A 57,671-nucleotide genomic window follows, 5' to 3' on the forward strand; every position below is an offset into this window, starting at 1 on the left:
CGGCGGCGTTCATGCAAGTTGATCTGTGAATAGCAATTTGACATCCAATTTCCTCCATGGCTAACCACATGAATTCATTGGCATGTTGCAGTTTAAAATAGAATGTACCCCCGTTATAAGATTGAATTGCATAAGATAGGTTATGGAACTAATAGCAGTGTCATAAAGTGAGATTTAATTTGCCACAAGAGCACGAAACATCCGTGCCGACTGCGCCCGATATATGAAGCGCTGTTTGCCAGCGCCCCAAATCTCGCCCGGACATCGCATCACAGGTTAGTTTTCCACAGCGTGATGGCAATGATCAAAACTTAGGCGAATTATTTTCCTCTTGAGTAAGCCGTGGTGGTCGCGCGTTGCCCAAAAACACCAAATATGTGGGGTTTTCTTTTTATCATCAGATATGAAATGCTACGTTTCGCTTGCTAAATTAAACACCAGCGTACTGGTTTTTTGCGATCTAAATTAGCATTTAAGCTGGGAATAAAGTTGATTATTCAGCAAGTTGATAACTTCTCTTGCAAGAGAAAATCTTATCCATAAGATGCATGGCATTTCGAATATTACTCAGGAGGAGTTCTTCGTGTTCCGCAAAACCTTACTGACAGGCGTATGCCTCGCCGTGCTTATGGGTGCAGCTTCCGCTGAAGTTGTTCTGAACCGTGGCAATGACACCGATCCGGCAACGCTTGATCATCATCGCACGTCCTCGGTTTCTGAAAGTAATGTCCTGCGTGACCTTTATGACGGATTGACGATCCAGAATGCCAATGGGGAGGCTGTTCCGGGAGTTGCGAAATCATGGGATATTTCCGATGATGGTCTGGTTTACACCTTCCATCTGCGCGACGATGCAAAATGGTCAAATGGCGATCCAGTGACGGCTGAAGACTTCAGCTTTGCTTTTCACCGGCTGATGGACCCTAAGACTGCTGCCGGCTATGCCAGCATGTTGTTCGTGATTAAAAATGCTGAAGATGTTGCCAGCGGCAAAAAGCCCGGCGATGAACTTGGTGTTGAAGCGGTTGATGATCACACGCTGAAGGTGACACTGAACTCCCCTGCTCCATATTTCCTTGAGCTTCTGACGCATCAAACGAGCTTTCCACTCCATAAGAAGAGCGTTGAAGAGAATGGCGACAAGTTTACGACACCGGGCAAGATGGTGACAAATGGCGCTTATCAGCTGATCAGCTTCACGCCGAATGACAAGATCGTCATGAAGAAGAACCCGAATTACTACGAAGCGGATCAGGTCAAGATCGACACCATCAACTGGATTCCGTTCGAAGATCGCGCCAGCTGCATGCGCCGTTTTGAGGCCAAGGAAGTTCAGGTCTGCTCGGACGTTCCAGCCGAACAAATGGATTATGTGAAGAAGAACCTCGCCAGCGAATTCCGTATGGCACCTTATCTCGGCGTTTATTATCTGCCTGTCAAAGGCAAGACCGCCGACAGCAAGCTGAAAGACCCACGCGTTCGTCAGGCTATTTCCATGGCAATTGATCGTGACTTCATTGCTGATCAGGTTTGGCAGGGCACTATGCTTCCGGGCTATTCGCTGGTTCCTCCGGGTATCAACCATTACGTCAAGGATGCGCCGAAGCTCGACTATTCCGACGACATGCTGGATCGTGAAGACAAGGCAAAAGAGCTTTTGAAAGAAGCAGGCGTTGAGCCGAATACGCTTTCGATTGAATTGCTCTACAACACGTCGGAAAACAATAAAAATACGATGGCAGCAATTGCTGACCAGCTCAGCAATATCGGCATCAAGGCATCGTTGAACGAAACAGAAGGCGCAACCTACTTCAACTTCCTGCGTGAAGATGGCCCGTTCGATATTGCCCGTGCCGGCTGGATCGGTGACTATAACGACCCGCAGAATTTCCTCTATATTGCTCAGAGCGATGTCAGCTTCAATTATTCCAAGGTGAAAAACCCGGAATATGATGCGAAGATGGCTGAAGCGGCCAAGATTCTTGACCTTGATGCACGCGCAAAGGTGCTGGCTGAGGCCGAGCAGCTCAAGCTCGACGATATGAGCAATATTCCAATCCTTTATTATTCTTCCCGCGCGCTCGTTTCTGACAAGCTCGACGGCTGGAACGATAATCTTATGGACAGCCACAAGACCCGCTGGCTCTCGTTCAAACAATAAATTTTCAGTTTGGGCTGCGCCTTCGGGCGCGGCCTTCTTTTTCTTTCGACCTGGGAGGGTCGGAGGGCCCCTCTTTTCATGGGGCAGATATTTTTAAAGCTTTATGGGAGTTTTCGATGGTTCGCGGAATTTTATTGGCAGGCGTTTGCCTGATTTCGCTCGGCAGCGCCGCGTCTGCTGCAATTGTGCTTAACCGTGGCAATGATATGGATCCTTCGACTTTGGATCAGCAACTCATAACAACAGTTCAGGAAAATCGTGTTTTAATAGATCTTTATGAGGGTTTGGTCGCGCAGGACAGCAATGGCAGAGCAATACCCGGTGCCGCAACATCATGGGAAATTTCGCCCGATGGCCTCACCTACACGTTTCATATGCGTGAAAATGCCAAATGGTCAAACGGCGATCCCGTAACGGCAGGTGATTTCGAGTTTTCTTTTCGCCGTCTGATGGACCCCAAAACGGCTGCAGGCTATGCCAGCATCTTTTATTCAATCAAGAACGCCGAGCAAGTTGCTACCGGTCATGCCGATGTCGATCAGCTCGGCGTGAAAGCGCTAGATGACAAAACGCTCCAGATCACGCTGAACGCCCCTACTCCGTATTTTATTCAATTGCTGACGCATAACACCGCGTTGCCGGTCAATCCAAAAGCCGTAAAGGAATTTGGAGCAAAGTTTAGCCAGCCGGGCCATATGATCAGCAATGGCGCTTATCAGCTTGTCAGCTTCAATCCAAACGACAAGATCGTTATGAAGAAAAATCCCTATTATTGGGACGCCGACCATGTTCAGATCGATCAGGTAAACTGGATGCCGTTTCAGGATCGCTCCAGTTGCATGCGTCGTTTCGAGGCAAAAGAAGTCGATATCTGCTCTGATGTTGCCGCCGAGCAAATGGATTATGTGAAAGCCAATTTTGGTACCGCTTTCCGTCACGCCCCCTTGCTTGGCATCTATTATATCGACATCAAAGGTGAGCCTTCCAGCAAGTTGCGCGATCCGCGCGTCAGGCAAGCTATTGGCATGACGATTGATCGCGATTTTCTGGCACAGGAAGTGTGGCGCGGAACAATGCTGCCAGCTCAATCAATGGTGCCTCCTGGCATCAACAATTACGTCAAAAATGGGCCGCAACTCAGTTACGCGAAAACGGACATCCTTGATCGGGAAGACGAGGCAAAAAAACTGCTTGAAGAAGCGGGTGTCACGCCGGGAAGCCTATCGGTAGTGCTAAAATATAGCACATCGGAAAACCATAAGAACACCATGGCGGCCATTGCCGACATGCTCAAGGATATCGGCATCAGCGCTACGCTCGATGAGGCCGATAGTACGACTTATTTTAATTATCTTGAGCAGAAAGGCATGTTCGATATCGCGCGTGATGGCTGGATTGGTGACTACAACGATCCAAACTCGTTCCTCTCACTCTTCACGACCGACAGTTTCTTCAATTATGCGCAATGGTCGAACAAGGACTATGACGCGCTCATGAAGAAATCGGCGATCACAACAGATTTAGGCGAGCGAGCCAAAATCCTTGCCGATGCGGAGAATATTTTGCTTCAGCAAGGGGCTTCTATTCCTCTGCTTTATTATTCATCTACGGCGTTGGTTGCCGACAAAGTCAAAGGCTACGACAACAACCTGATCAATTCGCATGCCACACGCTGGCTATCGATAAAAGGCTAAATAAAAACAACGCCCTTAATGGGATTTGCCGGGCTGCACGCGTGGCTCGGCAAAGAAGGGAAAATAAAAATGCTGGGCTACACGCTCCGACGATTGGGTAGTGCAATACCAACTATCTTTATCATCGTCACACTGACTTTCTTTCTTATCCGGCTTGCGCCGGGCGGCCCGTTCGATCTTGAACGCCCGATTGATCCCTTGATCCTCGAAAACCTCAAAAAAGCCTATAATATGGATGCGCCGCTCTGGCAGCAGTACCTTATTTATCTTGGCAATCTTGTGCAGGGGGATTTGGGCCCGAGCTTCACGCGACGTGACTTTACCGTGAATGACCTGTTTGCGTCTGGTCTTCCAGTATCGGTCATGCTTGGTTCGCTCGGTCTCATTCTGGCTGCCATTCTTGGCACCTTTCTGGGCACGATGGCAGCACTGAGACAGAACTCAAGCATTGACTATTTCGTTGTGGCATTAGCCACTTTCGGTATTACAACGCCTAATTTCGTCGTTGCCCCTCTTCTAAGCCTGCTTTTTGGCGTTATTCTTGGATGGGTTCCGGCTGGTGGCTGGTCGTCGGCCAATGTCCTCTATTGGATATTGCCGGTTCTGACATTGGCGCTGCCGCAGGTTGGCGTTATTGCTCGTCTTGTACGCGGTGCAACCATTGAGGCGTTGCGCGCCAATCACGTCCGTACAGCACGTGCTTATGGCCTTCCGGCACGTGTGGTGGTTGGTGTCCATGCTTTGCGTGCGGCCATGTTGCCCGCCGTATCTTATCTTGGGCCGACGGCTGCCGGTTTGCTCACCGGCTCTGTTGTGGTCGAAACCATTTTCGGCATTCCCGGCATTGGACGTTATTTTGTACAGGGCGCTCTGAGCCGCGATTATACCCTCGTCATGGGCACGGTTGTCGTCATCTCGATTTTTGTTGTGGTGTTCAACCTGATCGTCGATCTTCTTTATGCATGGCTTGATCCGAGGGTACGCTATGACTGATTTTACAGCAGCAGTAGAAACCGAAAAACTCGGCTCTATCCAAGGCCGTTCACTCTGGCAGGATGCATGGCTTCGTCTTCGCAAGAACAAAGCGGCGGTTACGAGCGCCGTCGTGCTGATCGTTCTTGCACTTGTTGGCATCTTCGGACCGATGGTCAGCCCACATCCCTATGATAAAATTTACCCGCAATTTGTGCGTGTGGCTCCAAGTCTTGAAGCCTATCCGCGCGCGGATACAATTATGCCCGGACTGGAGCGTGAACTTGCGCGTGCAAGGCTTCAGCCTACCGGTGAACCGGAACTGACTGGCAACAGTGTCGTTGTCGATTTCACAGCGCAGCGCCCAACTGATGAGCGTGTACTGCGTTATTTCCAACGCTCTGATCTGTTCAGCAATCCGAAGATTGAACTTGCAAGCGATGGTCTTTCGGGCAAGCTGACGCTCAATGTGGCGCGCAATTATTTTGTGCTCGGGACGGATAATCTTGGCCGCGATTTGATGACGCGCATTTTTATTGGTGTGCGTATTTCGCTTGCCATTGGCCTGCTCGCTTCGGCAATGGCGCTGGTGCTTGGCGTCGGTTATGGTGCGATTTCGGGGTATCTCGGTGGTCGTATCGATAATGTCATGATGCGGCTTGTCGACATTCTCTATTCGCTTCCATTCATTTTCTTCGTGATATTGCTGCTTGTCTTCTTTGGGCGATCGATCTTCATCATCTTTATCGCTATTGGCGCGACAGAGTGGCTGGATATGGCGCGTATCGTGCGTGGGCAAACGCTTAGTCTCAAGCGGCAGGAGTTTGTGCAGGCAGCCGAAGCTTTGGGCGCAACACGGCGCGGCATCATTACGCGTCACATCATTCCCAATGCGCTCGGTCCGGTGATCGTCTTTGTTACATTGCTTGTTCCAAAGGCTATTCTGCTTGAAAGCCTACTCTCATTCCTTGGATTGGGTGTGCAAGATCCCCTCACCTCGCTCGGGCTTCTTATCTCGGAAGGTGCTCAGAACATGCGCGGCGCAAGCTGGCTTCTTATCTGGCCTGCCCTAACCCTCACCATCATACTGTTTGCGCTGAACTTCCTTGGCGACGGCCTGCGCGACAGCCTTGACCCGAAGGATCGCTGAGATGACAAAAGAAACTATTCTGAGCGTTCGCGATCTGCGTGTAACCTTCGATACACATGATGGCCCGGTCGATGCCGTGCGCGGCATCAATCTTGATGTTAAAGCTGGCGAAACAATCGCAATCGTCGGTGAATCCGGTTCCGGCAAGAGCCAGACCACCATGGCGATGATGGGGCTTCTGGCTCAGAACGGCAGAGCGAGCGGACAGGCGCTTTATCGCGGTCAGGACCTGATCGGAATGTCCCATCGCGCGCTTAACAAAATTCGTGGTGCGAAGATTACCATGATCTTTCAGGAGCCGATGACCTCGCTCGATCCACTGTATCGGATCGGCGATCAGCTGGCAGAGCCACTGCGTTATCACGGCGGTATGAGCAAAAAGCAGGCACGCCCACGCATCCTTGAACTGTTGAAACTGGTCGGTATTCCCGAACCGGAACGCCGTATCGACAGCTATCCCTATGAGCTTTCTGGTGGCCAGCGCCAGCGTGTTATGATCGCCATGGCGCTTGCCAATGAGCCGGATATCCTCATTGCAGATGAGCCGACAACGGCATTGGATGTTACCATTCAAGCGCAGATTCTTGATCTGCTGGCCGACTTGCAGAAGCGTCTCGGTATGGCCGTGGTGTTTATCACGCATGATCTGGGCATCGTTCGCCGCTTTGCCGACCGTGTTTATGTGATGCGGTCTGGCGAAGTGGTGGAAACCAACCCGACCGAGCAGCTTTTCGCAGCGCCGGAGCATCCTTACACCAAGATGCTTCTTGATGCAGAGCCGGAAGGCGAAAAACAGCCGCCCCCTGCTGAAGCACCCGTCTTGATCCGTGCCGACAATGTGAAGGTAAACTTCCTTATCAATAAGCCATGGATTGGGGCACCCACCTATATGACCGCAGTGAACGATGTTTCGCTGACATTGAAGGAAGGGCAAACCATCGGCATCGTGGGTGAATCCGGTTCTGGTAAATCCACGCTTGGACGCGCGATCCTGCGCCTTCTCGGCTCCGAGGGGCGGATTGCCTATCTTGGCAAGGAGCTGCCGACCGACCCGCAAGCCATGCGGCCAAAGCGGCGCGAGTTGCAACTGGTGTTTCAGGATCCGTTCGGTTCGTTAAGTCCTCGCATGACTGTGGGTCGGATCATCACCGAAGGACTTCTGATCCACGAGCCAAACCTTTCCGCCAAAGAACGCGACCGCCTCGCACAGGAAGCGCTTCGTGAAGTTGGCATGGACCCTATCATGCGCAATCGCTACCCGCACGAGTTCTCTGGCGGCCAGCGCCAGCGTATCGCCATTGCACGCACAATGATCCTGAAGCCAAAGGTGATCGTGCTTGATGAGCCGACAAGTGCACTGGATCGTTCTGTCCAAAAGCAGATTGTGACGCTCTTGCGTGATCTGCAGAAGGAACACGGCCTTTCCTATCTCTTCATCAGCCATGACATGGCAGTGGTCCGCGCAGTGTCGGATTATGTAATCGTGATGAAGAACGGAAAGATTGTCGAACAGGGCGATACAGAACAGGTTTTCGATAATCCGCATGAGGATTATACGAAGGCTCTCATGGCCGCAGCGCTGAGCGAAGAGCGGTTTGGTACAAACAACTAAATTAAATAAAAACGGGGCTTTAGCCCCGTTTTCTTATAAAGTGATATAAATCTAAAATACCAAAGACCGATGGGCGGAAACGCCAGCCGAAACACCATCCGCAACGGACCATGCAACACTATGTGCGCCCCTTGATATGTCGCCAGCGGCATAGATACCCTGAATGCTTGTCGCTTTCATCTCATCAGTTTTGATGGCTTTTCCAAGCGGCATATCTTCCAATGTGCAGCCGAATTGCTCAGCGAGCGGGCTGTTTAGGCGATTGGATGGTCCAATGAATAATGCGTCAGCTTGCAACAGGCGACCGTCAGCAAGTTCGATCTCGGAGATGGATGTTCCCTCACCTCTTATGCCTGCGACTGGTTTTGCTTCAATAGTGACGCCGCGCTTTTCTAGTTCTGCCAAAGTTGCAGCATCAGGCTCTTCACCGCCATTCAGATAGAATGTGGTCGGTCCCCATTCGGAGATAAGCATGGCTTGATGAGACGACATTGACGATAGGTTCAACACGCCGAGTTTTTTGCCGCTGAACTCGTAGCCATGGCAATAGGGGCAATGAATAACCGATTTGCCCCAACGTTCAGCCAACCCCGTTAAATCTGGCAAAACGTCAGAAATGCCGAAGGCGAAGATCAGTCTGCGCCCACTGACGACTTCGCCTGTATCCAATTCAATCGAGAAGTCATCAATCTGCCCGGTTCCGTTTACAGCTTTACCCTCCGTTACTCTTACAGCCGGATAGGCTTTAACCTGCTCTTTTACCGTTTCGAGCATCGCTGCCGGGCTGCTTCCATCCTGAGCGAAGAAACCATGTGAATGTTCGGCAAAGCGGTTGCGTGGTTTGCCTGCATCGATCACGTGAACCGAGCGTCTGCCGCGCGCCACATAGGTTGCCGCCGAAAGTCCGGCAAAGCTGCCACCGATAATAATCACATCATGATGCGTCATGGGCTGTCTCCAAGTCGAAAGTTGCGCCGCGTTCAATCGCGCGCTGATGAAAATCTGCGCTCAACATGGCGAGTGTCACTTCGCCAAAACGTTTCAATAAAAGCTCTTCTGCATCGTTGAACGCCTTGTTGAGCGAAGCGTTGACGGCCTGCTCGACGAGGCAACCCGGCATTTCCGTGCGATTGCTTATCGCAAGCAGCGATGGTTTGCCGATGGCGTTGTAAACGTCATGCAGCGTGACTTTGCTAAGATCGCAAGCGATCTCCCATCCACCACCATGACCTTTTTCGGAGCGCACGTAACCCTGCTCTCGCAGACCGCTCATGACCCGACGAACGACAACGGGATTGGTGCCCATCGCTTTTGCGAGGACTTCGGAGGTCACGGGCTTATTATACTCAGCCATGTGAAGGAGAACGTGGAGGACGCCCGAAAGTTTGCTATCTTTTTTCATGTAACTTTATATGTTGCGAGTCTTCAGCTCTGTCAAGAGAGGCTATAATATGAAAGCAGTTTTCGGGACATTCTTGTGCGGCTTTGTGTTAGAATGGCCTTATGATTGATCTGTTTTCCCAGCTCGAAGCTCGAGAAAAGCTTGCCGACGGTGCCGTTCTTTTGCGGGGATTTGCGCGCGCAAACGAAGCCAAGATTCTCAACGCCATGCAAGATGTTGAGAATGATGCGTCTTTTCGGAATATGACAACGCCCGGCGGTTTTCGCATGTCGGTCGCTATGACAAATTGTGGTGCTTTTGGCTGGGTGACAGACCGCAAGGGATATCGTTACAGCGCCACTGATCCTGAAACAGAAAAGCCGTGGCCTTCTATGCCGGAGGCATTTCGTGATCTAGCAGAACGCGCGTCAGCAGAAGCCGGTTATTTTGATTTTTCACCCGATGCCTGTCTCATCAATCGTTATGAACCCGGTGCAAAAATGTCTTTGCATCAGGATAAGGACGAGAAGGATTTCACCAATCCGATTGTTTCTGTATCACTCGGATTGCCCGCGACGTTTCAATTCGGCGGATTGCAGCGCAGTGATCCGGTGCGCAAACTCGTGCTGCACCATGGCGATGTGGTCGTTTGGGGCGGACCATCAAGGCTCTTCTATCATGGTATCCTGCCATTGAAGGATGGCGAGCATCCGCAACTGGGTCGAAACCGCTTCAATCTTACATTCAGAAAAGCTAAATAGCTCCAATTAGATGCTGGGAGTTTTCAACTCCCTAGGGCCAAGCAAAGACTTAATGCACAAAATAAACTCTACAAAACTTATAAAAAACAACGGCAAGTCGAAATTATTTAATAAAGTAATTTATAAAAAAGATGCCCGGATTTCATGGCTGAAATCCGGGTGCCTTTCTTATCAGTTAAGCGCCTTGTCTCGTGTTTCCACATTGATAAAGAAAGCAATGATACCGGCTAGAGCCAGCAGGCCTGCGAACATTGCGACAGCAATGTTAAAGCTTTGGCTGATGACCAGAGCAAGAGCCGAAGGTGCGAGCAAGCCACCAAGACGCGCCATGGCACCCGCCGCTCCCATACCGCTTGCGCGCAAGGCCGTGGGATAAAGCTCTGGAGTAAACGCGTAGAGCGCGCCCCAAGTGCCGAGAAGTGCAAAGCTCATGATCAGAAGTGACGCGCCGATCAGAACCGAATTGCCTGCAACTGTGAAGAGCACACAGGCCGCAGCGCTGATGAACAGGAAGGTGATGAGTGTCTTGCGCCGCCCCCAAGCTTCCACGCCATAAGCTGCGAGCGCATAACCCGGCAACTGCGCGAGAGCGATGATAACCAGAAAGCCGTAACCGCGCACGAAACCAAAACCGTCGCCAGCCAGTTTGGCCGGTATCCATGCGAAGACGCCATAATAGGATACAGAAACCAGAAACCATATCGCCAAGGTTGAGAGAGTGCGCTGGCGCAGATTTGGAGAAAGAAGCTTTTCATCCGTGACCAAAAGTGGCGCATCAAGCACCACTTTCGGGGACAGTTCCGGTTTGCCGTTCTTGCGCAGTACGCGATTCATCACGGTTTTCGCTTCTTTGGCTTGGCCCATCTTGAGCAGATGCATTGGCGATTCTGGCACCCAAAAACGCAGCCAGATACCAATGAGAGCAGGAGCAGCCGTAACCACAAAAATGTAACGCCACGCATCGGCGACACCAGCAAGGCTCGCAGCCCATGCAGCCAGAGCAATGATGACCGTGCCAACAGCCCAAAAGCCTTCAAGCATAACCAGCCAGCGTCCACGATTTTTAGAGGGCAGAAATTCTGCCATCATCGCGTAATCGACGGGCAATGTGCCACCAACCGCAACGCCTGTGAGAAAGCGAAGGCCAAGCAGAATGGCAAAATTCGGAGAGAAAGCCGACAACAGACCAAAGACGGCATCGCAGCCAACCGTTATGAGCAACACACGACGGCGACCGTATTTGTCGGCCAGTCTGCCAAAAACTGCGGCACCAATCAGCATACCTAAGAAGAAGAGTGTGCCCGTCTGTAATGCTTGCGGAACGGTGAGCCCGAACGTCATGGCAATTGATGCCGCCGTAAAGCCAACGGCAAGCACCTGCATGGCATCGGCTGCCCAGACCAAACCAAAAACGCCCAAGAGATTACGCTGAAAAGGGCCGGTTCCAGCCTGATCGAGCGTTTGTTCGATAGTAATTTTCATGCCGCTTAGATCCCCTTGTCCGGCCGAAATTTCATAACGCTGCTTTTGCTGCGCCTCAGAACAACGCAAGTCAATGATGAATTCACGAATAGCACAGTACTTTTGCTTAAATTGAGCATAAGTATGTTTTAGTGTGGTTTTGATGCCACTGCTGGAAAGTGCTCAATAGGTGTTTCGCAAGTCTTTCAAAGTGTCTATGACCGATTCAAAACAAGGTGGGATATCAAAATGAAGCAGACAGCACGTGACTTTGGTATCATTTGCGGAAACATGCCAACCGGTGCAAAAAATGCGATTACTGATGTGCCGGGCGTGCTGGTGGGGCATCACACTTTATGTGAAGGTGATATTCATACGGGCGTCACCGCTATTGTGCCGCATGATGGTAACCTTTATCGGCGCAAGGTGCTGGCCGCGTGCGATGTCATCAATGGCTTTGGCAAAAGCATCGGATTGATGCAGGTCGGCGAGCTAGGCAATCTCGAAACGCCAATTCTTCTGACCAATACGTTCGGTGTCGGCACTTGTGCCAATATGTTGATCCGACACGCTATCGCGAACAATCCAGATATTGGCCGGACCACGGCAACGGTGAATCCTGTTGTGCTTGAGTGTAATGATGGGCCTTTAAGCGATATTCAAGCGATGGCAATTACCGAGCATCACGCTTTATTGGCGCTTGAGAGCGCGGGGGCAGATGCTGAACAAGGCAATGTTGGCGCGGGTACCGGTATGACCTGCTTTGGCTTTAAAGGCGGTATCGGCAGCGCCTCGCGACGGATTAGACTTGATGACACTGAATTCCATCTTGGCATTCTGGCATTAACCAATTTTGGCCGTGCCGGCGACCTGATACTGCCTGACGGTCGGATGCCCTCGCCCAAAACCAAACCGCAACCCGAAAAAGGGTCGGTTATCCTGATATTGGCAACCAATGTTCCATTAGAGCATCGTCAGCTCCAACGCGTTGTGAAACGTTGTGGTGCAGGCCTCGCGCGGCTTGGTGCATTCTGGGGCAACGGCAGTGGCGATATTGCACTTGGCTTCTCAACGGCTGTTACATTCGACCACGATGAGCCAAATGACCTCATTGCGTTCAGCGCCCTTAACGAAAACCGGATTGATGTGCTGTTTCGCGCAGCAGCAGAAGCCGCACAGGAATCAGTTCTGAACTCCATGTGTGCTGCGGAAGCATTTATTGGCCGAGGCGGTAAAAGCCGCCCATCGCTGGCCGACTGGCTAAGGTTCACTGAGTCTTGATGAAAAATGCCCGGCATGGCCCGGGCGCGTATGTTAGCAACTGGTAAATATGACAGGAATAGCTGCAATTTATAACATTTAAGTTTAAACTTAATCCATATATCACTGATAAATAAGGGTTTTATACGGATAAAACCATAACTTTAAAACACTGGCACCTTCAATTCAGCCTGAGAAAATTGTCGATTTTGAGCAAATTATGAAGGGGGTTGTTAACCTTCATTTTTTATTACTAAGGCTCATTCGGGCGACATATCTATGGTTCAGGTATCATGCGTAATTTAAGAGAAAATTTTCCCCAGACTGAAGGCAATCGTGCAGAGTCCGCTCCTGAGCAGAAGCCGCAGCGCGACCCGTTGGGAGCGCATTCGCCAAACTCCGACAGCACTTGGAAATCGTATTTTTCACTTGGTGAAAATGTACGCTTTACACGCACACCTGAGATTGATCTGGTTCGACGTCGCGGCGAAGATCTCCCAGACATTCATGGTCGCGCTAAAGCTGCGGTCGTCGAAGCTGCTCCAGCACCTGTAGAGATTGCGAAAGTTGCTGAAGCTCAGCCCATGGCTGTTGCAGCCCTTCAGCAGTCTGTTTCGCAAAATATGGTTCGCACGCCCGTAGCACCCGTACCACCTATGCTGGCGACTGCCCCCGCAGAAATTATTGCACAGCCTGTGGCATCCGCACCTGTTGATAACGCCCCCGAAATCGCAACCGAACCTGCTGGCGATGTGACGGCAGCGATCTTGGCATTTGCAAATCTGTCAGATTTTGCCTTTTGGGAAAGCTTTGACTTTGACTCTGCACCTGTTCAGCCTGTTTCAGTCATTACAGAAGTCGCAGCGCCAAAACGTGTAGCACCGACTGTAGAATCGATCATCGCACAGTTTCGCACTGTTGAATGGAACAAGGCAAAACCACAGGAAGCGCCTGCTGCTGTCGTAGAACAGCCTGCTCCTGTTGCCGAAGCTGTTCAGCCGGTTCAGGTCGCTCCAGCGTCACAGCCCGTTGCCGCCCCCGTTTCAGAAGTGAAAGTTGAGGCGCCCGTGGTTGTAGAAGAAGCTGCACCTCAGGCAACTGTTGAAGCCGCCGTTGATATCGCTGGCGAAGCAGTTGAAGTCGAAACCGTTCCTATCGTTGCTGAAGCAACGGAGCATGTCGTTGAAGACGTTGCAGCACCTGCGCCTGTTGCAGAAGCGCCCAAGCTCGAAACCCCTGTGAAGGCGCCCCCTCCGGTCGCTCTTTATCAGCCGCAGCCCCTCCCCCGCACGGAAACTGTTATCATGCATGGCGACTATGAATTTCCGCCGCGTGATCTGTTACAGGAGCCACCTTCGCTGGATGGCAATGTCATCACGCAGGAAATGCTTGAGCGCAGCGCTGGCCTTCTCGAAAGCGTGCTGGAAGACTTCGGCGTACGCGGTGAAATCATCCATGTTCGCCCCGGCCCTGTCGTCACCCTTTATGAATTTGAACCGGCTCCCGGCGTTAAGTCGTCACGTGTGATTGGCCTTGCTGATGATATTGCCCGCTCCATGTCGGCACTCTCTGCGCGCGTTGCCGTGGTTCCGGGTCGCAATGTCATTGGCATCGAATTGCCAAATGCCAACCGCGAAACCGTCTATCTGCGTGAAATGATCGACTCGCGCACGTTCGAATCCTCGAACTATCGCTTGCCGCTTTGCCTTGGCAAAGGCATTGGTGGTGAGCCGATCATCGCGGAACTTGCAAAGATGCCTCATCTGCTCGTTGCCGGCACCACCGGTTCGGGTAAGTCTGTTGCTATCAATACGATGATCCTGTCGCTGCTCTACCGCTTCAAGCCGGAAGAATGCCGCCTGATCATGGTTGATCCGAAGATGCTGGAACTCTCCATCTATGATGGCATTCCGCACTTGCTGACGCCGGTTGTAACCGATCCGAAGAAGGCGGTTGTCGCCTTGAAGTGGGCCGTGCGCGAAATGGAAGACCGCTATCGCAAGATGGCACGTCTGGGGGTTCGCAACATCGAAGGCTTCAATCAGCGTGCAGCGTCTGCTAAGGGCAAGGGCGAAACCGTGATGTGCACGGTGCAGTCCGGCTTTGACAAGGAAACCGGCGAGCCTACTTACGTTCAGGAAGAACTCGACCTGACGCCAATGCCATATATCGTCGTGATTATCGATGAAATGGCCGACCTGATGATGGTTGCCGGCAAAGACATCGAAGGCGCTGTGCAGCGTCTTGCACAGATGGCGCGTGCCGCTGGTATCCACCTTATCATGGCAACGCAGCGTCCATCGGTCGACGTTATCACGGGTACGATCAAGGCCAACTTCCCGACCCGTATCTCGTTCCAGGTTACCTCGAAGATCGACAGCCGCACCATTCTCGGCGAAATGGGGGCCGAACAGCTTCTTGGTCAGGGCGACATGCTGCATATGGCTGGTGGTGGCCGTATCGTCCGCGTCCATGGCCCATTCGTGTCGGATGAAGAAGTCGAAAAGGTCGTTAATCATCTCAAAGAACAGGGACGCCCGGATTATCTGGCGACTGTGACGGAAGATGAAGAAGACGAAGATGCCGTACAGGACACAGCAGTCTTCGACGCTTCGGCCATGGGCTCGGAAGACGGCGATGATGTTTATGAGCAGGCTGTGAAAGTCGTCATGCGCGACAAGAAGTGCTCGACTTCGTATATTCAGCGTCGCCTCGGCATTGGTTACAACCGCGCGGCCTCACTTGTCGAGCGCATGGAACAGGAAGGCCTTGTCGGCGCGGCTAACCATGTCGGCAAGCGTGAAATCCTGACCGGCAAGCGTGAAATCCTGACCGGCAACCGCGACTGATAGCAAAAGTTCAAATCTTAAAAGCCAGGTCGCGCGAGCGATCCGGCTTTTTATATGATAGTCAACGGCTTACGCATGGTTGTATTTGGTGCTTGTCAAGCTCGCCAATAAGGTTAATACTTCGTTCATTCGCACATTCTTGATCAACGGTTGGGGTAGCTCCGAAAGTGGTTGGCCCGCCCAAAAACAGGGAGAATGATCGATGAGAAGCATTATTATTGGCCCCGCTGCAAAAGACAGGCCAGTGACACAGCAGATGTTACAAAATGCGCAAACACAGATGTCAAAGCCTTCCGAAGACAAGACACAAGTATGCAATATTTTGAGGTTATCGAAGGGCGGTTACTCGCATCGCAGACGCAAAGCCCATAAAAGCGCTTAAATTATTACTATATCCAGAAGATAAGAGCGCCGTGTCCGGTCAGAGGGACACCGGCGCTATTTATTTATAGTTCAATCACATTCTTTTGCCCTTCTTACCCTTTATTGCGGCACGCATCTGGAGTATTTCAAACGCTGCTCCCCACCATCAGGATGTAACATGACAACGCCCACCGAAGCTAACTCTACACCGCAAAAGAAGAAATCTCGTTTATTACTTGGCTTCATGGCTGTGATGGGGGGGCTGTTTTTTGCGCTGTTTCTCAGCCTCGGCATCTGGCAAGTGGAGCGCTTGCAATGGAAGCTCGACCTGATTGCCCGCGTTGATGCGCGCGTTCATGCGGAACCGGTTGCTGCTCCAGGTAAGGACGACTGGGCCAATGTTAATCAGGCCGATGACGAATATCGGCATGTCACACTCACCGGCTCTTATCTCAATGACAAGGAAGTGCTGGTTCGTGCGCTGACCGAACGCGGTTCAGGATTTTGGGTGCTGACACCTTTGCGCTCAGATGATGGTACTCTGACCTTCATCAATCGTGGTTTCATTCCGGATGCCAAGCGTGATCCGTCTTCACGCGTTGAGACGCAAATCGCTGGCGAAACAACCGTGACCGGGCTTCTGCGTATGCCGGAGCCGGATGGCTTCTTCCTGCGTCCCAACGACCCTGCCCGCAACGAGTGGAATTCGCGCGATGTCAAAGCTTTTGCCGAAAAGGAGGGCTTGGGGACAGTCGCGCCATATTTCATTGATGCTGACGCTAAATCCAATCCCGGCAATGTGCCGATTGGTGGGCTGACGGTTGTTACCTTCCGTAACAACCATCTGTCTTATGCAATCACGTGGTTTGCGCTGGCCGCCATGATTGCCGGTGCCGCCATTTTCGTCTGGCGGCACGAGCGCAAACCAAAGAACTAAGCATGGAGGGCGTGGCCGAGTGCTTTCATGCTGGCCTCGGCAAAGCCTTCTCCAAGGGTCGGATGCGCATGGATCGTCCCTGCTATATCTTCAAGGCGTGCGCCTGTTTCAACGGCAAGCGCGAAGGCCGATGACAGCTCGGAAATCCCTACGCCAACAGCCTGAATGCCAAGTATCAGGTGGTTATCAGCGCGGGCGACAACCCGGATAAAGCCATCCTCGCGCTCGATAGTCATTGCGCGTCCATTGGCCTGAAACGGGAAAATTCCGGTCTGGATATTATGCCCTGCCTTGCGCGCTTCATCAGGAGATAGGCCGACTGTTACGATCTCAGGATCAGTAAAGCAGACTGCCGGGATGCAGCGCTTATCCCACGCCTGTTTGCCGCCCGCGATAATTTCAGCAACCATTTCACCCTGCGCAATCGCCCGATGTGCAAGCATGGGCTCGCCCGTTACATCGCCTATGGCATAAATACCGCGCATAGATGTTCGGCATTTATCATCAATGCGGATAAAGCGGCCGTCCATATCAAGCCGGATTTCGCTTAATCCCCAGCCATCGGTTTGCGGTTTACGACCAACCGTAACCAAAATCTTGTCAGCCGGAATGGTTTGTTTTCTGCCATCAGTCAGCAACACATCAAGTGCTTTACCATCGGCGGATAGACCTTTGGCGGAGGTGTTCGTCAACACGTCTACACCGAGTGTTTTCAGTCGTGCCATGATCGGACGCGTCAACTCTGCATCATATTGCGGCAGGACACGATCAGCGGCTTCAACGATGGTGACATTCGCACCAAGCTTTGCAAAGGCTGTGCCGATTTCAAGCCCGATATAACCACCGCCAACAATGGCAAGCTTTTCCGGTATTGGATCAAGTGAAAGCGCTTCCGTTGAAGAAATAACATTGCCGCCAAAAGGCAGAGACTGAATTTCAACCGGCACCGATCCGATTGCGATCACGATGTTTTCGGCATGAATAGTCTGGCGACCCGTATCGGTATCGACCAGCACCGTTTTGCCATCCATAAAACGCGCCTGCCCCTGAAACATCCGGACATGGGAGCGTTTCAGAAGCCCTGCAACACCGCTGTTCAGGCGATCGACGATGCCATCTTTCCATTCAAGCGTCTTGGCAAAATCGATCTTCGGGCTTTCAGCTGTGATGCCAAGCGCGCCTTTAGACGCAAATGTCGTGAGACGATGAAACTCATCGGCCGCATGGATAACTGCTTTTGATGGTATGCAGCCGACATTGAGACAAGTACCACCCAGCCGCTTTTTCTCGACAAGTACAGTATCGATGCCGAGTTGCCCGGCACGGATACCGCAGACATAACCGCCGGGACCGCCACCGATGATCAAAAGTTTGCAGGAAATCTCACTCATCCGATCAGCCCTCTACAAAAATCATCGCAGGCGTTTCAAGCAGGCTTTTTAGCTTCTGCACGAAGACTGCCGCATCCCAGCCATCGATGACGCGATGGTCGAAGCTGCAGGAAAGGTTCATCATTTTGCGCGGCACAAATTGTGTGCCGTCCCACATCGGACGCACGGCAATCTTGTTGATGCCGACAATCGCCACTTCCGGCCGATTAATAATTGGCGTGGTTGCGATGGCGCCAAGTGGCCCCAATGATGTGATGGTTATGGTCGAGCCTGTCAGTTCTTCGCGCTTGGCTGTACCGTTGCGCGCTGCTTCCGTCACTCGGACAAGTTCCGAGGCGGCTGCAAATACAGACAGGCTTTCCGCATGACGCACCACCGGCACGATAAGACCGTTTGGCGTCTGTGTGGCAATACCCACATGCACACCGCCAAACTGGCGAATAATGTCGGATTCATCATCGAAATGTGCATTGAGTCCCGGCTGTTCTTTAACTGCCTTGACGATTGAACGGATAACGAATGGCAGCAGGGTCAGGCGCGGACGCCCTTCCTTTTTCTCGTTGTTAAGCCCCGTGCGAAGGTCTTCAAGCTGTGTCACATCCACTTCTTCAACGATAGTAATGTGCGGAATGTGGCGTTTTGCTTCGGCCATGCGCTCGGCAATTTTGCGCCGCAGACCGATGACTTTGATCTCGTTGATCGAGGTGTCTGCGACATAACCCGAGACAGCAGGTGCAGCACCGCTTTCAGTCTGAAAAAAGGCATCCAGATCTTCATGGTTGATACGGCCAGCGGGGCCACTGCCTTTGACACGTCTTAAATCAACGCCTGCGTCGCGTGCGCGCAACCTGACCGATGGTGTTGCCAGCGGCTTTTCACCTTCTGCGCGCACTGGCCCTGCTCCGGCAAAGGCCCGGCTTAAGTTTTCTTTTTTCTGTGCAGCAGGTTTAGGCGGAACGGGCGTCTGCAACAGGACAGGCGTTTCCACGCTGACGGGTTGCGGATCAGGTTCAGGTGCGTCCAATTGCTCCTCGCCGCTCCCACCTTCTATTTCGAGACGAACCAGTTCGGAGCCAACAGCAATTTTCTCGCCGATTTCACCATTTACCGCGATGACTTTACCGCTGCGCGAAGAAGGGATTTCAACTGTTGCCTTATCGGTCATCACAGCAGCGAGCAGATCATCCTCCCGGACAATGTCACCAACCTTTACATGCCATTCGACAAGTTCAGCCTCGGCAACGCCTTCGCCAACATCAGGAAGCTTGATTGCAAAATGAGCCATTTAAGCCTCCATGATTGAAACAAGTGCACGACCGACACGATCTGGCCCCGGAAAATAGGCCCATTCCTGCGCGTGTGGATATGGCGTATCCCACCCGGTCACGCGGATGATCGGTGCTTCGAGATGATAGAAGCATTCGCGCTGCACGAGTGCCGCAAGTTCAGCGCCGTAACCGCAGGTTAATGTTGCTTCATGAACAATCACGCAACGTCCGGTCTTCCTGACGGAAGCCATAATTGTTTCCGTATCAAGCGGGAGCAGCGTGCGCAGATCAATCACTTCGGCATCGACGCCAGTTTCCTCTGCCGCAGCTAGTGCCACATGAACCATCGTGCCGTAGGCCAAAACTGTCACACCGCTGCCTTCACGACGGATCGCGGCCTTGCCAAGCGGCACCGTATAATATCCCTCAGGCACTTCACCCAATGCATGCTTTTTCCATGAAGTAACGGGCTTGTCGTGGTGGCCGTCAAAAGGTCCGTTATAAAGGCGCTTTGGCTCAAACATGATGACCGGATCGGGGTCTTCAATCGCGGCCAGCAACAGGCCCTTGGCATCCGCTGGCGTAGACGGCATAACGGTTTTGAGACCCGACACATGGGTGAAAAGCGCTTCGGGACTTTGGCTGTGCGTCTGCCCACCATAAATGCCACCACCTGATGGCATGCGGATAACGATGGGACAGGTAAATTCTCCGGCAGAACGATAACGAAGGCGTGCGGCTTCCGAAACGATCTGGTCATAGGCAGGATAGACATAGTCTGCGAATTGCACTTCAATGCAGGGGCGCAAGCCGTAAGCCGCCATGCCAATCGCAGTGCCGACAATACCAAGCTCGCTGATCGGCGCATCGAAGCAGCGTTCTTTGCCGTATTTCTTCTGCAACCCGGCAGTGCAGCGGAAAACACCGCCGAAATAGCCAACGTCTTCGCCAAACACGACCACTTTCTGGTCGCGCTCCATGGCAATATCGTGGGCGTTCTGGATCGCCTCAATCATCGTTAGCTTTGTCATGCGTTATTTCCTCCGCATTTCCAAACGGATCGAAGCTGGATCAGAAACCAGTCCAGTGAACTGGTTTCCCTGCGTAGGCGTTTCACACTTTTCCTGGAAATGCTCAAAACCCTGCCTCCTGACGCTGGCGAATAAGATGCGGCGGTGTTTCAGCATAAACATCTTCAAACATATCGCGCATAGACGGCTTGCGACCATCATGAAGGGTGCCGATCGCCTCTGCTTCGCGCTGTGCGCTGACGACGAGATCGAGAATTTCCGCTTCTGCCTGCTTGTGCCGTTCGTCAGACCACACGCCGCGCTGGATAAGGTGGTTTTTGAGCCGCAGGACAGGATCACCCAGCGGCCATGCATCGCTTTCGGCTTTTGGACGATAAGCGGATGGATCGTCAGAGGTCGAATGTCCGCCAGCACGGTAGGTGACATATTCAATGATGGTCGGACCAAGATTTCGGCGTGCGCGCTCGGTGGCCCATTTCGCAACCGCATGAACGGCAAGATAGTCGTTGCCATCGACGCGAAGCGACGGGATTCCAAAGCCATGTCCGCGTGCAGCAAAAGTGCCCGAACCACCGCGTGCAATGCCCTGAAATGTTGAGATTGCCCATTGGTTGTTGACGATATTCATCACCACCGGGGCTTTATAAGTCGACGCAAATACAAGGGCCGCATGGAAATCGCTTTCAGCCGTCGAGCCATCGCCAATCCATGCAGCGGCGATTTTTGTGTCATGGCTTATGGCGGACGCCATCGCCCAACCCACAGCTTGCGTATATTGCGTGGCAAGATTGCCGGAAATAGTAAAAAAGCCATGCTCTTTTGAAGAATACATGACAGGCAACTGGCGGCCCTTAAGCGGGTCCTGCTCATTGGAGAAAATCTGGTTCATCATGGTGACGAGCGGATAGTCGTCAGCGATGAGAAGCCCAGCCTGCCGATAAGTAGGGAAGTTCATGTCGCCCTTGCGCAACGCCTTGCGAAACGCGCAACTGACTGCCTCTTCACCCAGATGCTGCATATAGAACGAGGTTTTTCCCTGCCGCTGCGCCATCATCATGCGGGCATCATAAGCACGCAGGATCATCATGTGCCGAAGGCCATCTTTCAGCTCATCATCGCTCAGCGTGCCAGCCCAGGGGCCGACCGCCTCGCCTTCCCGGTTGAGCACGCGGATAATGCTGAAAGCCAAATCACGCATGGCTTCCGGCTTTTCGTCTATCTCCGGGCGCCTGACGCTTCCTGCACGCGGAATTTTGACGTGCGAGAAATCCGGCGCATCGCCGGGCCTCCATTCAGGTTCAGGGACATGCAGAGAAAGTACGACATCATCACTCATGCAGGTGTTCCTCGCAAACGTGCACAAAATGTCGAACGGGAGACTTTCGGTTTTGTTCCAGCTGCTGGACTTAGTAACAGCCTGAAGCCAGTCCTGATCGGATCGGCTTCATTTCCTCCCATACGACGTGAAGCCGGTTTCCTCCTCCGATTTCACGTGTGTAAGGGTGGATCGGGTTTAAGAATAAAGCAAGATTATTCTTTCAGGAAAGCGCCACGAAAAAATCCAATGCGTCAATTCTGACAGCTATGGCGACATAAGCGATCATTCGAAATAAGCTTATAGGATTGTTTTTGAATACAAATTATATGAAAAGAATGAACCGGCAGTACGTAATATTATTACTTCGAATTGACCGAAGAGTCAGTACCTGTTGGTACGATTTCGGGTTTAATGGATCCGTTTGAAATTATCAAACCGCTCCATGAGGCATTTTGTCCACAGGAGCAAGCTATCTTGAATTATGCAAAGCGCGCGGTCCAGTACAAAAAAGCGGCCCGTTTTGGGGCCGCTTTCAATTTTAATGATGCTTGGTGCCTTCACGCGCCAGTGCGGCGGTTGGGTCTCCAGCGAGGCGTTTGCGCGCCCTGTCGTCCATTAACTCATACCACATGGCATTGAGAACGGCGAAAGCGGCTGCGAGTGGAAGGCCCAAAAGCCATGAAAAATACCACATCTTGCTCTCCTTTCCTGATTGAATTCGTGCGGGCGGCACGCGCCCGCCAATGATTTAATAAGCGTGGTTGCTTTCGTCTTCGATATCGCGTTTTTCGACCTTGCCCCACAGCACTTTGTAAACCCATGACGTGTAGGCAAGGATCATCGGAAGGAAGATCAGCGTGACCACGAGCATGATGAACAGTGTCATATGGCTCGATGATGCATCCCATACTGTCAGACTCGACGTTGGATTGATCGAAGATGGCAGAATGAACGGGAACATTGAAACGCCGACAGATGAAATGATCCCAAAGATCGAGACTGCGCCAAACAGAATTGGAGCAAGTTCTCTTCCCATCCGCAGAGTCAGAAGCACAAGCAGCGGTCCGAGAATACCCAGTGCGGGAGCGATCAAAAGCACCGGATAGTTCATGTAATTATCGAACCACGCAGAATGGTCGAGTTCGACCACCTTACGCATCGGATTTGAAGGACCATCAGTGACAATTACACTGGTGATCTTATAGCCGGAAACCCACATCCAGCTGATAACACCCGCAAGCACATAAAGCACTGTGGTTATAATTGCTGCGATACTGCCATAAGAGCGAGCCCTTGCCTGAACAACTCCCGTCGTTTTGAGCACCAGCCATAAGGCACCATGCATGGTGAGCATCGAAACCGACAGCAGCCCGCAAAGAAGTGCGAATGGATTGAGCAGTCCGAAGAATGTTCCATCATAGAAAATCTGGAGATCACTGTTGAAGCGGAACGGAACCCCTTGCAGCACATTGCCCACAGCAACGCCGAAAATAAGCGATGGCACGAATCCACCGATGAACAATGCCCAGTCCCAGCCGGTACGCCATGCCACGCTGTCGCGCTTGGAGCGGTATTTGAAGCCAACCGGACGCAGGATGAGAGCGAACAATATGGCAAACATCGCCAGATAAAAACCGGAGAATGACACCGCATAAAGTGGTGGCCATGCTGCAAAGATGGCACCGCCGCCAAGGATCAACCAAACCTGATTGCCTTCCCAGACCGGCCCAATCGTGTTGATGACGATACGACGCTCGATATCGGTTTTTCCGACAAATGGCAGCAAAGTGCCAACGCCAAGATCAAAACCATCCATCGCGGCAAATCCGATCAGCAGAACGCCGAGCAGCACCCACCAGATGACGCGTAATGTTTGATAGTCCAACAAATCGCTGAGTACCATGATCCTTACTCCACTGGTGCAATGCTTGCAGGAGCGAGCAATGCTTCTGGTTTGCTGTCAGGCTCCGGTCCGGCTTTGATTGCCCGCAGCATCAGGCCCATTTCGATGATGAACAGGACCGTGTAGATTGCAACAAAGCCAACAATCGTCATCAGAACCGTCGAAGCACCAAGATTGGAGACTGCAACTGCGGTCGGCAGAATACCTTCAATAATCCAAGGCTGACGACCGAACTCAGCAACAACCCAGCCCATCTCAGCTGCAAGCCAAGGCAGAGGGATCGCAAAGACCGCAACTTTAAGCAGGAACGGATAATGATCCAGCTTACGGCGCGCGGACAGCACAAAGAATGTTCCGGTCAGCAGGATCAGGAAGAAGCCGATACCGACCATGATGCGGAACGCCCAGAACAGCGGCAGCACGCCTGGTACTGTATCGTTTGCAGCCTGTGTGATCTGTGCATCAGTTGCCTGACGCGGATCATCCACATAGCGCTTCAGAAGGAGCGCATAGCCCATCCATTGACTGTTGTCAGCGAATGTATCCTTGACATCTTGTGGCACAGCACTGGTGTCCTGTGCAGCACGGATCTTTTGCAAAGCATCGTAAGCAAGAAGGCCTTTACGAATATTGCCTTCCGCATTTTCAACAAGCTGATCAATGCCCTCGATAGGCGTCGTGAGCGAGCGCGTACCAATCAGGCCCATAACCCATGGAATATGCACAGCATAGTGTGTTTCGCGCGTTTCCTGATCCGGGAAACCGAAGGCAGTAAACGATGCAGGTGCAGGCTCTGTTTCCCACATCGCTTCGATTGCTGCGATCTTCATTTTCTGGTGTTCATTTGTCAGGTAGCCGCTTTCGTCACCCAGAACCACCACAGAGAGAGCGGCTGCTAAACCAAAAGAAGCAGCGACCGTCATTGAACGCTTTGCGAGTTCAGTAGACCGACCTTTGAGCAGATACCAGGCCGAAACACCAAGCACAAAGATTGATGCGGTCACATAACCAGCCGAAACCGTATGCACGAATTTCGCCTGCGCGACCGGGTTCATCAGGACCGCAAAGAAATCAGTGATTTCCATGCGCATGGTTTCGGGGTTGAAGGCTGAACCGACCGGATTTTGCATCCAGCCATTCGCAATCAAAATCCACAGTGCCGAAAAATTGGAACCGGCCGCAACAGCATAAGTTGCCATAAGATGGCCAACCTTTGACAGTCGATCCCAGCCGAAGAAGAACAGGCCTACAAAAGTCGCCTCAAGGAAGAAGGCCATCAGACCTTCAATCGCCAGCGGCGCTCCGAAAATATCGCCGACATAATGGCTGTAATAGCTCCAGTTCATGCCGAACTGAAACTCCATCACAATGCCGGTCGCAACGCCCATAACAAAATTGATACCAAACAGCGTACCCCAGAACTTGGTCATCTGCCGCCAGATGAGTCTTCCGGTCATGACATAGACGGTTTCCATGATGGCAAGCAGCACGGAAAGCCCTAATGTCAGTGGTACGAAGAGGAAGTGATAAAGTGCCGTGATTGCAAATTGCAATCGCGACAGGGAGACAATATCGAATTCCATCTCTTTAAGCCGGAACCCCCGGCCCTCCTGATGTTAATAGCTGCGCCCGGCTCTCAAATGCGAACACAGCCCCCTACGCAAACTTCACCTCAATGACTTGAGTATTTCTTTAAAAGACGCCTCTCCTTTGGACACCGTTTGAACAAGAGCGCCTTGATCCAAAACAATCGCCTGATCACAAATTCGTGCTTCACGCTGAATATGTGTTGCAATCAACAATGTGCGTCCTTTGGCCTGTTCATTGAGACGAGAAAGCACGTCTTTGGCGGTCGCCTCATCTAGCCCCTCGGTCGGCTCATCAAGGAGCCATAAAGGTGCATCGGTCAGGAACAAGCGAGCAAGCGCCAAGCGTCTCGCCTGACCGCCTGAAACGCCAAGCCCCCCTTCGCCCAAAATCGTATCGAGCCCATCGGCCTGGGCTTTCATAAAATCGGCAAGTCCGGCAGCTTCCAATGCGGCAAGCAGTTGCGCGTCGGTTGCATCGGGTTTTGCAAGCTTGAGATTATTGCGCAGACTGTCTTTGAAAAGTTCCGTTCTCTGCGTCAGAAGGCGTACAGGCATAACTGCAACCGCACCGCTTTTTGCAGCGATTTCACCGGCCAGAACATTGAAGAGAGTTGATTTACCCGCACCGCTTGTGCCGATGATTGCGACATGTGCACCGGCTTTGATAATGAGATCGATATCTTCGAGCGCATTTACGGTTGAATCTTCATGGCAGACTGTAACGTGATTGAGAACAACCGCATTTCCCGGCTCAGGCAATGGAAGCGTTGTCAGCGCCTCTGATGCTTCAAGTGCAGGCCCGACGCGACGCGCAGCAAGTATTGTGCGGCCCAGTTCCATCGCGCCGCGACGCAGGGCAACGAACGGTTCCATCGCGCCAAGGATAATGAGAACGCCAAGGGCTGCAACCGGCGCGTTGATCAGGTCCGCCTGCATAAGCAACCCAACCCCGATCAACCCACCCGCCAGAAGGCCAGCATGCAAAATGCCAAGACCTGCTCCTGTCAAAATCTCAATTCGATTGAGAGTACGGTCACTTGATGCAATGTAGCCATCGGCCCGCATGACGCTCGAATTCTGGGCATCCATACGGCCAGCCATGATAAGTTCAGTTTGACCGGCGACCAGATCAATCGTTCGCGCCCGCAACGCTTCGGTGCCTTTTGCACGCTGCCGCATTGGCTTTTCAGAGCGGCGGGATGCAATAAGCGGTAAGCCAAGCCCCACAAAAAGCAGCGTCAAAGCCACGGTCAACCCGAAAAGCGGATGCATCAATCCAAGCGCGAGACCCGCAACAAGTGCGGTTGCAAGAGCTGCTCCTGCAGGCACCAGAACTCGCAAATACAGTGAATCCAGCGCATCGATGTCGGCGGTCAGCCGGAATAGTAGCCGCGCTGGACGTTTAAGCAGAGCGCTGGCAGCTGCCGGACGCGCCCAGCTTCTAAACAGCTTTTCGCGTAACGCTGCAAGGATGGCCAATGTGGCTTCATGCGTGACAAGCCGCTCCAGATAACGCGTTCCGGTACGAAGGATCGCAAAAAACCGGATGCCGGCGGCAGGCATGAACACATCAAATATGATTGCGGTTGACGCGCTCAATCCAGCAATCGCAGTCGCCGTGATAAACCATCCAGAAAGTCCAAGCAGTGCAATCCCTGCCAGAACAGTCATGGTTGCACTAAGGATACCCGCGTAAAGAAGTTTGCCTTTGGTCTTGAAAAACAGATTGAAAATGGGGCGGAGTGCTTGAAATCCGTTCATTCCGCAGCCCTCCTCTGGAAGAGTTGCGTATTGGCATTCTCTTCATCAAGCCGAACAATCCGATCCATACGGTTCGCAAGCTTCTCGTCATGGGTGGCTATGATAAGTGTTTTTCCCTTGGCGAGGCTGATAAGGCTCTCCGCTATGCGATCGGCCGTTTCATGGTCGAGATGCGCAGTCGGCTCATCGGCAAGGATAATGTCGGCCTGTTGATCAACGGCGATGCGCGCAAGCGCCAGTCGCAGCGCTTCGCCACCGGAAAGACCTGCCCCATTTTCGCCGATCGCCCCGGAACCGGTAACACCCGTGACGTGGCTCAACGCCATTTGTTCGATGATCGTTGCTGTCTTTTTTACATCAAGGGCGCGGCCCAGCGTAATGTTTTGCCGTGCACTGCCAGCGAAAATATGCGGCCTCTGCCCCACCCATCGCATTCTTGCGCGAAGGGCCTGAGCCGTCTCATTGTTAAGGACAGCACCGCCAATTCGAATTTCACCTTGTTGGGGAGATGCAAGTCCCGCGATCAACGCCAGCAATGTTGATTTTCCATAACCGCTTGGTGCAAGAAGCGCTATATGTTCGCCTGGCTCTATATCCAGATTGAAGTGCTCAAACACGCCTGCACCGGTAGCGTAGTGAAATCCGATATCGCGCAACACCAACGAAGGCTCGGTTTCAATCAAGTTCTCGGGACTGTCTGTGGACTTGATGCCGCCCACAACCGGCATTTCATACTTTGCTATATCTTCCAAAGCATCAATTGCCGCTTCGCCTGAAGCGCGATCATGCCAAACGGCAGAGAGATCACGCAGCGGCTCAAAAAATGCCGGTGAAAGCAGGAGAACGAACAAGCCTTCAGCAAGCGTGAGCTTGTAGCCCCAGGCGCCGAAATTCAGCTGGCCGAGCAGATGAAAGCCAATATAAACGGCCACCATGGCAACGCCTATCGCCGCAAAAAGTTCAAGAACAGCTGATGACAGAAAAGCAATACGCAAAACGATCATCGTTTTTCTGCGCAGCGTCTCGGCGTTGTCACGCAGCCGGGTGGCCGTCATATCGACCGCATGAAAACTACGGATCGTTGCAAGTCCGCGCAGACGATCAAGCAAAAAGCCATTCATGTCACCCAGTGCAACAAGCTGCTTCTCGCTTGCAGCTTTTGCGCGCCAGCCGATCAACGCCATGAAGATCGGGATCAAAGGTGCTGCAATCAGCAGAACAAGGGCAGCAGCCCATGAAAACCAAAAAACTGCAAAAAATATTGCCAGCGGCACCAACATCACGCGAATGCGCACAGGTACAAAGCGCGACATATAGGGCACGACCATTTCGGCCTGCTCTGCCAAGATGCTTGCCGCCTCACCGGACGATGATCGAGAGGTGTCGAGAGGGGAGCGTTGCGATAACGCGAAAACTGCCTTTTCGCGCAGGTTGCTCAGCTCTGAACGTGCTGCATCATAAGCCTGCGCTGCACCGCGCGCGTCAAGCATGCTGCGAAGAGAGCCAAGAACAAACAAACCTGCGGCCAGATAATAAATTGTCGTGTCAAAACCAACACTGGCGAGTTGGCCGATGCCAAAGGCGAGAAGTGCAGCCTGTGGCAGCCACAAAAGCGCTGCCACAGCCTGAAGCCTTGCCCCCTTTTTCAGAGCAGACGGAACTGCACGACGGCGTGAACGGCGTTTATCGCCTGTTGCTTGACCGTCTTCCTGTGTTGCGTCTTCCGTTCTGGGGGCAACGGTTGTCACTCTCGTTTAGGCTCCTTTTTGGCCGCTGTTCTACCGCGTCCAAGAGCGACAATTCTGTCTGTCGTTTCAAGGAAACGGGTCACCTTGGCACCAAGCGCCAGAAGGCTGGTTAATCGGTCCGTGTCGAGCTTCTTAACGTCGTCATACCAATTGGTGAGGCGCTCGATCAGCGCATACATGTCCTTCATGCGCTCTTGCGCAAAACGGTCATTTGCATCTTGCGGTTGCTCCATCAGCACTTCCCGCAACACCGAAAGCGTTGGATCGATTTCGCGTTTCTTACGTTCTTCCGCCAAAGTGCGTAAGATCACCCAAACATCACCGGGCGTTGTGAAAAAGTCGCGACGATCACCTGGTATATGCTTGAGCAGCACAAGGTTCCAACCCTGTAACTCGCGAATACCCATTGAGACATTGGATCGTGAGACGCCAAGCGCATCTACAATATCGTCAGCACAAAGAGGCTCGGATGAAAGATAGAGCAACGCATAAATCTGACCAACCGTGCGGTTGATACCCCAGCGGCTACCCATCTCTCCAAAGTGGAGCACAAACGACTGAACAATTGGCGATAATTCCAAGTTCTCTCTCCCGTAAATTCTGAATTTTCAGAAATTACTGAAATTCAGATAATTCAAATTGCCTGAACCTTCAATCCGCATGCCTTGATGCGAGGGCATATAGACAATTAGCCGCAGCCCTCAGCACTCCTCCAAATGCTTCAAGCCAACGCTTCCGACAGCTATTTTTTGTCGGAAGATGAAGGAAGCTCTTTACTGTCCCGCGTTTGATCACGATGAATCACTGCGCGGCTCAGCAACATGAGCGTTACCGGCGTTGTGATGACCACAAAGACGGCAATCAACACTTCATGCAGAATCGGCTTGGATTGCAAGATGGAGAAAAACAGGACCGAAGCAATCAGGATTCCACCGGCACCGAAGGACGAACCAATCGTTGGCGTATGAATGCGTTCATAAAAACTCTTCAAACGAACCAATCCGATGCAGCCGACAAGCGTCAGAAAGGCACCGCCAACAAGAAAGAACGAAACAATGATAGCGGCCCAGACGGGCAGATCAGCAGCTCCGATCATTCGATCACCTCCCCGCGCATCAGGAATTTGGCAAGTGCAACTGTTGCAACAAAACCGAGCAGCGAAATGATAAGGGCTGCTTCATAATAAATGACGCTGCCGGTGCGCATGCCAAATGTAAGCAAAAGTAGCAGTGCATTGAGATATAGAGCATCTGTTGCCAGCACACGGTCTTGCGCGCGTGGCCCTATAAGCAAACGATAAACAACACAACCCATCGCAGCAACCAGCATGACCTGAGCTGCCAGCAGTGACCAGAAAAGAATAACTGCACTCATGCTGACTGCTCCTCTTTCACCACATCGGTCGCGCCAAATATACGAATAAGCGGCTGTTCGTAGCGCTGCTTGATCTTGGCACGCCAGCTTTTTGCATCGTCAAGATCAAGCACATGAATCGTCAGCACTTTTCGCGCAACGTTATAGTCTACCCATGCTGTTCCGGGTGCTGCGGTAATAATACAAGCAAGCACGGCCAATGCAGACCGGTTTTCCAGTTCCAACGGTATGACCACAAAGCCAGGATGGTGCGCTTTTCTGGGCGACAGGATCAATTTTACAACCGATAAATTCGACATCATAATATCGATGCTGACAACGCAGAACAACCATATCATCGTTGGGAGCGAGCGCAGATGGTTTTTTTGCGGCTGCAAAGCAGTCATCGCATAACAGGCCAACAATGATATCACGATGCCCAATAAGAATTGCGCCCGCGTGAAACCATTCAATAAAAGCCAGAACAGGATGAGAGAGACGAAAAGAAGCGGGTAAGGCAGTATTTTTCTCATTTTACCTCCACCGTTTCTCCACCCACACGCGGCGCATTCAAAACACTATTGATGTAGTCCTTCGGACTATGCAGCGAGCGCGCCGTTGCATCCATATATTGCATCGCCGGACCGGCTGCGATTGTAAGCGCCAGACAGACGCCTAGAAGACCGGCTATCGGCACCACTTCACGTACCAGCACACGCGGCACATTTCCTTCTAGTGAGGCCCAGAATGTCCGTATTCCTGTGCGCGTCATGGCAATAAGTGCCGAAAGGCCCGAAAGCAGAATAAGCGCAATCAGCGCCCAGCTTGCAGGGCTCACAGGCATGGCGAGCGTCGGGGCCGCGCCGTCTCCATTGAATATGGCAGCAAGAATAAGGAATTTTGCGATAAAGCCGGAGAATGGCGGCAAACCAATCAACAAAATCGCAACAATGGCAAAACATGTGCCCAGAATAGCAAGGGTGGCTGGTAGAACAACGCCGACTTCCTCTTCCTCTTCTTCCTCCTCATCGTCACCATAGGCTTCAATCGTGACGGCAAGAACATTTGCTGCCGCATCCTGCCCCCGTTCTACGAGCTCTATCAGCAAAAAGAAGGCTGCAATCGTCAGTGTAGAACTGACCATGTAGAAGAGTGCGGCCCCCGTCATCGCCGTATTACCGCTGCCGATTGCGGCAAGAAGAGTGCCTGATGATACCAGAATACTATAGCTCGCCAGACGCCCCATGGCCTGTGAAGCCACCACGCCAATCAGCCCAAAAGCCAGCGTGACCATACCACCATAATAAAGCCAGTCATTGCCAAAACCATAGGATTCACCGGCACCGATACCGAACATCAATGGCGATAAGCGCAGCAGCACGTAAATGCCGACTTTACTCATGATGGCAAAGATCGCAGCAATCGGAGCCGCCGCTGCCGTATAGGTTGGCACCAGCCAGAAATTAAGCGGCCACATGCCAGCTTTCACCAGAAAGGCGACAGCGAGAACAGCGGCACCCGCTTCGAGCAACATGCGATCTTCGGCTGCAACCTGTGAAATTTTTTGCGCCAGATCCGCCATATTAAGCGTCCCTGTTACACCGTAAATCAGGCTGACACCGATCAGGAACAGTGACGATGCGACAAGATTGACGGCGATATAATGCATGCCTGCCTTGACACGTGCAGGGCCAGAGCCATGCAGCGCCAAACCATAAGATGCAGCCAGCATGACTTCAAAAAAGACGAAAAGATTGAACAGATCTCCCGTCAAAAACGCGCCATTCAGCCCCATCAACAAAAGCTGGAAGATTGTATGAAAATTCGGGCTCGCCTTGTGCCAATGCGCCAATGCAAAGCTCAATGCAGCCAGTGCCAGCACGCTGGTCAGCATCAGCATAAGCGCCGAAAGTCTGTCCAAAACCAGCACAATCCCAAAGGGCGCAGGCCAATTGCCAATCAGATAAACCTCTGCCGCGGGCGCTTTTTCGCTTGCAACTCCCAAAAGCGTAAAAGCAATATAGATCAGGCCGATGATGGAGACTGTATTGATCACCATCTTCAATTTGCGCTTGCGTTCATCAAACAACAGCAGCAATGCGGCCGTGACAAGCGGCAGGAGAATGGGCGCTACGATGAGATGCGATTTCCAATCCATCATCTCTTCTCCTTGCCGTCGACATGATCGGTGCGTGTCAGTCCGCGTGAAGCGAGCAACACGACAAGGAAAAGCGCAGTCATTGCAAAGCCGATAACGATAGCAGTCAATACGAGTGCCTGTGGCACGGGGTCAGTATATTGCGCGGCCTGAACATTGATACCGGTATCAAGCACCGGCGGCGCATTGGTGCGCAGGCGCCCCATCGAAAAGATAAACAGATTGACCGCATAAGAGACAAGCGCCAGACCAATGGCAACCTGAAACGTGCGCGGACGCAGGATCAGCCACACGCCAGATGACATCAATACGCCAATTGCTATAGCGAGAACGAGTTCCATCAGTTCTCCTCCTTCGCAGCGGCAAGTTTTTCGACGCGGTGTTTACGGATCGACTGATGCGCCAGCGCAATCAACATAAGAACGGTGGCACCCACGACCAGTGCGAAAACGCCAATATCAAACAGAAGCGCACTTGCGACAGGCATTTTTCCGATATGCGGTATATCTGCATACTGGAAGAATGTTGTCAGGAACGGATAGCCAAACAGCCACGCGCCTGCTCCGGTGGCCGCTGCAATCAGCAAACCAAAACCGATCCATCGAACGGGAAGGATACGCAAATGATCTTCGACCCAGCGCGTACCAGCCGCCAGATATTGCAGAATGAACGCAATTGCTAACGTAATACCGGCTGCAAACCCACCACCCGGCAGGTCGTGCCCCCGCAGGATCAGATGCACCGCAAGAACGATAATGACTGGGAACAGCCATTTCATGACAACAGACGGCACAGCCAGATAATCGGTCAGGGTTTCCCCTTTTTCACGATCATCCATTGCCTCATCATAAGCATCTTGAATCTTCTGCTGGGCTGTTGAACCGGTGCTGTCCGGTGCCGGACGGAAACGTCGCAGCAGCGCAAAGACCGTCAACCCAACAATGCCGAGAACCGCAATTTCACCAAACGTATCAAATGCACGGAAATCGACCAGAGTGACGTTTACGACATTCTTACCGCCGCCGCCCGAATAGGCATTTTCCAGGAAGTAATCTCCAATACCTTTCGGTGATGGACGCGTCATCATCGCATAAGAGACAATGAACACACCAATGCCTGCTCCAATCGCCAGCGCGAAGTCGCGATAGCGACGAATTCTCGGCCCGAATTTAACAGGAACCGGGTCTGGATCTTCCCAGCGCTTGGGCAGCCAGCGCAAGCCAAGCAGAAGCAGCACAGTCGTAACAATTTCGACCAGCAACTGCGTCACGGCAAGATCAGGAGCAGACAGCCACACGAATGTAATACAAGTGATAAGGCCTGCACCGCCGAGCAATATAAGCGCCGCAAGGCGATGATATTTAGCCTGATAGGCTGCGCCAATGGCACAGGCACCGCCCAAAATCCAAAGACCAGCAAAAATCGGGTCAACAGGCTGTACGCCCATCACCCCCACGTGAATTCCGTCTTCGAAGAGCGGCCACGCTGCGGCAACGATCGCAAAGACAACAACAAGGCGAAGCTGTGGCTGAAGTCTGCGTGTACTGAATAGATTTTCGGCCTTACGCGCCCAGTTCCACGACACAGTCACCAGCACGCGTTCAAAAATACGCTGCCCCTGCAAGTGGCGGAAGAACGGCGGTCCGTCCTCGCTTGTCGCAAGATAATTTTTGAGCGCCCAAAACAGAATGATCCCGCCAATCATTGCAACAATACTCATCATCAGCGGCAAATTGAAACCATGCCAGACCGAAAGACTATATTGTGGTGTCGCATCACCCAGCACGGATACCACAGCCGCATGCAGAAAGGAGCCGATTGCGATATTTGGAATGATGCCAATGACCAGGCAGAGCAGAACCAGAAGTTCAATCGGACGGCGCATCCAGTGCGGCGGCTCATGCGGCGTTTTTGGCAGATCATGTGGCGGTGGGCCAAAGAAGGTCGAGTAAATAAACCGAACCGAATAGGCGACCGTGAATATGCCTGCAAGCGTGGCAATATAAGGCGTCACCGTATCAAGCGCCGATGCCATATGCGTTTCAACCGCTTCGGCAAAGAACATCTCTTTGGACAGAAACCCATTAAGCAGCGGAACGCCCGCCATGGATGCACTTGCGACCATCGCAAGTGTGGCGGTATATGGCATAGCGCGCGCCAGTCCGCTTAGCTTGCGCATGTCCCGCGTGCCGGTTTCATGATCGATAATGCCAGCAGCCATAAAAAGCGATGCTTTGAAGATCGCGTGATTGACCATGTGGAAAATGGCCGCAACGGCCGCAAGCGGACTGCCAAGGCTCAGCAGTGCTGTGACAAGCCCAAGATTGCTGATGGTTGAATAGGCCAGCAAGCCTTTAAGGTCCTGCTGAAACACAGCAAAGAAGCTACCGATGAGCAGCGTTGTGAGGCCCGCGAGGCCCAAAATCCAGAACCATTCTTCGGTGCCGGCAAAGACCGGCCAAAGACGCGCAAGCAGGAACACGCCCGCTTTGACCATGGTTGCGGAATGCAGATAGGCTGACACGGGTGTGGGGGCAGCCATTGCATTGGGCAGCCAGAAATGAAACGGAAACTGGGCTGATTTGGTGAATGCTGCCATCAGAATGAGAAGAAGCGTCACCGTATAAAGCGGATGGGAACGAACCACATTCCCCGCCTCAAGAACTTTATCAAGATCGTAGCTACCAACGATATGACCAAGCAGCAAAACGCCTGCAAGCAGACAAAAACCGCCGATACCCGTCACTGTCAAGGCCATACGTGCGCCATCACGCGCACTGGCATTGTGATACCAGTAGCCAATGAGCAGGAAGGAGAAAATGCTGGTCAGTTCCCAGAATACGGCGAGCAGCACAATATTGCCCGACAGAACAACACCGAGCATCGCCCCCATGAACGACAGCAGAAAAGAGAAAAAGCGCGGAACCGGATCCTCCGGCGACATATAATAACGCGCATAGATCACCACGAGCAAACCAATGCCGGTGATCAGCATCGCGAAAAGCCACGCAAAGCCATCCATACGGAAGGTTATGTTGAGGCCGTAATTCGGCAGCCAATCGATCGAGCCGCGAACGACGCCACCATTCGATACGATGGGATAAAGACTCGCTGTGATGACGAAGGCGACAAGCGCAATTGCAGCCGTAAACCATGCTGAGCCGCTGCGATCAACCCCCCGAAACAGACCTGTTATAGCGCTGCCAAGAAATGGAAGAAGGACCAGCAAAAAGAGCATCCTGCCGTCCATCGTCATGCGCCACTGGCCTCCATTCCGCAATCAAGGTTGATCCAAAGCAGGCACTGCTTATGCAAAAAGCAACAGGAACGCTCTGGTGAGTTTAAGATAGGAATCATATATTCCGATGTCATTATTATGACCGGCTAGCACTTATTATGGCAATAGCTTTCAATGGCTTATCGCGATATTTTGAATCATTTTATTCTGCGAAAGACCGATAAATGGGGCTTATTCGGCGCGGTTATCCATACAAGAACTCTTTATTGGGCATATTGACGCGTATTTTCTGCAACCGATAATGGGGCTAATAATTCTGTCGCCCAGGTAAAAAAGCCACTCCTAATTATCCAAAAGAGTTTTCGCGAGCTTTTCTGTCTGAACGCGAATATCTGGAACTGCCGTCACCTCCCAAAAAATCCCCTTCGTCACCGGCCCGACAGCGAAGATTGATCCTGAAGGCTCTCCGTGGGCGTTTAATACCTGTAGATCAGCTGCCACATCCAGACCAAGATCAAGAGCATCGGGCTTCGCAAAACCACCTTCCAATAGGCTGATCAGCGCCGGGTTGCGCGTCGTGGAAAATCGGGGGCTCCCGCCACGGCAATCAACGATTGCTTGCACGTCAAGTTCATCAACGAGATTACTGTGCCTTTTGCGATAGTGAATGGCGATATGCGCGCCCTTGCTCTTCACAGAAGCTAAATGCGCGGCGGTGATCGTGAGTTGTCCTGACCGCTCGGCTGCTTTGATGCGTTCATCAATCGCCGGTGCCATACGATGGCGATGCACATCCCACCATGGCCGCAAGTGACGCAGAAAGCTCTGACGCTGCCTGAGTGGCAATCGACTCCAGATGGCTTTTGTATGAGGCCGCAGCCCATCAATCACGCTGCGCCATCCTTTGCCTTCCTTCTCCTGTTGTTTGATCAGCTTGCGAACACAATGAAGAAGTTCGGGCAATCCATCGGCAATCCGCAGTTGATCCGCTTCAATTGTCAGTGCCTCGGATGGTTCATGCCGTGCCGGAAGTAAACCACGCCGTGAAATCGCATGAATGTTACCCTTATGCCCTCTATCAAGAAGCGAAATGACACTGTCCACCATGGACAGGCCCGTGCCTAAAATTGCCACGGAACTATCGGGGGAAATGTCAAAATAGCCGTTGCTCGACCAATATTCCGCTACAAGATTTCCGGGCGTCGAAATTGCTGCTTCATTGCCTGTTGCCACAATAACAGCATCTGCAATGAAGTTTTGCCCGGCAGAAGTCGTTAATTTGGGGCGCAATCTTTCAAATGCGACGCTTGCAACCTCAGCATGCTCGATAAAAAGGCGGCGGGGCGTGCTATCGAGATATGGCTTTAGCAAATCATTGAGGTAGAGCCGATACAGACAGCGCGGCGCAAAGGATTGAGCCTGCCAATTGCCAGCCTTTGCAGCCTTCGCATTGGTTTGAAGCCAGTTTAAGAAATGGTTCGAGTCATCTGGAAAAGCGCTCATATTGCTGGCGCGGACATTTAAGAGGTGATTGGGGTTAAGCGTGGAATATGCGACCCCTGCTCCGATGTCGCCCGAACGCTCGAAAATGCGAACCGTTGTCTCCGCTGATCGTGCAAGCAATTGCGCGGCCATGAGAACGCCGCTTGCACCACCGCCGATTATAATAAATGACTTCAAACGAATATTACCTCCCTGCCCTGCCGTCTTTCAGGCACCCGCCGGTCTGGCTGAACATTTCCAACGACGTCTCAAACTCCTACAAATTTTGTCAGATTCGCACAAAAACAAAAGAGAAACCTCTTTTGACAACGGATCGATTGAAGAAGATGAAAACCTAACGCATAAAAATCTCACGTTAAATCATGCATTGTTTGCACGCATGTCTTTACCCCCAAAACCGGTTTCCACTTTTGGGAGACTGCTTTTCGTTGACAGTGTGTTTCAGAATCGCGGGCTGGCTTCTTTTCCTGAAATCGCAATATCTTGCATCAGTTTTTCATATTTGCTGCATTAAGTTCGCAGAGCAGAATCAGTGCCTAAATAGGATAATGAAGATGAGCAATAGCTATATCGGCGCCCTCAAACAGCGTCGCACACAATATGCACTTGGCAAGGTCCTCCCACTTTCCAAGGAAGCAACCGCTGAACTAATCAAAGAAGCGATCAAGCACTCCCCTTCATCCTTTAATTCACAGAGTTCGCGCGCTGTTATTCTTTTTGGCGCAGAGAGCGACAAGCTGTGGAATATCGCCAAGGAAGAACTCCGTAAAATCGTTCCTGCCGATTCATTTGGTGACACCGAAGCCAAGATCAACAGCTTCGCAGCTGGTGCGGGAACCGTTTTGTTCTTTGAAGATCAGGACGTTATTAAAGGCCTTCAGGAAAATTTTGCGCTTTATGCCGATAACTTCCCTATCTGGTCGGAACAGGCGAGCGGCATGGCGCAGCTTTCGGTCTGGTCTGCACTTGCAAATGAAAATATCGGTGCAAGCCTCCAGCATTATAATCCATTGATCGATGCAGAAGTTGCCAAGGTTTTTGGCGTTCCTTCATCCTGGAAGTTGCGTGCGCAAATGCCGTTTGGCTCCAATGAACAGGCCTTTGGCGACAAAGCATTCATGGACGACGCCGAACGCTTCAAAGTCTTTGGCTAAACAAAGCCAACAATAAGGAACGGCTGGAAAATTACAGCCGTTTTTTATTTCTCGAAGCTGAAGGGTGGCAACTGCTCTAACGCTGATTTCAGTGCCTCTGACCAGCTTTCGGACACTGTTTGATAATAGGGATCTGTCGCTTCAAAGCGCCTGTGTTCACCGGCGACCAGACTATTGGCTTCATAAATCTGCATATCCAGCGGCAAGCCGACGGACAGGTTGGCTTTGAGCGTTGAATCGAACGAAACCAGCAGCAGCTTCACCGTATCCTCAAAGCTCATTTCCTGCTGATAGGCACGCACCAGAATAGGTCGGCCATATTTATTTTCACCGATCTGAAAGAATGGCGTATCGTCCGAACTTTCGATAAAATTGCCTTCTGGATAAATATAGAACAGCCGCGGTTCTCCGCCCTTGATCTGACCACCCAGAATAAAGGATGCGCCAAAAGCGTCGGCATTCTGTCCACCCGTTGCTGAACTTTTAATGACTTCCTTGACAGTGTCACCGATCAGGCGTGCAACCTGAAACATCGACGGTGCATCGAACAGGGAGACGTGGCGATCTTCCGGCGCTTTCATGCGTTCTTCAAGAAGGCTTGCGACCGCTTGCGTTGTCGCCAGATTGCCAGCCGACAAAAGCACGATCACGCGATCACCGGGCTTGGTCCAAACGCGCATTTTCGAGAATTTAGAAATATTATCAAGACCAGCATTCGTCCGCGTATCGGACATAAACACCAGGCCACGGTCAATCTTTATTCCAACGCAATAGGTCATAGATAATTTCCGGCAGGCAGATTCAAAACTGAACCAATCACTGCCCTACATTAATATTGACTGCAAGACTTTCAATGGTTCCGCCAAGCCGAACCCCTGAAATTGGCGCAGCATCGCGATAATCAAGGCCAGTTGCTATCCGCACATAGCGGTCATTGGGACAAACATTGTTCGCCGCATCAAAGCCGATCCAGCCAAGACCGGCCACATGTGCCTCTGCCCATGCATGGCTTGCGGTCTGATCTTCGACCCCCTCCATGAGCAGATAGCCGGAAACATAACGCGCCGGAATGCCAAGAAGCCGAGCAGCAGACACAAAGATATGGCTGTGATCCTGACAAACCCCCTTGCCCGCCGCCAGCGCCGTTTCCGCATTTGTAAAAACGCTCGTCGTTCCCGGCATATAGGCCACTTCGTTATGAATGGTATTCATCATCTCGTGCAACAATGCCAATGGATCCTGCACAGTTGTCAGGCTGTTTGCCAGTGCACGGATACGTTCGCCGGGGCTGGTCAGGCGGGTTTCCCGCTCAAAGAGCCAAAGCGGCGCATAACCATAAACCGGCCCCAGCACACCAACACGGTCTTCCACCTCGACGCTGCCGCTGGCCGTGATAATGATTTCACTGATATTGCGATGGTGCTGCACCAGATCAACCTTGTTGCCAAAACCATCAATATAGGAAACTTCCGGCTCTCCGCCTTCGATTTTCAATTCCCAATGCTTGACCACCTGTCCGGGAAGCGTTGGTGGTCGCAAGCGCAGACGCTGAACCGCATAGGGCACCGGGTTTTCGTAGCGATAATGGGAAACGTGCTGAATATTGAGCAACAAGCGATCACCTCAATAGAAATTATAGGTTTCTGCGATCTCGTTGCCGAGCCGGTTATTCCGCGCGATAAATTCGGTCAGAAACTCATGCAATCCGATATCAAAAATTGCGCCAATTTCCTGATTTTGCAGCGTGGCGTATATTTCATCTCCTGTCTGATGACAAACAGCGCTATCGCCATAATCCTTCGCCAGATAATTGAGATGCCCATTGATGCTCTGGTAGCAATAATTAAGCGAGCGCGGCATACGGCCATTCAAGATCAGATAATCTGCAACATGCGCCGGGCGGTAATCGCCATCATAGACCCAGCGATACGACCTGTGCGCCGATACAGAACGCAAAATAGATTCCCACTGATAATTGTCGAGCGTTGTGCCGACATAGGAAACGGCTGGCAGTAGCACATAATATTTTACGTCGAGAATACGCGCTGTATTGTCCGCCCGCTCTATAAATGTCCCAAGGCCTGCAAAATCAAAGATTTCATTACGCAGCATCGTGCCGTGAAATGCACCGCGAATAAGCGCTGTCTCGCGTTTGATCTGATCCAGAAGCGGCGGCAGATCTGCTTCCTTCAGCGGTCTGCACAGTGATTTTTTGAGTACCATCCAGGCTTCATTGACGCTTTCCCATGCTTCTCGCGTCAATGCGGTTCGCACCATACGCCCATTGGAACGCGCCGTTTCAATGCATGACATGACACTGGATGGATTATCCATGTCGCGCAGCAGAAAGTCAGCCACGTTTGCGGCATTATAAGCATCATATTTTCGCGAAAATGTCTGGCTGGCACCTGCCGATACAATGACGGACGACCATTCTTCGGGTGCATCCGATGTCTTTGTGAGCGCCATTCGCAATCCCGCATCCACCAGCCGCGCCATATTTTCAGCACGCTCAATGTAGCGAAACATCCAGTAAAGACCATTTGCCGTACGGCCAAGAAGCATAAATATTCCCCTTCTCTGCGCACCAGTCTTGTCGCTGGCTTATAGCGCAATGCTAATCTGCTCTGTAATTCAATCGTCGAGCACCCAAGTATCCTTTGTGCCACCGCCCTGACTGGAATTGACCACAAGTGATCCTTCTTTGAGCGCCACACGCGTCAACCCACCGGGCGTAATACGAATACGGTCTGAAACCAGAACGAATGGCCTGAGATCGACATGCCGCGGCGCAAGACCGCTTTCCGTAAAGATCGGCGTGGTGGAAAGCGCTAAAGTTGGCTGGGCAATGTAATTACGCGGGCGCGCCTTCAACTTTATTGCAAACGCATCGCGCTCCGCTTTGGTTGCAGCGGGGCCAACGAGCATGCCGTAGCCACCTGAACCATGCACTTCCTTAACAACGAGCTCGGCCAGATTGTCGAGCACATAGCTAAGACTATCCGGCTCTGAACAGCGCCATGTCGGTACATTTTCGAGGATTGCCTTACGGCCTGTGTAGAACTCAACGATTTCAGGCATATAGGAGTAGATCGCCTTATCATCAGCGATACCCGTGCCCGGTGCGTTAGCGATGGTGATGTTTCCGGCACGATAAACATCCATAATGCCAGCGACGCCGAGCGTTGAGTCCGGCCGAAATGTAAGCGGGTCAAGAAAATCATCATCCACCCGGCGATAAAGCACATCAATCGCGCGGTAGCCTTTGGTTGTGCGCATGGCAACGCGTCCGTCGACAACGCGCAGATCGCTACCTTCCACCAGTTCTACGCCCATTTGATCCGCAAGAAATGCGTGCTCGAAATAGGCAGAATTATAAATTCCCGGTGTAAGCACAGCCACCGTTGGCACGCCCTGCGTTCCGGGCGGTGCGACACTGGCCAGTGATTGCCGCAGCAGTTGCGGATAATTCTCAACCGGACGAACCTTCACATTCTGAAACAGCTCAGGAAAAAGCTGCATCATGGTCTCGCGATTTTCCAGCATGTAAGAGACGCCGGACGGGGTACGGGCATTGTCTTCCAGCACGTAAAACTGATTTTCTGCCGTACGCACGATATCGACACCGATAATATGCGTATAAACATTGCCCGGTGGACGGAAACCAATCATCTCCGGCAAAAACGCCTCATTGTTGACAATCAGGTCCTTGGGAATGCGCCCTGCCCGGACGATTTCCTGACGATGGTAAATATCATCGAGAAATGCATTCAGCGCCATCACGCGCTGTTCAATGCCTTGTGAAAGCCTTCGCCATTCCTGCCCGGAAATAATACGTGGAATAATGTCGAACGGGATCAGGCGCTCCGCTGCGTCCTCATCACCGTAAACTGCAAAAGTGATGCCGGTCTTGCGAAAGACGCTTTCTGCGTCCTGCGTTTTTTGCAGAAGTTTATGCTGATCCTGTTGGTCGAGCCACTGCTTGAGAAATTCGTAGGGTTGGCGGACATTCCCGCCATGATTGAGCATCTCATCAAATGGCTTCACTTACTTCCCCTTCTTTTTTGCTAATAGTCAGCTTCAAATCAGGGAAATGCAAGTGTGCAAACCATACAAAAGTGCAAAGCTGGGTTGCGCAATTTCGTCGCGACAATCGCCCAGCCATCGTTTCTAATTACGCCAAATGGCCATTTCAGCCTGGGCGAAACGCTTTGACAAAGGCAGGATCTGTATCGATACGGCCAGCACCAATAAGATCAAGACAATAAGGTACAGCCGGAAAAATAGCCTGCAAGGTCATTGCAATGGAGGCCGGCTTACCTGGCAAGTTGAGAATAAAGCTCTTGCCGCGACTGCCAGCAGTCTGCCGCGAAAGAATAGCGGTTGGGGTCTGCTCCAGACTTGCGCGACGCATCTGTTCGCCAAAGCCCGGCAATTCCTTATGCAATACCACCTGCATGGCTTCCGGCGTTTCATCGCGTGGGCTTGGACCGGTTCCACCTGTCGTCAAAATCAAATCGCATCCAACGGTGTCAGCAAGATCAATGAGCGTATCTCGTACGGATTCCATACCATCCGGGATGACGCGCCTGACGATCTCATAGGGTGTGACAATCGCGCTCTTCAGCCACAATTCAATGGCCGGACCACTCAGATCTTCATATTCGCCGCAACTTGCACGGTCAGAAACAGTAACGACGCCGATTTTCACTGTCACATCCTTTTCATTGCGCTTTTTCTTCGCTTATACCGATATCTCGCCAGCTTGTGAAGATTTCGGCATCAAACCATTGTGATGCAAAACTGGTATATTGAACGCCACACAAAATACTGTTGCTTTCCCAAGAAATTAGAGCTTCAATCACAATATTGATGGGGGGAGAACACCATGCCATTCAGAGGCGCTCAGTATCGAGGAACGTTCATGCCCGAGGACTTGCAAGTGATGCAAGCCGCTTACAACAAAAGCTGTGTCTTGCTGGAGCGTTGTCCGAAAACGCATATATCAAAAAATGATCTCGCACGTGAAGTCATCAAGACATTCGAAACAGGTGAATCCGATCCGGATAAAATTGCAAAAATCGCAGTGCAATTGGAATTAATGCGCCCTTAAGCGCAGTTACAGTATGTAAACGATCTATAGTTATGCTAATAAGCATTAGGATTTTCTAAAATCTAGCGTTAAAATGTAGTTCATTTTATGAAAATCGGTCAACCATGACCAAACAGCAATGAAGTAAGATGCCTTTTTCGAGAGATTATTTTTTCAAGCGTTTCAAGCCTCCTGAACTGGAACAGTTACAGGCGGCATATGTTGAAACGTGTCAACGCCTGGGGCGTTGTCCGATAACCTCTCCTCAGAAAGATGAAATGGCGCGCGAGATCATTCAGATTTACGAATGCGGTGTTTCAAATCCGCAGGTGATCGCTGATCTTATGATGCAGATCGAAAGTGTGAAGCCGAAGCCTTTCGCCGAACAGGTTCTCGTACAGAGTTTCGATGAACAGATAAAAATTGCCTGACGCAATCGAAAAAATGTGAGCTTCTGTATTCGGCCAAAGTGCTGACTTTAGCTTATTTTTAAATTTTCACCATAACCAATTGTTTTTATACGAATTATTTCAAAATATGCGAGATAGCCTGCCATCATCTTTAAGACTTTTGTAAACTTTGGATTCAGCTTTATGCAGTAATCTTTAGGTAGCAATTAGCTTGAGGTGAGCGTTGCGGGTGTTGATTGATGGCATTTCTGCGATCGTGTCTGGCTGCAGAGTGCCTGAGTTTTGTGTACGGGTATCATGCGTTTTTCAGTTGTGTCAGCAATTGCCCTTGCCTGTACCGCGCTGGCGGGTTGCACGTCGAGTTCGGGCATCGAAAATCTGATGCCACAACCTTCTGCCGAGCTGACCAGTTCTGTGATCAGGCCCTCGGCACCTGTAACCGAAACGGCGAGAGCGCCTCAGTCTATGCCTGCCGCACCGCAGGCAGAAGTTCTGGCTTGGGCCGGACCGGTACCCGATGCCGGTCCTTTCAAGGCCTCGCCTCCCGCCCCCGTAACTCCGCCAGTGCAAAAAAGCATTGCAACGCCGATTTCCGTTCCAAAGCCGGATGTTGCAGCCTACCCGCCAGTGCGTCTTGCGCCCGCACAACGCTTACGCGTTTACAGTCAGCGGTTTCGCGATGCAAAACCGATTAACTTCGGAAAAATCTCGCCACGCAAACATGCCGTGCATGGCGTGGATGTATCGCGTTGGCAGGGAGACATCGATTGGGCGACGCTGCGCAAGAACGGTGCAAACTTTGCCTATATCAAAGCGACAGATGGCGGTGATCACCTTGACCCGATGTTCAAAAAGAACTGGCGCGATGCAAAAGCTGCGGGATTGAAGCGCGGCGCATACCACTTCTTTTATTGGTGCCGCGTGGCAAGTCAGCAAGCTGACTGGTTTATTCGCAATGTGCCGGTTGATCCCGATGCATTGCCGCCAGTGATCGATGTGGAATGGAATGGCGACTCGTCATGCAAACGACGCCCATCGCCTGCGCAGGTGCGTGAAAAAATGCAGGTTTTCATGGATGCGCTCGAACGCCATTACGGCAAGCGTCCCGTGATCTATACCGCGCCTGATTTCTATGACGACAACCTCAAGGGCGCATTCACAGATTACCCATTCTGGCTACGCGCTGTCGCACAGCATCCCTCCAAGGTTTATCCGGGGCGTCGCTGGATTTTCTGGCAGTATTCGGGTTCAGGTCTGTCTCAGGGCGTCGATGGTAAGATTGACCTTAATGTCTTCCAAGGCAGTGAAGACCAGTGGCATCAATGGGTTCAACGTTTTGCCAGCTGACCCCTTTTCAGGGATCAGCTTTTTACGCATCAGAATTTGCCGATATTTTCGAGATCATAAGGCGTTGACTGGTACATTTCATTGATCCAGTTGCCAAAAAGCAGATGTGCATGGCCGCGCCAGCAATTCTGCGGCTTCTTGCTGACATCGTCATTGGGAAAGTAATTGGCAGGCAGCGGTGTTTCCGGTTGAAGCTGAATGTCACGGAAATACTCATCGGCAAGCGATGTCGTGTCATATTCAACATGGTTGAACATGTGCAATGAACGATGCTTTGGATCTTCCAGCAGGCAAAGGCCGCTTTCCGGGCTATCGACGAGAACTTTTAGGCCGCTTTGTGGAGGAATGTCGTCCTTGCGCACTTCTGTCCAGCGGGAAACTGGAATCGCGAAGTCATCGGAAAACCCGCGAAGATAGGGTGAAGACGGCGCGAGATTCTGTTGGCTGAAGACACCGGATGCCTTGCTCTGCAGATCATATTTGCCCATGCCATGAAAATGGTGAACGGCGGCCTGTGCTGCCCAGCAGATATTGAGCGTACGGTGGACATGAGTTTGCGTCCAATCGAAAACCCTCTGCATTTCATCCCAATAGGTCACACCTTCAAAGGGCATGCGCTCAACCGGCGCGCCTGTGATGACAAAGCCGTCAAAGCGCTGATTGCGGATATCTTCCCATGGCTGATAAAAAGAAAGCATATGATCCGCTGGAGTATGCCGCGCAACGTGATTGGTAATGCGAACAAGCGTCAGTTCCAGTTGCAGGGGCGTCGCCCCCAGCAGCCGTGCAATCTGTGTTTCCGTTGTGACCTTGTTCGGCATCAGATTGAGAAGGCCGATCTTCAGCGGCCTGATATCCTGACGCACAGCATCTGCCTCACGCATCACCATAACGCCCTCTGCTTCGAGAACACTGGTTGCAGGCAGATCATCAGGAATTTTTATAGGCATGCGTGTCAGTCCTTCGTTATGTCAAGGCAGACGCATGTGGCTTTGTCCGTATGTTTGCCGGTCGGCCACATCCTTCCTTTAAGGAAGTACCACCTTGCCCGGAAAGGCAGGTTGGCGTTGGGCGTCGCCCCAACTCTTGATGTGAGATAACTACTACTCAAAGAGTCGGGCGCTGGCAATAGGTCCGTTTGGAAGAGTTTTTATAAGGCGAGGCTGAAACTGAAAAAGTGGCCCTTTCCATGTTCAGACGCTTCTGTTGCAAGTGGAACAAGCGGGCAGTTCAGACGTTTCCCTATCAGATCGTTGATCTAACCTGTTTTGCTGGAAGCATAATCTTAGCGTCACTGGTTTGAGTGTCGTCGGATTATGCTCTTCCCCAAAGATGTGCTATTGTAGCAAAAAATGGGAGGGAAACATGAGCAATATTATATTCTGGATAGCCTTGGTTATTCTGCCGGTTCTGGCAGGAACCGCTTTTGCCTATTTCCGGCATATGCGCCACGGAGATGACTTTTAGGTCATTCTGGCGAGGTAAAGCTGTGCCAAAAGTGGGAGCCAGCCCTGTGCGATAATCAGTAGGCTCTGGTTGATCAACCTGATAGCGTTCGTTTGCCAAGCGCAATGATCGTTAGATGAGCGCGAGTTTTTTCGCGCCAACTCAGGTGAATAACTGCAATGAGCGAAACGGATACCCCCCATATCCTCGTCGTTGGTGCAGGCTTTGGTGGCCTGCAATTAATCCATGATCTAAAAGGTGCAAATGTTCGCATTACGCTTGTCGATCAGCGTAATCATCACCTCTTTCAGCCTCTTTTGTATCAGGTCGCGACAACAATCCTTGCGACATCAGAAATTGCATGGCCAATTCGCCATCTTTTTCGCGATCGCAAAGATGTAACCACCCTGCTCGCCACTGTTGTCGATGTGGACACGTCCAACAAACAGGTGAAGCTCGAAGACGGCTCTACACTTGATTACGACACGCTCGTGCTCGCAACCGGCGCACGGCACGCTTATTTCGGCAATGATCGCTGGGAAAAGCTTGCCCCCGGTCTTAAGGCGCTGGAAGACGCTACGACCATTCGTCGTCGTCTTCTTTTGGCGTTTGAACGCGCCGAACGCGAGACAGACTTCGCAAAACGACGGGCATTGCTCACATTTTCTGTGGTGGGAGGAGGACCAACCGGCGTTGAATTGGCGGGTATTATTGGTGAACTGGCCAAACATACGATGTGGCCGGAATTTCGTAATATCGACACAAGGGAGGCGCGCATCCTGCTGATTGAAGCGGGTCCACGCATTCTGTCTGCATTTCCGGAAGATCTTTCATCTTACGCTCAAAATGCCTTGAAAAAGATTGGTGTTGAGGTGCGTCTTGGGATGCCGGTGAAAGAAATCACTGAAGATGGCGTAACTGTTGGCGATGAATTTATTCCCTGTAAAACGGCCATATGGGCAGCGGGTGTTGCAGCTTCGCCTGCCGCAGCCTGGCTTGGCGTTGAAAGCGACCGTGCAGGTCGCGCACGCGTTCTGGCCAATCTCACCGTTCCCGGCCATGAGGATGTGTTTGTGATCGGAGATACCGCCTGGGTCGAAGGGCAGGACGGAAAGCCGGTTCCCGGTATTGCACCGGCTGCCAAACAGCAGGGCGCTTATGTTGCTAAGGTCCTTCGCAGCCGCATATCAGGCCAAACCGCTCCGGCCCCCTTTCGCTATCGCCATCAGGGCAATCTTGCAACGATTGGCCGAGGTGCGGCCGTCGTCGACATGGGGCGGATCAAGCTGAAAGGCGCGCTGGCATGGTGGGTATGGGGCATTGCCCATATCTTTTTCCTGATTGGCACACGCAGCCGCGCGGCGGTTGCATGGAGCTGGCTGTGGACCTTTATATCGGGTCAACACAGTGCCCGCCTGATCACACAGGGCAAGGCTATCGAAGATAAAAAACAGAGCGCCCCCTGAAAAGGGTGAAACATTTTTGGACATATATGCGCGTTAAAACAAAGGATTAGAGTGACAATCTGATTCAATCAACTCAAAGCACCTTCAAAAAAACGGCCTGCTTTTCGCGGGCCGCTTTCATTTTATCTCTCTGAGAGAAAGCTTGTTATCTAGCCAGCCATGAAGCCTATTGAATCCTTGTGCCAGTAGCCTGCAACGAGTGTTTCTTCCCGGCTTTTTCCAAGCTTCTGGCGCCAATGTTGGCGAATGACTTTCGCCTGATCCGCCTCGCCCGCAAACCAGCCAAAGCTGTCAGGGCCTTTCGGCCACTCCGCTTCACACAGAGTTTTTGTGAGTGTTTCGGCAGCGCGTTTCTGATCGGCATCAATAATCCACTCGACCGAAAACCCTTCTGGGTGAACGAGTTGCTGCACATCCTTTTCGCTATCGACTGCAATCACAACACGGCCTGTCACATCCGCTGAAAACTCTTCGAGCATCCGCCCGATTGCTGGCAAACCGGTTGCATCGGCACCCATAAGATAGCGGCTTGCATGGCGCAGAGGGCGGCCAACCGGCCCCATCAAACCAACCTGATCACCGGGCTTAACGTTTTTTGCCCATGTGCAGGCAAGCCCTTCAACGTCGTGGAGATAGAAATCGATCTCCAGCCAACCGGCTTCAATGTCGAGGTTTCGGACTGTGTACGCACGCGATGCGGGCTTGCGCGCCTCGTCAGGCCAGAATGGCAATCCATTTGGCCCCATGATCGGCCAAACGGGCTGCGGAACCTCGTTGGTGGGTAAAAGCAGACGGATATGCATCGCTCCAAACAATGCAAAACGCTTGAGATCTTCTCCCATGAGACGAAGCCGCAACATATGTGGCGTGAACAGATTGGACGAAAGCACGCGCATCAGGCGAAACTGCGGAAGAGCCTGCTCTCCCGCCCTATCGCCCAGCCAAATAATCTCCGGGGCCTCCGCCTTTGTGTAGAGTTCGATGGCAACCGCTGCGATATCTTTTAATCGATGCAGACCTGTATCGTCATCTGCATGCAGCGCGACGCTGTAGCCGTGCAATTTACTATCAATCTCAATCCGCCCAAAGGAGAACTCGAATATGTGGTTGTCGCCACTGTTATCATATTGCGCCTGGTAGGAATTCAGACGATCGATAATGTTCGGCAAATAGATGCCGCCATTTTGCAATCGAATGCTTGCATGGCTCAATAATGCGCGGGAAACTTCAGGAGATGGCTGTGACACGGGCTTTCTCAGTCAATTTTAAATAAGCAAAACTTTGTGCAAGAAAGGATTGAAAGCATGGCTGCTTTCAATCCGGAATATTAGCCGCCAATGCGGCCGGTGATGGCGATCTTAAAGGTTCTGCCTTTAGCCTGATCAATATCTGAGCTGGTGGCCCAGCCCGTTTGCGCGTCCGTGTAAGCCTTGTTGAAAAGATTATCGACGCCGAAATCAAGCTTCACATGATCGTTCACCTGCCAATTGGCGAATACATTCACCAGATCAACACGCGGATATACTTTCACACCACCCGTCGTCAGAGCACGATTAACCTTGCCGACGCTTTCATATTCTACGCCGTAAACCAGCTTTTCTTCAAAAGCTTTCAGGCCCAGCGTTGCGCTGAAATTATTAAGCGGTGTATTGCTCAGACTATCCCCTTTGTAGATACCATCTTTCATCTCGGCGTCAGTATAAGACGCGGCAAGATTGACGTATCCCCACCAGTTGTCATAGGTGCCTTCAAATTCTACGCCGCGCAGACGCGCTGTGCCAACATTCTCAGATGTCGTTACTTTGCCGTTCTTTACGGTATTGATGTAGTCTTTCACATCGGTATGGAAGAAATTCAGCTTGGCACGCACCTGATCACCAGCATCCAGAATGCCGTCCTGCCGAAGGTTGACACCGGCTTCGAAGGAAGTGGCGACTTCTGGCTTCAGCAACAGATTTGGCTCATAGCCAGAGCCATGCGCGCCATTTTGGCGGAACATGTCCTGCATATGCGGCACCCGATAGCCCTGCGAATAAAGGCCGTAAAACTGCACACCATCCCAAGGTGTTATGCCGACGCTTAGACGCGGCGAGAGACGATTGCCGTCAGCGCTGACGTCTTCCGACGGCAGCAGATTTGTTGCCTTCGTGGTGCCATCAAGCCGGTAGCCGTCATAACGCAGTGCACCGATCAGCTCCAGCCACTTCTGATACTCACCCTGCCACTGAAGGACGCCGCCATAGGCCTGCTGATCGCCATTACCAAAGTTATCCGTATCGGATTTGCCGCGCATCTTATAATAATCAACACCATAGGTGATGGTGTGTATCATGGCGTCAGTTTCAAATCGCGAGCTGTTGTAAGCACGGAACCCGGCCGTCGACACATCATAATAACGCGTTTTGCCAATATTGGCTTTTGGCCAGATCTGGTACTGGTCGTTATCCGTATCGGTGTAATAAGCATTGACCGACAAGTTCCAGAACGGGTTGTCTTCCGGTTTGTATGTATAATTGCCGGTGTAATTGCTCACAATTGTATCAGCGTCGTAGCGCGACAGAACTGCTGACGTCGATCCACTGCTGCCAGTCATGATATCGCTGTATTTCTGGCGTGAATAGCCAACCTTCAACTCATGCCCTTCGGCGGGACGGATTGTGACTTTACCCAAACCGCTCACGACACGCTCGCCCGTCCAGCGAACGACATCACCATCACCATTCTTATAAGCATCGCTGTCGCGATAATTCAGATTGCCAATCACGTCAAAATTTTCATGAAAGCGATAAGCACCGACCGTGCTGGTCATCCAGCCCTTGCCATTGCTTTCATAACGCAGTTTTTCACTCAGAGCCCATGTTTCATTGTCGCGAAGGAAATCACCGGCATCCTTCGTTTCAAAGGCAACCAGACCACCGATGCCACCGGAACCATATGCATTGGAAACAGGGCCACGAATGACTGTGACCTGCTTGAGCATTTCCGGTTCAATATAGAATGAACCGGAACCGTGGCCCACACGCCAATAGTCCTGACGAGCACCATCCAGCGTGACAGCAACACGGCCATATTCCTGAAGTCCACGAATATTAATAGAGGTTGCCGGATCGTCACCGTTTAGGGACGCGTGAACGCCGGGGGTCGCCCTGAAAAGACCAGCCGCAGTCGTTGCCTGAATACGATCAATATCGCGCTGCGTTATAATGCTGGTCGATCCGATTGCATCTATGACAGCCTGGTTCTGAATCGTGGGTGAAATCGTGATCGTGTCGAGTTGCAACGCTTGCTCTGAGCGCTTTGCTTGATCTTCTGCCTTTTCGGCGGTGACTGTTTGTGCAAGAGCGGATCCCGCGCCCAACAGCATCAAAGAAAAAGCCCCACCAAGTGTTGTTGTCACGAGCAGATACCCCGTGTGTCCTGTTCTCAACAGCATTCCAAGCCCCATTCTGCATTAACGGCATAATTAAGATGACAAAAAGACTCATATTAATTGCTGGCTATATTAATCATGATATTAAGAGTCAACTTTAACAGCATGGAAATGACGAAATTTTTTATGGTTTTTTCCAGCAGCCGATCAGTCGAAAATAATCGATTTAAAACGAAGTATGATGTCAGATAAAATCAGCCATTTTTCGGATATTCATTTCATTCGTTAACGCAATTTAAGACATTGGAAATAAACCAAGCGCCTCATCATCGCCGCAACTTGTATTCCGGCGGAGCGCTTGCTGTGATCGGGTGATAATCATCCATTCTTTTCAGTAATTACTGAAAATTCACTGTGACAATTGAGGGGTTGCTTTTTAAAAACGACTGGTTATTTTCTTCTCCACTTGGAGGAGGAAAGAGCCGCCCCAGCGCGTTTATCGCTGCGGGGCGGTTTCTTATTTCAGCTATTCAAAAATGCATATCTGCCTTGCGGCATAATGCCTTGTAAGTCGTCAGCATCAACCCTATTTTCAGGTTGTTCAGTTTCACTCCTCCTCCCAGAAACTGAACATGAAGCGCGGCACTCCTCCTCCCAGTCGCGCTTACCAGATCCGCCCGTTGCACACTCCTCCTCCCAGTGCAGCGGGCGTTCTTGTTTTCAGCGTTGGAAAATTAGCGCGGCTTCGAGCGGCTTTCGATCCGATTGAATCAGATCGGCGCTCTAAATATTTGTTTTGACGCGCATCTTGGTCCGAAAGCTGTTTCACACTTTTTGGATAGTGCTCTAATCGAGTTTTGAGCTTGGCGTGAGCTGCTTGTTCTGCTCCTGCGCGAGAAGCGACCATGCTGCAATAAACATTGCGGCAATCATCGGGCCAACAACGAACCCGTTAATTCCGACAAGAGAAATCCCGCCAATCGTTGAAATCAACACGACAAAGTCCGGCATGCGTGTGCCCTTGCCCACCAGCGGCGGACGCAGCAAATTATCGATCAGCCCGATCACCAGAACACCGACAAAGACCAGTATAAAGGTCTGGAACCACATTCCATTCACGGCAAACCAAATAGCAGCGGGCCCCCAGACGAGAGATGCGCCGACAACTGGCAGCAGCGAAAAAATTGTCATCAAAACGCCCCACAGCAATGCTGCTTCAATGCCGATCAACCAAAATGTGACACCGCCAATTGTGCCCTGAATAAGCGCAATGATGATATTCCCCTTAACCGTTGCACGAATAACAGCAGCAAATTTCTCGAGAAACTGATTTTTGTAATCTTCGCTCAGAGGGATCGCCTGGCGAATCTTTTCTCCAAGTTCCTCACCATCGCGAAACAAAAAGAAAAGCAGATAAATCATGATGCCGAAGCTGATAATGAACTGAAGCGTATTCTGCCCCAGGCTAACCAAACGACTTGCGAAAACCTGGCTGCCTTGCAGTATCCCGCCAGTAATGCGCGCGCGCCATTCCGCAAAAGTTCCCAGCTCAAAGCGTATCATCCACTCTTCCAAAGTGCCGGGCAAAGCTGCCAGAATACGTGTGAGATAGCTGTTGAGATCAAATTCACGCGTCGCCAGACGCTGGTAAAGGGTATTTCCCTCCTGAGCCAGCAATCCAAAAATGAATAGCGCTGGCAGGATGACCAGACAAAGGCACATCAGCACCGAAAGGAAAGCCGCCAGATTTTTGCGCCCACGCAACGAACGAAGCAATCGTTGTTGCACCGGGTAGAAAATAAGCGCGAGAATAACGCCCCAGAGCACCGCCGAATAATAAGGTATCAGCAGCCAGGCAAAGGCGACCGTCACCAATGCCAATAGGATATAAAAACTCGCACGCTGGACAGACATGATCACTCATCGATTATTACTATATTCGAAAACTGCCCTGATTTTCCTTGAAATTCAATAGCTCAGGGCAATTCCCTCAATAAGTTTCGCGCGGCGACATGTCAGCAATTCATTTACGAACGCAGCGGCACCCTCCGATTGTCAACCAAAAAAATTAATATTGTTGACAATCCGATGTATCTGGCGTTCAATTCCGCTCGCTGCGCCCCACCAAACGAGGGAGCAGTGACCAAACAAGGGGAATAGATATGTTTAACAGACGCGCAGTTTTAAAAACTGCGGCGCTCGGCGCCGTTTCACTTTTTGCGCTTATCTCAGCAAATGCCTCCCAAGCGGCTGATAAAGAACTCAAGATCGGCTTTGTGGGTGTTACAAGTGGTCCAGCAGCGGCATGGGGAACATCCAACGTTCGATCCATGCAGGTTCGTGCTGACTGGCTCAACGAACTGGGCGGCGTAAAGATCGGCGACGACAATTACAAAATTAAGATCGTAACCTTCGATGATCAAAAAGATCCGAAGCGCGCCATTGCTGGCATGGAGAAAATGGCGCAGGAAGGTGTCCATTATGTCGTCGGGCCAAATGTCGATGATGGCGCAGCCGCCGTGCGTCCGGTCGCCGAAGCCAAAGGGATCATCTATTTCCCTTATTCCTTCCCGAAAGAACTTTATACACCGCCGGCATCCAATGCCATTCTTGGCATGATTGCCAATTATCAGTCGGGTCCAGCTATCTATAAATACCTCAAGGAAAACAAGGGCGTTAAAACTGTCGCTTTTGTTGCCGCCAATGAATCCGACCCCTTGAGTCAGCGCGACAGCGGTATTGAAGCCGCCAAGGCACTCGGTCTGGACGTGGTTTCAACAAGCGATGCCTATCAGAACGATACGCGTGACTTCACGCCCGTGCTCACCCCGATCATTATGCAGAAACCAGACCTTCTGGTTCTTTCAGGTGTTGCTCCGGGGAATGCACCTCTCTTGATCCGCGCAGCACGCGAACTTGGTTATGAAGGCCTCATTTCCACGGAAACGGCGCAAGACGCAAAGGTTCTGGAGGAAGGTGCCGGAGAGCTCGCTAATGGCTTCATTTCTGTGGGCGGCGCGTCCACGCCGGAGATTGCATCGGATACCATGAAGGAATTCGTTGATCGTTATACAAAAGCTTATGGCGAGTATAATGATGAATCGAATACCAAGGTCTATGCACTTGAATACATTATCGAAACATTGAAGGCTAACCCTGCTGCAATCGATAACGTCGAAGAATTCAAGAAGACCGTCGACACATTCTCGGCACCCAACCCTTATGTAAAAGGCGACGATTCCAAGTTGAATTATGTTGGCACCACATCGTTCACACAGAAGCGCCAGCTGGGCATTCCGATGGTTGTCACCGAATATAAGGATGGCAAGTTCGAAACCTTATTCGTCGGACAGGTCGACTAAGCCTGAGACTGTGGGAAGCGGGTGCATGAAGCGCCCGCTTCTGCCTCCCAATTGTCATATATCGCCACGGAGACTTTGGCATGCGCCGCTCTCCGCAGGAGGGAGTTTGCCTTCATGGAACAAGTCATAGTCAACGGGCTGTATCTTGGATCACAATATGCGCTGATTGCGCTGGGTCTTACACTGATCTTTGCTCTGATGAACGTCCTCAATTTTGCACACGGCCAAATGTACGTGCTCGGAGGGTTTGTCACTTACACGATTTATGGCCAGCTAGGCCTGCCTTTCGTGGTGGCGCTGTTTGCATCTGCGCTCACTTTGATGATTGTTGGTGCACTTATTGAAAAATTTTTGTTCAGACCCGTTATCAAACGCAGTCTGCGCGACGAAAGTACGATGTTGCTTGCTGCTGCCGTCGCCTTTTTTCTGGATGCTGTCATACTGTTACTTTTTGGCGAAAAGCAGCGCGGTGTGCCGAAGATCATAAATGGCGTTTTCGTCTCAGATTGGCTGATCATACCTTATGATCGTATTCTGATCGGCGTATTGGCGGTGGTTTTCATCGCAGCCTTCGTTCTTTTCATGCAATTCACGAAACCCGGTCGCGCCATGCGCGCGCTCGCCCAAGACCGCGTAGCGGCGCAGTTGATGGGCGTGAATGTCGACCGATACTCCATGATCGGCTTCGCAATGGGGGCAATGCTGGCAGGCCTGGTTGGTGGTTTGTTGGTTGCCATTACCGGGGTCAATTCCGGCATAGGTGGCGCAATATCGATCAAAGCCTTCATGATGGTGATGATCGGTGGCGCGGGTGTCGTCAGTGGCGCGATTGCCGGCGGCTTTATTCTCGGCATGCTGGAATCTGTCGGCCTCACGGTGCTCAGACCTTACGGCGACATCACCTATCTCGTAATCTTTGCCGGCCTGATGGTCTTCCTCAGCCTGCGTCCGAACGGCCTTATGGGCAAACCTTGGGGTTGATGGGAGGAAACATGACAAAGACAACAAAACTTCTCGGCGTCGTTGCTTTCCTCGCGCTGGTTTTCATCGGTATACCACTGCTGATCAGCATAACAGGACGTAACGATCTTTATTACACCCTGACATCGGTCGCATTGCTCTCCATTGTCAGCGCGGGTGTTTGGCTCACCTTTTACATTGGCCGTATCAATATCGGCCAAGGGGCCTATGCCCTGATGGGGGGCTATGTGTCGGCCATTCTCATGGTCAAGTACGGTGTGTCTTTCTGGCTGACATTGCCGCTGGCGGGGCTTTTCTGCGCCTTTGCCAGTGTTTTGATCGGACTGCCGATCCTGCGCCTTCGCGGTGTTTATTTTGCGATGGTGACGCTGGTGCTCACAGAAGTTGCGCGCCTGCTTGCTATGGCACTGCCCATTACCAATGGTGCTAAAGGCATGGTCAACATACCTCCTCCCGGTGGAATTTCGATCTTCGGCCTCACAATCCTGCCGGACTTCGCCACATTGCAGAATCCGCGCGCCGCGTTCTACTTCGTGTCGGTCTTTCTTATGGTGCTCTGCTTTGCAGCGCTCTACAGGCTCATCCATTCGCGCATCGGCGGTTTGTGCCAATCCTTGCAACAAAATGAAGAGCTGGCCTCCTCCATTGGTGTCAACATCACCAATCTGCGGGTGCTTGCCTATGCGATTTCCTCCTTCCTTGGAGGGCTGGGCGGCGCAATGTTTGTAGCCATCTCCCAGTCGATCTATCCATCGAGCTTCACGGTGACAGACTCGGTCAACTTCATGCTTAACTGCTTCCTTGGCGGTCTTGGCTATGTATTTGGATCGATTATCGGTACTTTTGTCCTCTATTTCGGCTGGGATTTTCTTTTCCAGACCGGCAAATTCCAACTCCTTATTTTCTCCAGCCTGTTGATCATCCTGATGCTGTTCCTGCCAAATGGCCTGCTCAGCCTGCGTCTGACAAATAAGAAAGGAACGCGGCCATGAGTGCGCTTCTTGAAGTCAAAGGCGTTACCAAGCGCTTCGGCGGGTTGGTCGCAGTCAATGATGTCTCGTTTTCGGTCAGAGAAAAAGAAATCCTTTCAGTGATCGGTCCCAATGGTGCAGGCAAATCCACGCTGTTCAAGCTGATTGCCTCCTTCCTTAATCCAACGACAGGCGAGGTTCTGTTTAAGGGTGCGCGCATATCCGGCCTTGCGCCGCATATCGTTGCCCGGAAAGGCGTGGTTCGAACCTTTCAGGAAACCACCATCTTCAAAGGCATGACGGTGCGTGAAAATGTCATCGTCGCGCATCACCTGCGCGCGAAGGCCAGCTTTCTCGGCTGTTATATTGGAACGAGTCTTGCGCGGGAAGACCAACAAACATTTGAACGCTCGGCAGACGAAATTCTGGATTTTCTCGGTTTGGGACCACAGCGTAACGAGGTTGCACAAAACCTTCCACATGGTCACTTGCGCGCGCTCGGTATTGCCATTGGTCTTGCCACACAGCCCAAAGTTCTGCTGCTGGATGAGCCCTTTGCAGGCATGAACCATGACGAGACCGTCAAGGCAGTGGAAATGGTGCGCGCAGTTCGCGAACGCGGCATCACAGTGCTTCTGGTCGAACATGACATGCCTGCGGTGATGAATATTTCGGACCGGATCGTCGTGATCAATTTCGGTCAGAAAATTGCAGAAGGCACACCGAAGGAGATCCAGGAGAACGAAAAAGTCATCGAAGCCTATCTCGGCGCAGAAGATGAAACGATTGGATACTGATCATGACAGAGCTTCTGAAAGTTACCGATGCCGAACTCTATTATGATCACGTCTACGCGTTGAAGGGCGTGTCTCTGAGCGTCAATCAGGGAGAAACTGTTGCTCTGATTGGTGCCAATGGTGCTGGCAAATCGTCCATTCTGCGGGCAATCACCGGGCTCAACAAATTGCGCAAGGGTGAAATTTACTTCGAGGGAAGCCGCCTTGATGGCACACGCTCGGACAGGATCGTCGAAATGGGCATCGCAATGGTACCCGAAGGACGACGGGTCTTCCCTTATATGAGCGTGCGCGACAATCTGTTGATGGGCGCCTTCACCCGCTCTGCAAAGGCAGACATCGCCAACACGCTTGAAATGGTTCTGGGGCGTTTTCCGCGCCTCAAAGAGCGCTATTCTCAGGCTGCTGGCACA

General features: G+C 51.7%; 49 protein-coding genes and 1 riboswitch (1 of these 50 running past the window's edge). Of the genes, 20 read left to right on the forward strand and 29 right to left on the reverse strand.

Features of this window, described 5'->3' with window-relative positions:
* Nucleotides 1-583 precede the first annotated feature (583 nt).
* The 5 genes from ABE530_RS08470 to ABE530_RS08490 all read left to right on the forward strand — a co-directional run bounded on the left by ABE530_RS08470 (nt 584) and on the right by ABE530_RS08490 (nt 7,589).
* Nucleotides 584-2,161 (forward strand): peptide ABC transporter substrate-binding protein, encoded by a 1,578-nt coding sequence (locus tag ABE530_RS08470; protein ID WP_499694248.1) that lies wholly within the window; start codon nt 584-586, stop codon nt 2,159-2,161.
* A 116-nt stretch (nt 2,162-2,277) separates the two neighbouring features.
* Complete coding sequence (locus tag ABE530_RS08475; protein ID WP_499694249.1) at nt 2,278-3,855, forward strand: peptide ABC transporter substrate-binding protein; 1,578 nt, start codon at nt 2,278-2,280, stop codon at nt 3,853-3,855.
* Nucleotides 3,856-3,924: 69 nt separating this feature from the next.
* On the forward strand, nt 3,925-4,848 hold the full coding sequence (locus ABE530_RS08480; RefSeq protein WP_265984262.1) for an ABC transporter permease subunit: 924 nt from the start codon (nt 3,925-3,927) through the stop codon (nt 4,846-4,848).
* A complete protein-coding gene (locus ABE530_RS08485) occupies nt 4,841-5,977 on the forward strand; it encodes an ABC transporter permease (protein ID WP_265984260.1) in 1,137 nt (378 codons plus the stop codon). The genes ABE530_RS08480 and ABE530_RS08485 overlap by 8 nt, the downstream gene beginning before the upstream one ends.
* Nucleotide 5,978: 1 nt before the next feature.
* Nucleotides 5,979-7,589, forward strand: a complete 1,611-nt coding sequence (locus tag ABE530_RS08490; RefSeq protein ID WP_499694250.1) for an ABC transporter ATP-binding protein — start codon at nt 5,979-5,981, stop codon at nt 7,587-7,589.
* Between the two features lie 51 nt (nt 7,590-7,640).
* On the opposite strand, the gene ABE530_RS08495 is transcribed toward ABE530_RS08490, so the two are convergent.
* Together ABE530_RS08495 and ABE530_RS08500 are read right to left on the reverse strand one after the other, a co-directional pair.
* A complete protein-coding gene (locus ABE530_RS08495) occupies nt 7,641-8,537 on the reverse strand; it encodes an NAD(P)/FAD-dependent oxidoreductase (RefSeq protein WP_499694251.1) in 897 nt (298 codons plus the stop codon).
* Nucleotides 8,524-8,991: an Rrf2 family transcriptional regulator gene (locus tag ABE530_RS08500; RefSeq protein ID WP_265984256.1), complete on the reverse strand. Its 468-nt coding sequence runs from the start codon at nt 8,989-8,991 to the stop codon at nt 8,524-8,526. The genes ABE530_RS08495 and ABE530_RS08500 overlap by 14 nt, the downstream gene beginning before the upstream one ends.
* Nucleotides 8,992-9,092: 101 nt before the next feature.
* Here ABE530_RS08500 and alkB point away from each other — a divergent pair, with 101 nt between their 5' ends.
* Nucleotides 9,093-9,731 carry a DNA oxidative demethylase AlkB gene (gene alkB, locus ABE530_RS08505; protein WP_499694252.1) on the forward strand — a complete coding sequence of 213 codons (639 nt, stop codon included), beginning with the start codon at nt 9,093-9,095 and terminating at the stop codon, nt 9,729-9,731.
* Nucleotides 9,732-9,902: 171 nt separating this feature from the next.
* Here alkB and ABE530_RS08510 read toward each other — a convergent pair whose 3' ends face one another.
* Complete coding sequence (locus ABE530_RS08510; protein ID WP_499694253.1) at nt 9,903-11,213, reverse strand: MFS transporter; 1,311 nt, start codon at nt 11,211-11,213, stop codon at nt 9,903-9,905.
* Nucleotides 11,214-11,441: 228 nt separating this feature from the next.
* Between ABE530_RS08510 and ABE530_RS08515 the strand changes: the two genes are divergently transcribed.
* The 4 genes from ABE530_RS08515 (at nt 11,442) to ABE530_RS08530 (ending at nt 16,601) form a co-directional block, all read left to right on the forward strand.
* Complete coding sequence (locus ABE530_RS08515) at nt 11,442-12,473, forward strand: DmpA family aminopeptidase (RefSeq protein ID WP_499694254.1); 1,032 nt, start codon at nt 11,442-11,444, stop codon at nt 12,471-12,473.
* 272 nt (nt 12,474-12,745) lie between these two features.
* Nucleotides 12,746-15,301 carry a DNA translocase FtsK gene (locus tag ABE530_RS08520; RefSeq protein WP_499694255.1) on the forward strand — a complete coding sequence of 852 codons (2,556 nt, stop codon included), beginning with the start codon at nt 12,746-12,748 and terminating at the stop codon, nt 15,299-15,301.
* A 202-nt stretch (nt 15,302-15,503) separates the two neighbouring features.
* Nucleotides 15,504-15,683, forward strand: a complete 180-nt coding sequence (locus ABE530_RS08525; RefSeq protein ID WP_265984251.1) for a hypothetical protein — start codon at nt 15,504-15,506, stop codon at nt 15,681-15,683.
* A 159-nt stretch (nt 15,684-15,842) separates the two neighbouring features.
* Nucleotides 15,843-16,601, forward strand: a complete 759-nt coding sequence (locus ABE530_RS08530) for an SURF1 family protein (RefSeq protein WP_499694256.1) — start codon at nt 15,843-15,845, stop codon at nt 16,599-16,601.
* Here ABE530_RS08530 and lpdA read toward each other — a convergent pair.
* The 17 genes from lpdA to ABE530_RS08615 form a co-directional block, all read right to left on the reverse strand.
* Nucleotides 16,598-17,992, reverse strand: a complete 1,395-nt coding sequence (lpdA, locus tag ABE530_RS08535; protein ID WP_499694257.1) for a dihydrolipoyl dehydrogenase — start codon at nt 17,990-17,992, stop codon at nt 16,598-16,600. The two genes, ABE530_RS08530 and lpdA, sit on opposite strands and share 4 nt — an antisense overlap.
* Before the next feature lie 4 nt (nt 17,993-17,996).
* Nucleotides 17,997-19,277: a dihydrolipoamide acetyltransferase family protein gene (locus ABE530_RS08540; RefSeq protein WP_499694258.1), complete on the reverse strand. Its 1,281-nt coding sequence runs from the start codon at nt 19,275-19,277 to the stop codon at nt 17,997-17,999.
* Nucleotides 19,278-20,291, reverse strand: coding sequence for an alpha-ketoacid dehydrogenase subunit beta (locus tag ABE530_RS08545; RefSeq protein ID WP_265984247.1), 1,014 nt, complete (start codon nt 20,289-20,291; stop codon nt 19,278-19,280).
* A gap of 103 nt (nt 20,292-20,394) precedes the next feature.
* Nucleotides 20,395-21,627, reverse strand: a complete 1,233-nt coding sequence (locus tag ABE530_RS08550; protein WP_396996369.1) for a 3-methyl-2-oxobutanoate dehydrogenase (2-methylpropanoyl-transferring) subunit alpha — start codon at nt 21,625-21,627, stop codon at nt 20,395-20,397.
* 520 nt (nt 21,628-22,147) lie between these two features.
* Nucleotides 22,148-22,303, reverse strand: coding sequence for a cytochrome bd-I oxidase subunit CydX (cydX, locus tag ABE530_RS08555; protein ID WP_265984245.1), 156 nt, complete (start codon nt 22,301-22,303; stop codon nt 22,148-22,150).
* A gap of 54 nt (nt 22,304-22,357) precedes the next feature.
* Nucleotides 22,358-23,512, reverse strand: coding sequence for a cytochrome d ubiquinol oxidase subunit II (gene cydB, locus ABE530_RS08560; protein WP_499694259.1), 1,155 nt, complete (start codon nt 23,510-23,512; stop codon nt 22,358-22,360).
* Between the two features lie 5 nt (nt 23,513-23,517).
* Nucleotides 23,518-25,095 carry a cytochrome ubiquinol oxidase subunit I gene (locus ABE530_RS08565; RefSeq protein WP_265984243.1) on the reverse strand — a complete coding sequence of 526 codons (1,578 nt, stop codon included), beginning with the start codon at nt 25,093-25,095 and terminating at the stop codon, nt 23,518-23,520.
* 84 nt (nt 25,096-25,179) lie between these two features.
* Complete coding sequence (gene cydC / locus ABE530_RS08570; RefSeq protein WP_499694260.1) at nt 25,180-26,862, reverse strand: thiol reductant ABC exporter subunit CydC; 1,683 nt, start codon at nt 26,860-26,862, stop codon at nt 25,180-25,182.
* The gene (cydD, locus tag ABE530_RS08575) at nt 26,859-28,610 is read right to left on the reverse strand and encodes a thiol reductant ABC exporter subunit CydD (protein WP_499694261.1); all 1,752 of its coding nucleotides are present in this window, start codon (nt 28,608-28,610) and stop codon (nt 26,859-26,861) included. The genes cydC and cydD overlap by 4 nt, the downstream gene beginning before the upstream one ends.
* The gene (locus ABE530_RS08580; protein WP_265984240.1) at nt 28,607-29,191 is read right to left on the reverse strand and encodes a GbsR/MarR family transcriptional regulator; all 585 of its coding nucleotides are present in this window, start codon (nt 29,189-29,191) and stop codon (nt 28,607-28,609) included. Before ABE530_RS08580 ends, cydD begins: the two co-directional genes overlap by 4 nt.
* A 161-nt stretch (nt 29,192-29,352) precedes the next feature.
* Nucleotides 29,353-29,706 (reverse strand): monovalent cation/H(+) antiporter subunit G, encoded by a 354-nt coding sequence (gene mnhG, locus ABE530_RS08585; protein ID WP_499694262.1) that lies wholly within the window; start codon nt 29,704-29,706, stop codon nt 29,353-29,355.
* On the reverse strand, nt 29,703-29,984 hold the full coding sequence (locus ABE530_RS08590; RefSeq protein ID WP_265984238.1) for a K+/H+ antiporter subunit F: 282 nt from the start codon (nt 29,982-29,984) through the stop codon (nt 29,703-29,705). The genes mnhG and ABE530_RS08590 overlap by 4 nt, the downstream gene beginning before the upstream one ends.
* Nucleotides 29,981-30,496 (reverse strand): Na+/H+ antiporter subunit E, encoded by a 516-nt coding sequence (locus tag ABE530_RS08595; RefSeq protein WP_265984237.1) that lies wholly within the window; start codon nt 30,494-30,496, stop codon nt 29,981-29,983. The genes ABE530_RS08590 and ABE530_RS08595 overlap by 4 nt, the downstream gene beginning before the upstream one ends.
* Nucleotides 30,493-32,121, reverse strand: a complete 1,629-nt coding sequence (locus ABE530_RS08600; protein WP_265984483.1) for a monovalent cation/H+ antiporter subunit D — start codon at nt 32,119-32,121, stop codon at nt 30,493-30,495. Before ABE530_RS08600 ends, ABE530_RS08595 begins: the two co-directional genes overlap by 4 nt.
* Nucleotides 32,121-32,462, reverse strand: a complete 342-nt coding sequence (locus tag ABE530_RS08605) for a Na+/H+ antiporter subunit C (RefSeq protein WP_265984236.1) — start codon at nt 32,460-32,462, stop codon at nt 32,121-32,123. The genes ABE530_RS08600 and ABE530_RS08605 overlap by 1 nt, the downstream gene beginning before the upstream one ends.
* Nucleotides 32,462-35,377: a monovalent cation/H+ antiporter subunit A gene (locus tag ABE530_RS08610; RefSeq protein WP_499694263.1), complete on the reverse strand. Its 2,916-nt coding sequence runs from the start codon at nt 35,375-35,377 to the stop codon at nt 32,462-32,464. The genes ABE530_RS08605 and ABE530_RS08610 overlap by 1 nt, the downstream gene beginning before the upstream one ends.
* Before the next feature lie 324 nt (nt 35,378-35,701).
* Nucleotides 35,702-37,039 carry an FAD/NAD(P)-binding protein gene (locus tag ABE530_RS08615; RefSeq protein WP_499694264.1) on the reverse strand — a complete coding sequence of 446 codons (1,338 nt, stop codon included), beginning with the start codon at nt 37,037-37,039 and terminating at the stop codon, nt 35,702-35,704.
* A gap of 377 nt (nt 37,040-37,416) precedes the next feature.
* On the opposite strand from ABE530_RS08615, the gene ABE530_RS08620 reads away from it, so the two are divergent.
* Nucleotides 37,417-38,016 (forward strand): nitroreductase family protein, encoded by a 600-nt coding sequence (locus ABE530_RS08620; RefSeq protein ID WP_499694265.1) that lies wholly within the window; start codon nt 37,417-37,419, stop codon nt 38,014-38,016.
* A gap of 44 nt (nt 38,017-38,060) precedes the next feature.
* On the opposite strand, the gene ABE530_RS08625 is transcribed toward ABE530_RS08620, so the two are convergent.
* The 5 genes from ABE530_RS08625 to mog all read right to left on the reverse strand — a co-directional run bounded on the left by ABE530_RS08625 (nt 38,061) and on the right by mog (nt 42,727).
* On the reverse strand, nt 38,061-38,795 hold the full coding sequence (locus tag ABE530_RS08625; RefSeq protein ID WP_396996363.1) for a proteasome-type protease: 735 nt from the start codon (nt 38,793-38,795) through the stop codon (nt 38,061-38,063).
* A gap of 37 nt (nt 38,796-38,832) precedes the next feature.
* On the reverse strand, nt 38,833-39,630 hold the full coding sequence (locus tag ABE530_RS08630; protein WP_265984231.1) for a transglutaminase family protein: 798 nt from the start codon (nt 39,628-39,630) through the stop codon (nt 38,833-38,835).
* Nucleotides 39,631-39,639: 9 nt separating this feature from the next.
* Nucleotides 39,640-40,581: an alpha-E domain-containing protein gene (locus ABE530_RS08635; protein WP_265984230.1), complete on the reverse strand. Its 942-nt coding sequence runs from the start codon at nt 40,579-40,581 to the stop codon at nt 39,640-39,642.
* A 69-nt stretch (nt 40,582-40,650) separates the two neighbouring features.
* Nucleotides 40,651-42,063 carry a circularly permuted type 2 ATP-grasp protein gene (locus ABE530_RS08640; protein WP_499694266.1) on the reverse strand — a complete coding sequence of 471 codons (1,413 nt, stop codon included), beginning with the start codon at nt 42,061-42,063 and terminating at the stop codon, nt 40,651-40,653.
* A 145-nt stretch (nt 42,064-42,208) separates the two neighbouring features.
* Nucleotides 42,209-42,727, reverse strand: coding sequence for a molybdopterin adenylyltransferase (gene mog, locus ABE530_RS08645; RefSeq protein WP_265984481.1), 519 nt, complete (start codon nt 42,725-42,727; stop codon nt 42,209-42,211).
* A gap of 177 nt (nt 42,728-42,904) precedes the next feature.
* Here mog and ABE530_RS08650 point away from each other — a divergent pair, with 177 nt between their 5' ends.
* The 3 genes from ABE530_RS08650 to ABE530_RS08660 all read left to right on the forward strand — a co-directional run bounded on the left by ABE530_RS08650 (nt 42,905) and on the right by ABE530_RS08660 (nt 44,865).
* Nucleotides 42,905-43,129 (forward strand): hypothetical protein, encoded by a 225-nt coding sequence (locus ABE530_RS08650; RefSeq protein ID WP_396996360.1) that lies wholly within the window; start codon nt 42,905-42,907, stop codon nt 43,127-43,129.
* A gap of 128 nt (nt 43,130-43,257) precedes the next feature.
* Entirely contained in the window at nt 43,258-43,539 is a 282-nt protein-coding gene (locus tag ABE530_RS08655; RefSeq protein ID WP_265984226.1) for a hypothetical protein, read from the forward strand.
* A 276-nt stretch (nt 43,540-43,815) separates the two neighbouring features.
* A complete protein-coding gene (locus tag ABE530_RS08660; protein ID WP_499694267.1) occupies nt 43,816-44,865 on the forward strand; it encodes a glycoside hydrolase family 25 protein in 1,050 nt (349 codons plus the stop codon).
* 29 nt (nt 44,866-44,894) lie between these two features.
* Here the strand turns inward: ABE530_RS08660 and ABE530_RS08665 are convergent, their stop codons facing one another.
* Nucleotides 44,895-45,815, reverse strand: a complete 921-nt coding sequence (locus ABE530_RS08665; RefSeq protein WP_499694268.1) for a homoserine O-succinyltransferase — start codon at nt 45,813-45,815, stop codon at nt 44,895-44,897.
* A 40-nt stretch (nt 45,816-45,855) separates the two neighbouring features.
* Nucleotides 45,856-45,963: riboswitch (SAM-I-IV-variant riboswitch) on the reverse strand.
* 527 nt (nt 45,964-46,490) lie between these two features.
* Between ABE530_RS08665 and ABE530_RS08670 the strand changes: the two genes are divergently transcribed.
* Nucleotides 46,491-47,777 carry an NAD(P)/FAD-dependent oxidoreductase gene (locus tag ABE530_RS08670; RefSeq protein WP_499694269.1) on the forward strand — a complete coding sequence of 429 codons (1,287 nt, stop codon included), beginning with the start codon at nt 46,491-46,493 and terminating at the stop codon, nt 47,775-47,777.
* Nucleotides 47,778-47,926: 149 nt separating this feature from the next.
* On the opposite strand, the gene ABE530_RS08675 is transcribed toward ABE530_RS08670, so the two are convergent.
* From ABE530_RS08675 to ABE530_RS08685, 3 genes are all read right to left on the reverse strand, one after another.
* Nucleotides 47,927-49,024 carry a siderophore-interacting protein gene (locus ABE530_RS08675; RefSeq protein ID WP_499694270.1) on the reverse strand — a complete coding sequence of 366 codons (1,098 nt, stop codon included), beginning with the start codon at nt 49,022-49,024 and terminating at the stop codon, nt 47,927-47,929.
* An 80-nt stretch (nt 49,025-49,104) separates the two neighbouring features.
* Nucleotides 49,105-51,210: a TonB-dependent receptor domain-containing protein gene (locus ABE530_RS08680; RefSeq protein WP_265984221.1), complete on the reverse strand. Its 2,106-nt coding sequence runs from the start codon at nt 51,208-51,210 to the stop codon at nt 49,105-49,107.
* A 783-nt stretch (nt 51,211-51,993) separates the two neighbouring features.
* Complete coding sequence (locus ABE530_RS08685) at nt 51,994-53,061, reverse strand: AI-2E family transporter (protein ID WP_265984220.1); 1,068 nt, start codon at nt 53,059-53,061, stop codon at nt 51,994-51,996.
* Between the two features lie 248 nt (nt 53,062-53,309).
* Between ABE530_RS08685 and ABE530_RS08690 the strand changes: the two genes are divergently transcribed.
* From ABE530_RS08690 to ABE530_RS08710, 5 genes are all read left to right on the forward strand, one after another.
* Nucleotides 53,310-54,509, forward strand: coding sequence for an ABC transporter substrate-binding protein (locus ABE530_RS08690; protein WP_499694271.1), 1,200 nt, complete (start codon nt 53,310-53,312; stop codon nt 54,507-54,509).
* A gap of 114 nt (nt 54,510-54,623) precedes the next feature.
* A complete protein-coding gene (locus ABE530_RS08695; protein WP_265984218.1) occupies nt 54,624-55,490 on the forward strand; it encodes a branched-chain amino acid ABC transporter permease in 867 nt (288 codons plus the stop codon).
* Nucleotides 55,491-55,501: 11 nt separating this feature from the next.
* Nucleotides 55,502-56,482 (forward strand): branched-chain amino acid ABC transporter permease, encoded by a 981-nt coding sequence (locus tag ABE530_RS08700; protein WP_499694272.1) that lies wholly within the window; start codon nt 55,502-55,504, stop codon nt 56,480-56,482.
* Nucleotides 56,479-57,258: an ABC transporter ATP-binding protein gene (locus ABE530_RS08705; protein WP_265984216.1), complete on the forward strand. Its 780-nt coding sequence runs from the start codon at nt 56,479-56,481 to the stop codon at nt 57,256-57,258. Before ABE530_RS08700 ends, ABE530_RS08705 begins: the two co-directional genes overlap by 4 nt.
* Before the next feature lie 2 nt (nt 57,259-57,260).
* Nucleotides 57,261-57,671: the 5' portion of an ABC transporter ATP-binding protein gene (locus tag ABE530_RS08710; protein WP_265984215.1), read on the forward strand. Its footprint extends 312 nt past the window's final position; only the first 411 of its 723 coding nucleotides appear in the window; its start codon is at nt 57,261-57,263; its stop codon lies off the right edge, out of view.

The organism is Brucella sp. TWI559 (assembly GCF_039674265.1).
GTDB classification, from domain to species: Bacteria; Pseudomonadota; Alphaproteobacteria; order Rhizobiales; family Rhizobiaceae; genus Brucella; species Brucella chromiisoli.

Coding starts and splice junctions, on each gene's coding strand:
- ABE530_RS08475 (WP_499694249.1), top strand. CDS start 2,278: ATGGTTCGCGGAATTTTATTGGCAGGCGTTTGCCTGATTTCGCTCGGC.
- ABE530_RS08480 (WP_265984262.1), top strand. CDS start 3,925: ATGCTGGGCTACACGCTCCGACGATTGGGTAGTGCAATACCAACTATC.
- ABE530_RS08485 (WP_265984260.1), top strand. CDS start 4,841: ATGACTGATTTTACAGCAGCAGTAGAAACCGAAAAACTCGGCTCTATC.
- ABE530_RS08490 (WP_499694250.1), top strand. CDS start 5,979: ATGACAAAAGAAACTATTCTGAGCGTTCGCGATCTGCGTGTAACCTTC.
- ABE530_RS08495 (WP_499694251.1), bottom strand. CDS start 8,537: ATGACGCATCATGATGTGATTATTATCGGTGGCAGCTTTGCCGGACTT.
- ABE530_RS08500 (WP_265984256.1), bottom strand. CDS start 8,991: ATGAAAAAAGATAGCAAACTTTCGGGCGTCCTCCACGTTCTCCTTCAC.
- alkB (WP_499694252.1), top strand. CDS start 9,093: ATGATTGATCTGTTTTCCCAGCTCGAAGCTCGAGAAAAGCTTGCCGAC.
- ABE530_RS08510 (WP_499694253.1), bottom strand. CDS start 11,213: ATGAAAATTACTATCGAACAAACGCTCGATCAGGCTGGAACCGGCCCT.
- ABE530_RS08515 (WP_499694254.1), top strand. CDS start 11,442: ATGAAGCAGACAGCACGTGACTTTGGTATCATTTGCGGAAACATGCCA.
- ABE530_RS08520 (WP_499694255.1), top strand. CDS start 12,746: ATGCGTAATTTAAGAGAAAATTTTCCCCAGACTGAAGGCAATCGTGCA.
- ABE530_RS08525 (WP_265984251.1), top strand. CDS start 15,504: ATGAGAAGCATTATTATTGGCCCCGCTGCAAAAGACAGGCCAGTGACA.
- ABE530_RS08530 (WP_499694256.1), top strand. CDS start 15,843: ATGACAACGCCCACCGAAGCTAACTCTACACCGCAAAAGAAGAAATCT.
- lpdA (WP_499694257.1), bottom strand. CDS start 17,992: ATGAGTGAGATTTCCTGCAAACTTTTGATCATCGGTGGCGGTCCCGGC.
- ABE530_RS08540 (WP_499694258.1), bottom strand. CDS start 19,277: ATGGCTCATTTTGCAATCAAGCTTCCTGATGTTGGCGAAGGCGTTGCC.
- ABE530_RS08545 (WP_265984247.1), bottom strand. CDS start 20,291: ATGACAAAGCTAACGATGATTGAGGCGATCCAGAACGCCCACGATATT.
- ABE530_RS08550 (WP_396996369.1), bottom strand. CDS start 21,627: ATGAGTGATGATGTCGTACTTTCTCTGCATGTCCCTGAACCTGAATGG.
- cydX (WP_265984245.1), bottom strand. CDS start 22,303: ATGTGGTATTTTTCATGGCTTTTGGGCCTTCCACTCGCAGCCGCTTTC.
- cydB (WP_499694259.1), bottom strand. CDS start 23,512: ATGGTACTCAGCGATTTGTTGGACTATCAAACATTACGCGTCATCTGG.
- ABE530_RS08565 (WP_265984243.1), bottom strand. CDS start 25,095: ATGGAATTCGATATTGTCTCCCTGTCGCGATTGCAATTTGCAATCACG.
- cydC (WP_499694260.1), bottom strand. CDS start 26,862: ATGAACGGATTTCAAGCACTCCGCCCCATTTTCAATCTGTTTTTCAAG.
- mnhG (WP_499694262.1), bottom strand. CDS start 29,706: ATGATCGGAGCTGCTGATCTGCCCGTCTGGGCCGCTATCATTGTTTCG.
- ABE530_RS08590 (WP_265984238.1), bottom strand. CDS start 29,984: ATGAGTGCAGTTATTCTTTTCTGGTCACTGCTGGCAGCTCAGGTCATG.
- ABE530_RS08595 (WP_265984237.1), bottom strand. CDS start 30,496: ATGAGAAAAATACTGCCTTACCCGCTTCTTTTCGTCTCTCTCATCCTG.
- ABE530_RS08600 (WP_265984483.1), bottom strand. CDS start 32,121: ATGGATTGGAAATCGCATCTCATCGTAGCGCCCATTCTCCTGCCGCTT.
- ABE530_RS08605 (WP_265984236.1), bottom strand. CDS start 32,462: ATGGAACTCGTTCTCGCTATAGCAATTGGCGTATTGATGTCATCTGGC.
- ABE530_RS08610 (WP_499694263.1), bottom strand. CDS start 35,377: ATGACGATGGACGGCAGGATGCTCTTTTTGCTGGTCCTTCTTCCATTT.
- ABE530_RS08620 (WP_499694265.1), top strand. CDS start 37,417: ATGAGCAATAGCTATATCGGCGCCCTCAAACAGCGTCGCACACAATAT.
- ABE530_RS08625 (WP_396996363.1), bottom strand. CDS start 38,795: ATGACCTATTGCGTTGGAATAAAGATTGACCGTGGCCTGGTGTTTATG.
- ABE530_RS08635 (WP_265984230.1), bottom strand. CDS start 40,581: ATGCTTCTTGGCCGTACGGCAAATGGTCTTTACTGGATGTTTCGCTAC.
- ABE530_RS08650 (WP_396996360.1), top strand. CDS start 42,905: ATGCCATTCAGAGGCGCTCAGTATCGAGGAACGTTCATGCCCGAGGAC.
- ABE530_RS08655 (WP_265984226.1), top strand. CDS start 43,258: ATGCCTTTTTCGAGAGATTATTTTTTCAAGCGTTTCAAGCCTCCTGAA.
- ABE530_RS08660 (WP_499694267.1), top strand. CDS start 43,816: ATGCGTTTTTCAGTTGTGTCAGCAATTGCCCTTGCCTGTACCGCGCTG.
- ABE530_RS08665 (WP_499694268.1), bottom strand. CDS start 45,815: ATGCCTATAAAAATTCCTGATGATCTGCCTGCAACCAGTGTTCTCGAA.
- ABE530_RS08670 (WP_499694269.1), top strand. CDS start 46,491: ATGAGCGAAACGGATACCCCCCATATCCTCGTCGTTGGTGCAGGCTTT.
- ABE530_RS08680 (WP_265984221.1), bottom strand. CDS start 51,210: ATGCTGTTGAGAACAGGACACACGGGGTATCTGCTCGTGACAACAACA.
- ABE530_RS08685 (WP_265984220.1), bottom strand. CDS start 53,061: ATGTCTGTCCAGCGTGCGAGTTTTTATATCCTATTGGCATTGGTGACG.
- ABE530_RS08690 (WP_499694271.1), top strand. CDS start 53,310: ATGTTTAACAGACGCGCAGTTTTAAAAACTGCGGCGCTCGGCGCCGTT.
- ABE530_RS08695 (WP_265984218.1), top strand. CDS start 54,624: ATGGAACAAGTCATAGTCAACGGGCTGTATCTTGGATCACAATATGCG.
- ABE530_RS08700 (WP_499694272.1), top strand. CDS start 55,502: ATGACAAAGACAACAAAACTTCTCGGCGTCGTTGCTTTCCTCGCGCTG.
- ABE530_RS08705 (WP_265984216.1), top strand. CDS start 56,479: ATGAGTGCGCTTCTTGAAGTCAAAGGCGTTACCAAGCGCTTCGGCGGG.